Here is a 56,899-nt window from a genome sequence, read left to right as displayed (position 1 = left end):
TGCGCTGAACGTCTTCCCCGTTCCGGATTCGGACACCGGGTCCAATATGGCTGCCACGATGTCCGCGGCGGTGGCCGCTGCCGATCAGCTCGATGACGAGGTCACTGCTGATCAGGTTGCCATCGCTTTGTCTACCGGCGCCGTGCGCGGTGCCAGGGGAAACTCCGGGACCGTGTTGTCCCAGGTCCTCCGGGCCTTGGCCGCGACGGCGCGCCCAGGCGGGATCTGCGGTGAGCAGGTCAGCGATGCACTGACCACCGCGGTCGACTTGGTTGATCGGGCTCTTGCCGAACCGGTGGAGGGGACCATCCTCACCGTGCTCCGGCAAGCGGCGGTTGCCGCCACGGCGAACGACTCTGGGGATCTGGCGTCGATCGTCGACGACGCAGCCACTGCCGCGCGCACAGCGCTGGCAGAGACCCCCTCCCAGCTAGAGGCACTTCGCGAAGCCGGAGTCGTCGATGCCGGGGGAGCCGGGCTCGTTGTAATGCTCGACGCTCTGGCCGAGGAAGTCGGGGCTGGTGCTCCGCCGTCTCCAGACATCGTTAGTCCCGAGCGTGAGTCCCGCGTCGTAGAGCAGCAGATCACCTCCGGAGGCGGCGCCGTGATCAGCCCTCGTAACGACGACGGTGAACTCGAGGTCATGTTCCTCATGACGATCAGCGATGACAAGGTCAATCGGCTCAGTGACGCAATTAGCTCGCTGGGCAACTCTCTGGTCGTCGGTGGCGATGGTCAGGGCAACCACATGGTGCACATCCATACGACCGACGCTGGCGCAGTGATCGAACGAGCCTTGGACTTCGGGCGTCCCTCTGGCATTCGCATCGAGATCCTTGAACAGCACCATGGCAGCGAAGATGGCGAGCACACCGATCGTGTCGTCCTCGCGGTGATCCGACCGGGTCAATTAGCGGACCTGTTCCGCAACTATGGCGCCGTCACTGTGGATCCCGGCGACGAACCATATGACGCGGTCGAATACGCCATCGGCCGTTTGGATCGTGGCTCGGAGATCATTCTGCTGCCTAACGGCAATGTCGGATACGGAGACTTAGAGCAGCTCGAGCACTCATCGGTGATTGACGATCGGGAGCTGACCGTTGTGGATTGCTCGACGGTCGTCCACGGCATGGCGGCTTTTGCCGTGCATGCCCCGGAGGTTTCGTTGGCTGCGGACGCCTACCGCATGAGTTTGGCGGCCTCTGGTGTCCGCGCCGCCGATGTTTTCCGCCGGACCGAAGCGGTGTCTGTGGTGACCATCGATGGAGTCGATACGGTCCTGAACTGCGATATTCCGGTGGCGGTGGCTGGGGCCGTCGATAGGCTTCTGGAAAGCGGCGGAGAACTGGTGACGCTGCTGCTTGGCGATGACACAGACCCCGACTGCGCGGACCTGTTGCGCGGGCACCTGCGAGAGGCCGCCCCGACGGTGGAGTTGTCGACGTACTCCGCGGACGGGATCGGGCCGCGGGTGCTGATCGGGGTGGAATAACCGATGCTCGGGTGGCTCGGTACGGACGATGCTCGGCAGCGTCTGACGAAGGTCCTGGGGCAGAAGGTCGCCCAAAGCCTGAAAACCGCGTACGGGGTCACGACCGTTGGTGACCTAGTGACGAAAGTGCCTTCACGCTGGCTCGGACATGACCGCGGGCTTGCGATCACTGAGTCTGAGGACGGACAGACGGTTACCGCAATGGTCGAAGTCCGCAAGATCGAGCAGAATCCAGCGGATATTGATCCGCAGCATCATTTCCGCCATCGCAAGGGCCAGCCACCGCGGCCGTGGGTTATTCACGTCGGCGACAGCAATGCCACGGTCGAGATGCCCGTCTTCGGCCAAGCAGCGCTACTGCGGCGGTTCCGAGTGGGGACTCGGCTGCTGGTGATGGGAAAAATTCAGTTCTGGCGGGGAAACCCGAAACTCCAGAACGCGGACTTCCTCATGTTTCTCGATGACGGCTCACCCGGACCCGCCACCGGACGTTTGGCCAAACTCGTCGAGGCTGCAGCCGACATGGACGAGCTCCACCGGCTCCTCACGAATCCGGCGATCCCGATGCACCGAGGCCGCAAGGGCGTTGCCGGCATCAGTCTGGCTCTGTACTTGGACCGGGTGTTTCGTCAGTTGCCAGTCCAACCGGACCCGCTGCCGGTGGTCCCTGTCGGGCTGCCAGATTTCGACACTGCCCTGCGTTACCTGCAATTCCCGCAGACCCCCGGTGGCAAAGACAGCGCCATCAAGCGCCTGAAGTACGACGAAGCGTTGGAGCTGCAGCTGGCGATGGCGCTGCGCCGCCGAGATCAGGAAGCTCGGGTCGCACCTGCCTGTGCACCGCAAGGTCCGTCCAACCCGTATGCGCTCTCGGTGGAGCGCGGGCACGCCCGCGAGCTGATGGAACGCGCCCTGCCTTTCGAGCTCACCGACGGTCAGCACACGGTCCTCAAGGAGGTCGATCTGGATCTGGCTTCCGAGACGCCCATGAATCGGCTCCTGCAGGGTGAGGTCGGCTCCGGCAAGACTGTCGTCGCCGCACTTGCGATGGCTCGTGTCATCGATTCCGGGCGCCAGTGCGCATTGCTAGCCCCGACCGAGGTCCTCACCACTCAGCATGCGCGGACTCTCTCCGCGCTATTTGCCGCTGCCGGATCGGACATCACGGTCGCTGCGTTGACCGGTTCAATGCCGATTGCGGAAAAAGGAGAAACGCTCCTGGGCATCGTGAATGGGGATGTGGATGTGGTCGTCGGGACGCACGCACTGTTGTCAGAGGGCGTGGAGTTTTTTGACCTCGGCTTTGTGGTCGTCGATGAGCAGCACCGGTTCGGCGTCCGGCAGCGTGACCGGCTGCGCGACCGCGGCCGCGATGGCACGACCCCACACGTGCTGGTGATGACCGCAACGCCAATCCCGCGAACCATTGCCATGACTGTTTTCGGTGATCTGGAGACCTCGACTCTCACTGAGCTGCCCGGCGGTCGCAAGACTATTCAGACCGTTGTGGTGCCGAACATTGAGAAGCCTGGCTGGGAGACCCGCGCTTGGGAGCGGATCGGGGAGGAACTTGCGGAGGGCAATCGAGCGTTTATTGTGTGCCCGTGGATTCAGCCTCGTGAAGAACCAACGCTTCCCGACGACTCGCTCCTGACCACCGCAGCCCTTGCCGAGGAAAAACTTCCAGACGCTCGCATCGGCATCCTGCACGGACAACTGCCAGCCGCAGAGAAAGACCGGATCATGTCAGAGTTCGCCGCCGGTGATCTGGACGTGCTGGTGTCAACAACGGTGATTGAGGTCGGCGTCGACGTGCCCGAGGCCACCATCATGATGATCCGACGCGCCGACAGTTTCGGTGTCTCCCAGCTGCACCAGTTGCGCGGCCGCGTTGCCCGTGGTGAGCGCATCGGGCTGTGCTTCCTGTGCACGCCCTCTGAGGCGGGGACCCCAGAGCGCGAACGACTTGAGGGGGTTGCTGAGACTCTCGACGGATTCGAGCTGGCAGAGCTTGACCTGCGCCATCGCAGCCATGGTGACGTGCTCGGTGACGAGCAGTCAGGTGGAGGCGGCGGTATGGGAATCCTTGATCTGACGGCAGATGAGCGGATCATTGCTCATGCACGTCGGGAAGCAGAGAAGATGGTCGCTGAGGACCCGGAATTGGCTGAGCGTCTGACCGCGGACATCACCGCTGAAGAGTCGGAGTACCTAGAGCGCGGGTAGGGCCCGGTGTCCCCGTAGGATGAACAACCATGAGCAATGGTTCGAACAGCACAGGAAGGGTCGATTCGGCCGACCCAGTGGAGGTGCACGCACCTTTCGCAGGTGTGGTCCATCTGCAGGTTGATCCGATGCAGACGGTGTCGGTGGGCGATACCGTCGCGGTCGTGGAGGCCGTGAAACTGGAAGCGCCGGTCCAGGCACCGTGCGCTGGGGTGGTTCTGAATGTGGACGTCGAGGCTTTTGCCGATGTCACCGGCGGCGATCGAATAATGACCATCGCACCGAGTACCCCTGGAGCTACCGCAGAAGAAGGAGAAGACAACTGATGCGCATCATCGCTGGAATCGCCCGTGGCCGGAAACTGGTTGCACCGGCAGGCGATCACACCCGACCGACCGCGGACCGGGCGAAGGAGGCACTGTTCTCCTCGTGGCAGCAGCGCTTCGGTATCGAGGGAACTCGGGTGCTGGACCTGTTCGCCGGCTCCGGTGCACTCGGGTTGGAGGCATTGTCCCGTGGCGCGCAAAGCGTCGTCCTCGTGGAGACCGACCGCGCAGCGCTGGATGCGATCCGAAAGAACATCGAGACTGTGAAGTTGCCGGGTGTGTCGGTGTCGGAGATGAAGGCCTCGACCTATCTCGCTGGTGCACCGGCCGGGCACTTCGATCGCGTGATCGCGGACCCTCCGTATGAGCTCATTAACGAATCTGTCACCGAGATGCTCGTGGCACTGGGCCCTGCCTTGGCTGAGGATGCGGTAGTCACCGTCGAGCGTGCTCGCGAGTCCGAAGAGACGGTGTGGCCGGCTGGCTACGAGGAACTCGTCCAGAAACTCAAGCGCAAGACCCACGGGGCCGCACGCTTCGACACGGCGATCTGGGTCGGAACGGACAACTAATGACCCACGCATGTTTCCCCGGTTCCTTTGACCCGATGACCATGGGCCACGTCGACATTGCCGAGCGTGCCTGCGCCCAGTTCGACCAGGTCACTCTCCTGGTGACGCATAACCCAAACAAGCAGGGCATGTTCACCGTCGATGAGCGCATGGACTTGATCAGCCTCAGCACCAACCACCTGCCGAACCTCAGGATCGACTCTTGGTCGACGTTGCTGGTTGATTACACAACCGAACACGGCATCACCACGTTGGTGAAGGGACTGCGTTCCTCACTCGACTACGAGTACGAGCTGCCGATGGCACAGATGAACCGCCACCTGTCCGGCGTCGACACGTTTTTCCTGCTGACGGACCCGAAGTACGGCTACACCTCGTCGACGCTCGCGAAGGAGGTCGTCCGCTACGGCGGTGATATCTCCGAACTGCTCCCGGCGCCGGTAGCGGCCGCTCTGAAGCAGAAGATGGGTTAGGTCCCCACAACGCGGGTGCCACGGCACCTGCAATGCCGGACATCCGCGGCAACTGAGACTATCGTTTTCACTATGTATCGCGTCTTTGAGTGCCTTGACCAGCTCAACCACATCGTTGAGGAAGCCCGCGGCGTTCCGATGTCGCAGAACTGCATGGTCCCGCGCCATGAGGTGCAGGCGTTGCTCGACGAGTTGCGCAATGCGCTGCCCGTCGAAATCGACGACGCCCAGGACGTGCTGGACAACAGGGACGCCATCATCGACGATGCGGAGTCGCAGGCAACTCGCACTGTTCGTGAGTCCGAGGAAGAGGCGGACCGTCTGGTCGACGAGGCGCAGGTGCGCTCGGACAAGATGCTCCAGGATTCGCAGAGCCGCGCCCACGCGATGCTCGAGGATGCCAAGAACCGCTCCCAGACGATGGTTTCGGAGGCTACCTCCGAGTCCGAGCGCCTGGTCACCGACGCCCAGAACCACTACCGCCAGGCCACCGAACGCGCTGCTGCAGAGGCCAAGCGCCTCATTGACTCCGGAAACGAGGCCTACGACCGGTCTATCTCTGAGGCGATCACCGAACAGCGGCGCCTCGTGTCTGACTCCGAGGTGGTCCGCGAGTCCCAGCTGGAGGCACGCCGCATTTCCGAGGAAGCGCATGCAGATTCCAGCCGTCTGCGCAGCGAATGCGACACCTTCGTCGACAACAAGCTCGCAGAGTTCGAAGACACCCTGCAGTCCACCCTGCGCACTGTCTCTCGCGACCGCACAGCACTGCGCCAGGGCGCCGGTGCCTCCGGGTACGCCACGGGAGGATCTGCCAGCCAGTACTCCGGTGAAGACCGCACGTACGAGCGTTCGCAGGAGGACAGCGGCTGGTAGGCCCCGGCGGGTGCGGGTAGGGCGACTTTGGCGGGTATGCTGAACGCATCATGAGCAGAGATTTGTCCGATTCCACGTCCCCGTTCGTCTTCGATGTCGGCCCGGTGCTCCGCGAGGGCACCCCGCAGCCGTTCCATCGGGTCGGTGACGCCCCCGAGCGCATTGGCGCCGAAATGATCGGTATCCCCGAGGGCACCGAAGTGACCGTCGAGGGGTACATCACCCCATTGGGTGCCGGTGTGCTCATCGACGCCGACGTCAGTGCAGGAGTCGTCGGCTCCTGTGTCCGCTGCCTCAGCGAAGTCAGCGACAACGTGTCGATCCACGTCTCCCAGGTCTTCAGCGCCGGCGAGGGCCTGATCGTCGCCGTCGATGGTGACGAAGAGGACCTTGAGGATGACGCCCCGGAGTTGATCGGTGACTTCGCCGATATGACCCAGGCTGTTATCGACCAGACCGTGTCGACGTTGCCGTTCAACCCCACCTGCGAGCGTGTCGGTGGCGGCTCTTGTGAGGCGAAGGAGTCGAACGTTCCAGCTCCGGACGGCATCTCCGGTGAAGAGGAGCGCCCCGCAGATCCGCGCTGGGCAGCCCTCGCTGAGAAGTTCGGCGACCTGCCTGAGACCGACGAGGCCGAGAAGTGAGCCGTAAGCGCCGCCTGACAGGCGAAGCCGCACGTAGCGCCGCCTTCGAGTCGGTTGACCATGCGCCGCTGTTGGCGTCGTTAGGCGTTTCGCTTCCCGACGAGACCCTCAAACTCGCCCTCACTCACCGCAGCTTCGCGAACGAGAATGGCCACCTGACCAACAACGAGCGCCTGGAATTCCTGGGCGACTCGGTGCTGGGCATGTGTGTCGCTGAAGCGCTGTTCCGGCGGTTCCCAGAGCGCACCGAGCAGGACATCTCCAAGATGCGTGCTGCTGTGGTCAACATGTATGCGCTGGCGGATGTCGCCCGCGCCATGGACCTGGGCGAGCAGATTCTGCTCGGCCGCGGTGAGATGGTCACCGGAGGTCGCGACAAGCACTCGATCCTCGCCGACACCACTGAGGCACTTCTTGGTGCGATCTATCTGGAGCACGGCTTCGAGATCGCCCGAGAGACCGTCATGCGCCTCTTCAGCGACATGGTCGACAATGCACCGACCGAGTCCCGTGGCCGCGACTGGAAGACCCTCCTGCAGGAGCGTCTGTCCGCCCGAAAGCTCCCGGCTGCTGAGTACCGATTTGAGTCCGCCGGCCCTGACCACGAGCGCACCTACACCGTCGAGGTTCTCGTCGACGGCGCTGTGCGCGGCACCGGTGAAGGGCTCACCAAGAAGGAAGCGGAGATGAAGGCCGCGCACCAGGCGCACCAGGCCCTCACATAAGTCCCGGAGGTCCTGCCCATGCCAGAGTTACCCGAGGTCGCCAGCGTCCGCGTGGGCTTAGAACCACACGTGCTTGGTCGCACATTCACCGAAGTTGAGGTGCTGCGCGACCGTGCAGTGCGACGTCAGCCAGGTGGTGCCCCTGAGTTGGCAAACCGTCTGATTGGTCGCACGGTGCTGGGCCTGGATCAGCGTGGAAAGTACCTCTGGGCTGTTCTTGATGACGACTCCTGCCTGCTCATCCACCTCGGTATGAGCGGTCAGATAATCGTTCCTGAACCGGGGGAGTCGCCGGGACGCCATGAACGAGTCCGGTTCACCCTTGATAACGGCGTCGTCATCAGTTTTCGGGATCAGCGCACCTTCGGCTGGGTCTGGGCGTGTGACCTTGTCCCAGCGTTGACCGGCGGCGGCCGCGTTCCGGCTCCAGCGGTACACATCGCACCGAGCCTGATCGATGAGTCGGTCGACCCAGTGACCCTGGCGCACCAAATGCGTCGGCGCACCTCTGGCATCAAGCGCGTGCTGCTGAACCAGGAGGTTGTCTCCGGCATCGGCAATATCTATGCCGACGAGATGCTGTGGGCCGCGCGGGTGCATGGAGAGAAGCCCGCCGATGAGATCTCCGTCCGCAAACTCGCCGAACTGGTTCGCGCCGGTCGCGGCGTTATGGACCGAGCGATTGAAGCCGGCGGCACGAGCTTCGACGCCCTGTACGTCCACGTCAACGGCGAATCCGGGTACTTCTCCCGCTCCCTGGAGGTTTACGGGCGCGAAGGGGAGAGGTGCAGCCGCTGCGACGGCATCATCCTGCGCAAGAGCTTCATGAACCGCTCAAGCTACATGTGTACGAAGTGCCAGCGTCTGTGATCTCCGTGGACTCACGATTCAGCGCTTTCTACCGATACCTCACCTGTAACCAGGTAGACCCTGATGAATGGTCTGAGCCGCAGCCGGAGGATCAGGGCAGTGACTATGAGTCGGCAGTGGTGAGGCGAGGTTCTCACCTATGGCGGATCCGGACTGCGCGGGTCACTCCGACCAAGCCGGGAGCATTTGTGGCCGTGTGGGAGCGGGACCCATCGCCTGGAGGAACCACTTGGCCGTTCCATACGAACGACGGTACTGATGGACTTCTCGTCTTCGTAGAAGATCAGCAACGGTTCGGAGTCTTCGAATTCACCCCGGACCTGCTGTCTAGGCTCAAAGTGACCCCCTCTGATGATCGCCCTGGCAAACGCGGATTTCGGGTATATCCCGAGTGGTGCGGCGCCTTGAATAAATCCGCTGAGCGGGCTCAGGCACTGCAGGCGACTGCCTTCCAGCGAATCGTGTAACCGCCGAATCTAACGAATGTGGCAGCGCTAGTCCTCGACTGATGTGCAGCAGGTCGTCACGGCGCCCCTGAGCCTTTCGACTTCGACGCGTTTATCGCCGAGTCGGTGAGCCCGGCTGGCTAGTCAGTTAAGAACAGCAGCTCTGTTGTCCACTGCGAGGGGTCTGGTTCTTCAGCAGGGTCGGTGAGATAGTGCTCGGCATATCCGGTCCAGCGCTCACCGTCAGCGTCATTGGGGTTGGACAGGCTGAGCCCTCGCTCGTGGGCCCACTTTCTGACGACAGGCTGACGCACCGAAACGCCGTCGGGATGGCCGACAAAGCGATCCACGATGTAGATCCCTGCAGGCAATTGTCCGGTAATTAGCCCTCGGGAAGGTTCGACAGGGCCTGGGATCGGAACCGCCACGATCAAGTCGACAGGTTCATCGTGGTCGGCTCCGAATCGCCAATAGATGTAGAGCGGACCTCCAGAGGGAGTGATGTCGTGGTCGGTGAGCCATTGGTACACCTGTGGAATGAGGTTGTTCGGTCCTTCAGCAGCTCCAAATTCGGAGAAACGAGCAGTTACGGGGAAGCCGACGTAATGAGTCGGTCCACGGTATTCAGTGGCGATGTCAGTGCTCACGAACATCAGTCCCGTTCTCGGCGAAGGCCTTAAAATCGTTCATATGCAGCAGGGACTGCCTCGCGAAGGCGCCGCGCATCAGAGGCGCGAGAAACCTCATGACTCCAGTGAATCGGTACTCCTCTGTGCTCTCCCAGCAGGTACGGCCGTCGGCCATGTGCGAGATTTTGTCGCGGGTATTGCTTGACATGCCCTTCGCGGTGATCTCCCGCTCGAAATACACGGTGGTGGCCTGGCCGATGGAGTCGAGGTCAACTGGAGAGCGCCGCGTGATTGTCTCGGTGCACTCCATTTCCTGCTTGCCGGCCCGGAAGACAATCCGTGACCGGGTGCCGACATGACCGTCAGCGCCATTTAGCGGTTCATGACTGACAAGTCCCCGAAGCCACCGCGGTCGAATGTCGGGGTCGGCGAGAAGGCGGGCGACCTCGTCGTAAGGCTTGTCGATCTCAACGGCGTTTACGTACTTCATGTCTGTACACCTCCTTCTATAGGTAGGGGCTGGTGATCAGCTCTAGGTAGTGACCCGAAGGGTCGAGGAGATAGACGCCTCGGCCGTTATGACCGTGGTTGATCTGTCCAGGCATCTGGCGCTGCGGATCTGCCCAATGGGCGAGGCCACGGTCCTGAATGAGGGTGAGGGAGCGGTCGAAATGGGCGTCGTCAAGCAAAAATGCGTAGTGCTGCGGTGGAAAATCGATCGGCGGGGTGGCGAACTGCAGCATGACCCCGCCCTCGATCTGGACATTGGTGAACGGGCCCCATGAGTCCACCGGCTCAGCGTCGAGCAGGTCGACATAGAACTGAGCCATGGTGGCGGGATCGTGCGAGGCGATGATGGTGTGGTTGAACCGTGCGGTCATGAAAACTCCTTGTCGTCGTTGATGGTGGTGCGTGCATCGTGGACAAGGAGGAGCGCGGATCAGGAACCGACCAGGTGGCCTTCTCGGGAGCGGCCGCAGCGCGCGGCCTGACTGGTCATCACAGCAGAGAGTTTAGCCTGCGAATATGCGGTCAAGGAAGAGCGCAGCTCTCTCAGCGGCGTTTGGACGGCAGTGCGGACCCACGCCCTGATCGGAGCTTTGATTCTTCTTCGGGCGCAGGAGCTCATGAGGGCGATCTAGAGTTCACTCATGGACGTTCTGCGCTACCGCGCCTTCACCTGCTCGCTTGACGGCTCTGGAAACCCGGCCGGTGTGGTGCTCGATGCCTCCGGAATGACAGACGACGACATGCTCGCGATCGCGGCCGAGGTGGGATACTCGGAAACCTCCTTCGTCGTGGCCGGCGAAGGTTCCTATCGCGTTCGCTACTTCAGTCCCGTCGCTGAGGTCGATTTCTGCGGACACGCCACAATCGCCACGGCCGTCGCGCTTGCTGAAGATGGAGCCGGAGCAGGTGAGCTGCTGTTCCTCACCAACGTCGGCGAAATCGAAGTCACTGTCGTGGAAGCTGACAGTGGAAACTCCGCAACGCTGATGTCAGTTCCTCCCATGGTGGCCGCTCCACAGGAATTGTTGGAGCTTCTGGGTGCGCTCGGCTGGGAGCTGTCTGATCTCGCTGCGGATCTGCCCCTTGGTCTGGCCTTCGCTGGTCTATGGCATCCGATCGTCTGGGCCAACAGTAGGGATCGATTGGCGGATCTGGACTATGACTTCGACGGGCTCAAAGACCTGATGGTGGAGAACGGTTGGGGGACCGTCAGTCTCCTATATCGGGAAGCTGAGGACTTGATCCACTCCCGTAACGCCTTCCCCGTAGGAGGCGTCATCGAGGATCCGGCTACTGGCGCTGCAGCGGCTGCCCTTGGCGGATTCCTGCGCGATCATCAACTGCTGCCTGAGGACGGAAAGTTCGTGGTCATCCAAGGCGAAGACATGGACATGCCCTGCCGAATCGTCGTCGATGCCAGTGGCGATGAGGGAGTAGCCGTTACTGGCACCGCCGAGATGATGGCCGCACCGTAATTCTGAGCTTCATCTCCCACGACTGAGTGGTTAGAGTTCCACACCCTTGGCCGCAGCTAGTTCACGGAGCTTCTCTGCGGAGTCAGTTTCCACGCAGACCACCGCACGCAGGCCTTCTGGTTCGTTGCGGAGGATGTAGAAGGAGTGGGCGTCGGTAAGCAATTCACCTTGATCACCGAAGAACAGCCATCGCACCTTCACCATTACCAGCGCCTCGGAGAGGTGCTTGGTCTCGTGGAGTTCATGGCCGACTGAATCAAGCCCGAGCCGCTGATACACCGGATACCCCTGGCGCAGGCCCTGCTCCATCTCCTCGTGAGAGACGAGCGTGCCCGAGAATGTGTCGTCCAGGACCATTCCAGGTGTTGCCCATAGTTGGGCTGAGGTCGCTGCGTCGAAGTCGGACAGAGCCGCAGCGTAGAACGTGAGGAAGTCGTTGATCGTCTCGTCGGAGATGCTCATGCCCCGAGGGTACGTGGACTAGGTACGTAGAATTAGGTTATGAGCGACGACGAGCGAGCAACGAACGACACAACCTCCGGGGCCGGTCCTGACGCCAAGGTGCGCCTGGTCGCCTGGGTGCACGGCCATGTGCAGGGAGTGGGTTTCCGCTGGTCAACCAGGGTCAATGCTCTGGAACTGGGGCTCCTTGGATACGCGAAGAATTACCCAGATGGCCGCGTCCTCGTGGTGGCCGAAGGCCCGCGCGACTCCTGCGAGAAACTGCTCCTGTGGCTGGAAAGCCCGGACGCGCCGGGCGTCGTCGACACCGTAGTCAGCAGCTGGATGGACCCCCGAGGGGAGTACACGGGGTTCGAGAGGAAGTGAGGAACTTTTTCACTCAATCAGCCTGCAAGAGAGGCATCGCACACTGATGGTCAAGTTCATTATCGCTCCAATCTGATCCACGAAGAACTGAATCAGTGAATGATGTGTTCTTCAATTTCATGGATTTAAAGGTCGAATTATGAATACGGCAATCAAAAAATTCGGAATCGATAAAACTGCTTTCTTGATAATTTGATCTCGTAATCGTGCAGTTAGTGATTTCGGTCGACTGGAAGGTCGATTTTTCGAATGTAGCGAAACTGAACTTACAGTCGGCAAATGTAGATCCGAAAATATCTAGCTTAGAAAGATCTGATTTCCTAAAAGTGCAATCGGAAAACTCAGTGTATAGAATATCTGCGCTGCGAAAATCCGTACGAGTTAAACTAGCTTTATTCGCAGTAGATCTTTTAATAGTAGTTCTCGTGAACGCCGACCGATCAAAATGTCCATTATTCAAATTGGCAAATGAAATATTGCATGAATCAAAATTAGAGTCCGCAAAGTTAGAATCACTCATATTGGCATACTCCAAGTTTACTGAAGAAAAATTAATTCCAGGACAATTCAAGTGCCGAAGCTGTGCAAACGCGAATGAAAGATGATTCCAAGATGATGGGTCCGTTGTGCCGACGAGCCTCGATTGAAGAATCATTGATTTAGTCAGTAGGACTCCGGCATTTTCCTTAGTCTCTGTCTCGACGTTGTCATTAGGAGGCTGTTTGAAGATCAGATCCAATAGCTCTTGCCGTCGTCTCAAGATTTCAAGGTCAACGGATTTGGCTTCTGCGTTCGAAATAGTTTCATCTTTAATTTGTTGCCCAAGTGTCCACCAGTCGTCGATAATTCCAGCCAGTTCAATAAATCCTGCGCTTCGCGTAGTGGAGCTAGTGGCGGAAAGGTGTTCAACTGCCGTAGCCGTTCGGGCTCCAAGAGAATCTCGCCGACGTCCTTGTTCCTCAGTGCGTAGTTTTGCCGATTCTGAGTTTAGTCGCTGATCTTCGATCTGATGTTGCGCCATCAAGCGCTCATTTTCGATCTTCTGTTGAGACTTCCGATCCAGTTCGCCACGGTGGAATATTAGCCAAGCGCCGAGCAGTGCCCCGAAACCTGTAATAGATCCAGCGGCTAAGCGGATCCACTCCGGTGTCTGATTGCCGAAGAAATATGCTAGTAGTCCGCCAATTATTGCTGATGCCAGACCGATAATCCCGACTGCAAGAATGTAGCGAATAGTATTTTTTTCGTTCCGCATGGTATCTAACTTAGAATAATTCAATTTCCATCCAGTGCATCGTGTCGTGTCAATATCGAAATTACGAAGTGCAAGTGTGGCGAAAACTCTACATTATGTTCTTTTAATGTATCGACGTTATCTAAATTCTAGTTCATGAGGATCTTGAAAATATGGTGTCAGTGCTGGAGACTAAAAGCAATGAATTTTAAGCTGAGTTTTTTCTAGTGGCGATTCTTTAGATGAGATTCAAGGGCCTTTCGTACTTTGGTTAGTTCTGAATCTTTGAAAAGGTTACCTGCGTAAATAAGTGGGTCTATTTCGAATGTGTCAATGTAGCTGGTTCCCGCGTCATCATAGTAGGAGATAGTTATGCCTTGTTTGGAGGGGAGGCCTTCTGCGGAGATTGCATCAATATTGGAGGCTCTGAAGTTCCTATTTTGGCTCCACAGCGGCGCTTTGATTGATTGCCCAGGCGGTATGGTTTTGAACCTTCGTCCAACAAATACTGCACGTGCAAGCTCTAAGGTTGAAGCCATATAGCTAGATGAAAGTGCGTTTTCGTTTAGCATCTTCAGATTTGGTTCAGGTAGTGGTGGATCAAACGCGATCCGTACATTTTTCGCCACTGACTGTCCATTGTTTGAAATTTCCAGATCCAGATCGTCATGTGGGTGAGATGGAGGCACGTATCTTGCGACCATATATGGTCGGTAAGCCCGTTCGGTAGCCAGTTTTGTTAGTTTGAATTCTTTTTCTTGACGTTCTTGTGATTTAAGAAGTCTGATGGCGGTCGATGTTTGGGCTTCCTCGTTTTGTCGGATGATCTCACGTGTCTGTCGGATCGCACTTGTTGCCGCGAATGCGGTGACTATAGCGACGATAAGTAGGCCTGCATTAATCAGAGTCGAGACTCTCTCTGCAGTTCACCAAGCGGCGTTAAATGCATTTGCTTCCATTAGTTCGGATTTCATTATTTTTCCTTTGATGTTTCGGCGTAATGAAGTGGTTCATTTATCCGATGGGCTTGTAGTTCGATTTTGGAGAATCGCCTATTTTCAGCGTTTCACGTTGTTGTTTGGCGATTAGTTTATTAGGTTGAGTTGCTGAGTTAGTTTCTTTTTGGTATCGGCGGATTGATTCTATAGGCTGGGCAGCTACCTGATCACGTCTTGTAGATGTATCACGGGGCCCGCGGGACCGTTCCTTCTTCGAACCCTGTCGGCCCTCCCACTACAATCAGCCCAATGCATCTCAAGTCGCTCACGCTCCGGGGCTTCAAGTCCTTTGCGTCTGCGACGACCCTGAAATTCGAGCCCGGAATCTGTGCCGTGGTCGGACCGAACGGCTCGGGTAAGTCCAACGTCGTTGACGCACTCGCATGGGTGATGGGTGAGCAGGGCGCGAAGACCCTGCGTGGCGGGAAGATGGAGGATGTCATCTTCGCCGGCACCTCGGGGCGCAAGCCGCTCGGTCGCGCGGAAGTCACCCTCACTATCGATAATGCGGACGGCGCTCTACCGATCCAGTTCTCGGAGGTATCCGTCACCCGCCGCATGTTCCGTGACGGCGCTAGTGAGTACGAAATCAATGGTGCCAAGGCACGGCTGATGGATGTCCAGGAGTTGCTCTCGGACTCGGGAATCGGCCGGGAAATGCACATCATTGTCGGGCAGGGGCGGCTGGCGTCGATCCTTGAGTCCCGTCCTGAGGACCGCCGCTCCTACATCGAGGAAGCCGCTGGTGTGCTCAAGCACCGTCGTCGCAAAGAGAAGGCGCTGCGCAAACTCAACTCGATGCAGGCAAATCTCGACCGGCTTGAGGATCTGACAGGGGAGTTATCTCGTCAGCTCAAGCCGCTTGCTCGTCAGGCTGAGGCCGCTAAGCGCGCTCATACGGTTCAGGCTGATCTTCGCGACGCCAAGTTGCGGCTGGCAGCTGCCGATCTGGTGGATCTCAAGGCTTCGCTTAACGACGTCTCCCTCAACACCGCAGCCCTCACCACCAAAATTTCCAACGCTGAGTTGTTGGCGGAAGAGACTGCGGAAACCTCGGCGTCATTGGAAGAGGAACTGGCGGCAATCAGTGAGGCTGCTTCTGCTGCTCGTGATGTGTGGTTCCGATTGTCTGCGCTGGCTGAGCGCGTCGCGGCAACACGGCGAATCGCCGCTGATCGTTCGACGCTCACGGCTGAGGTGCCGTGGACCGGCCAGGATCCGGAGCACCTTGAGACTCGCGCCGTTGCCGCTGAGGAAGAAGAAGCCCGCCTGGAGATGGAAGAGGAGGCGGCGCGCGACCGTCTGGAATCCGTGCGGGACACCCTCGCTGATACCGAAGAGGCTGCCCGTACTGCGGAGTCCGAATACCGAGCAGAGGTTCGGGCGATTGCTGATCGACGGGAGGGCGTCGTTCGGCTGATCGCGGCGGAGGAATCGCTGCGCCACCGTCTGGATGCGGCCCAAGCAGAAGTCGAGCGACTAAATGAACAGTTCGGGGAATCTGATGACCGCAGGTCTGAGGCAGCCTTCGCAGCCGAGGAAGCAGCCGAAGAGCTAGCAGAGGCGGAACTGGAAGGCCCGGAGCTCACCGCAGCCAATGAACGAGCCCGCACCGAATCAGAGGCTGCAACCGCTCGCGTGAAGGAACTTCGCCAGACCGAGAAAGACGCCGAACGAAAAGTATCGGGGCTTGCTGCTCGGATCGAGGCGCTGGAAACGACGGCTCGGGAATCACTCACCGATGGCGCCGGCTGGCTGAAAAACAAGCATGATCTTGCAGCGCTGTCGGACTCGATCACGATCGCAGACGGTTGGGACACGGCTGTCTCAGCTGCTCTTGGTCCAGCAGCTGAGGCATTGACCAGTGCGAAACCCGACAGCCTCATCGCAGAACTCACCGACGCGGAGGCAGGCCGTGCGCTGATTCTCGCCACATCGACCGCCGATTCTTGGCGCATGGACGCTGATCTTCCCGCCGATGTGCGGTGGGCCCTTGATGTTGTTGATGTCCCGGCTGAGCTCCGAGCTGCAGTGGCCTCATTGCTGGTCGACGTGGTGCTGTGCGGCAGTAGCGACCAAGCGCGTGCTGTGGTCACCTCAGATAATCGTCTTCGTGCCGTCACACCCGATGGAACGGTGTGTGGTGCGGAGTGGGTTGAGGGTGGTCGAGGTGGACGTCGTAAAGCGATGGAGCTTGGAGGCGACATCGCCGCAGCGACTGCGGAACTGGAGCAGGCGCAGAAAGACCTCGATGAGCTATCGGGAACGCTCACTGGTGCGATCGAGGAAGAAGAGGACCGCCGCACGGACGCGGCCAGCGCTCGGGCTGCCCTAAAAGAACACCAGAACCACCTATCGACGGCGAAGTCCAACTCGAACCGGGCGACGGCGTACTTGGCGTCGTTGGATAAGGAGTCAGGGAAGGCCTCGGCGCGCAGGGAAGAGGCAGAAAAGCGCGTCACTGACCTGACCGAGGAACTCGACGAACTTGCCGACCGGCTGTCCCGTGTCGATCAGGACCCGGCGGAGCATGAGCCGTCGACGGACGAGCGCGATCGCACTGCCGCGGCGCTGGCACAGGCCCGTGCGATGGAGACCGAGGCCAGGCTTGCACTGCGTACAGCAGAGGAGCGGTCAGGATCCACGAGAGGTTCGGCTGATCGACTGCGCCGGCACGCAGCGGCTGAACGGCAGGCGCGTGCCCGGCATGAAGAGGTTCAGGAGAGAAGGCGCCGTGAGCGCGCTAAGGCAGAGGAAGTCGCCAGGCTTGCCGACGACCTGCACACCCACGTCACCACCGAACTGACCCAGGCCACCGCCGACCGCGATGCCCGCGAGGCCGCGCTGAAGTCCGTCAATGCGGCCTTGCAAAAAGCGCGTAACGACGCCTCCAACGCCGCCCGAGAACTCTCCCACCTCACAAATGAGGGGCACCGCGAGGAGTTGGCGCGGGCTGAGGCTGCTTTGCGAGTTGATCAGGCAGAGAAAACCGCCGCGGATCAGCTCGGCATCGCTGCGGAGGATTTGCTGGCCGAGTTCTCCCCGGATGAGGACTTCGACCGCGCCACTACCCAGAAGCGTCTGAAGCAGGCAGAAAAAGACCTCAGAGCGCTAGGCCGGGTGAATCCGCTGGCGCTGGAGGAATACAAGGCGATGGAGGAGCGCTACACGTTCTTATCGACGCAGCTCGACGACGTGAAGCAGGCCCGCAAAGATCTCTTCGAGGTCGTCGCAGAGGTCGACGAGACGATCTTGGCGCTCTTCGCCGATGCCTGGAAGGACGTCGAGGCGGAATTCCCCCGCGTTTTCGACACACTGTTCCCAGGAGGGGAGGGGCGCCTGGTCCTCACCGATCCGGATGATCTGCTTACCACCGGCATCGAGGTGGAGGCGCGCCCGCCGGGCAAGAAGGTCAAGCGGCTGTCACTGCTTTCCGGTGGAGAGAAGTCGCTCACCGCATTGGCGCTGCTCGTAGCAATCTTCCGCGCCCGCCCGAGCCCGTTCTACGTGCTCGACGAGGTTGAGGCCGCGCTTGACGACGTCAACCTCCGCCGCCTCATTAACCTCCTCAAAGAACTGCAGATGACCTCGCAGTTAATCGTCATCACGCACCAGAAGCCGACGATGGACATTGCCAACGTCCTGTATGGCGTGACGATGCAGGGCGACGGTGTCACCCGAGTGCTGTCCCAGCGCATGCGCCCGGTGACGGCAGAGGCTACGCCAGAGCCTTCCCAGGGTTAAACAGTCCCTTCGGGTCCAGTGCTTCCTTGACTGCCCGCTGCACTGCAGTGCCGACCTCACCGAGTTCCTCGCCGAGGAATGCCTGCTTGAGCGTGCCAATACCGTGCTCACCGGTGACCGTTCCGCCGAGTGCCATCGCCGCCCGAAACATGTCAGTGGCGGCCGCCCATACGTTCTCCGGCATCTCGTGGACGGCGCCTCCAGTCCAGACGATCGAGGGATGCAAGTTGCCGTCGCCGGCGTGACCGATGGTGTACACCTGCACGTTGTGCTTCTTTGCGATCTCATCGACTGCGCGCATCATGTCCGAGAGTTTCGTCAGAGGCACGCACACATCCTCGGTCAGCATGTGGCCCATCCGCTCCGTCGCGGGGTAGGCCATGCGACGGATCTCAATCAGCTGAGCACCCTCGGCAGGGTCTTCGGCGGCCAGCACATCAACAACACCGGCTGCCGTGAAGCAGTCCTGGATCAACCCGGCGCGCCGGGTGGCCTCGGGGCCATTGGTTTGGGACAGGATCATCGCGGCGTAGTCGCCGAAGTCGGTGCCCTTCCATGCGTCGATGGCGCGGAGAGTGCGCTGGTCCATGAATTCCATCATCTCCGGGTCAGCGCCTGCCCTCATCGCGGCGGCGACGGCGACCATTGCCGAATCCACGTCCGGGAACCCAGCCATCACGGTGACCGGTTCGCCGGCGGGCTTTGGGATCAGAGAGACTACTGCCTCGGTGATGACCCCGAGTGTTCCCTCTGACCCAATGAATAGTCCGAGCAAATCTAGACCGGCGACGCCCTTGACCGTCTGGTGGCCAGTGGTGAGGACCGAGCCGTCTGGAAGGACGACCGTCACTTCCCGCACGTGCTGACGGGTTACGCCGTATTTCACGCATCTGAGACCGCCTGCGTTGGTCGCCAGGTTGCCGCCAATGGAGGAGATTTCATGGGATGAGGGGTCTGGGGCGTACATCAGGCCGAACTCTGCAACGGCGCGATTCAAGTCGGCATTGATGACTCCTGGTTCGACGCGGGCAGTGAAGTTGTCGGGGTTGATCTCCAGGATCGAGGTCATCCGTGCGACTGACACCACCAGGCAGCCATCGACGGCGGTGGCGCCACCAGACAGTCCGGAGCCGGCGCCGCGTGGAACCACGGGAATGCCGTGGCGGTCTGCCCACATGACCGCAGTGACGACATCATCGGTCGTGCGGGCCAGTACCGCTGCGATCGCGGCGCCGGGGGTGATGATGTCTGCTCGATCTCGTGATTGCACCGCCAGCAGGTCAGGGTCTGTCACGACAGTCTTTGCCGGGAGCGAATCGATAAGTTCTCGTACCGCTTCGTCGCGTTTGGTCGGGGACATTGCGGGGGCTACCGGTGTTTTCATGGTCAAAGTCTAAGGGGTGGGAACGTACGCGGGTCCGCAACGGTGGGGCAGCTCCTGACACTGGCTCTTCAACCTGCAACACTGGTCATCATGACTATGGATTTGTGGATGTGGATCGCGCTTGCGGCAGTTGTCGTACTCGTCCTTCTCGCGATCTTGTTCCTCGTGGGCAAGGCCCGTCGGAAGCAGAACACCGTCTCGTTTGAGAAGAAGGAGGATCCGAAGGAGCTAACGCAGGAGCAGAAGTCGGGCAATTACCAAGCCACCGGCGGATTCAACTTTGCTTCCGGGCCGGCTACTGCTCCAGAGAACGAGAAGGAGCCTGAACTTCTGCCGGGCCAAGAGCTCGGCGCTGAAAAGGAATCTGCACCTGAGAAGGCAGCGACTCCGCCGGTGCCTCCGGTAGCGCCCACACCGCCGATCCCGCCCAAGGAAGAGCGCCCGGCACCGCCGGCAGCCCCGTCTGAGGCACCTGCAGAACCGGAAGGTGAGCCGGAAGAATCGACGGCTCCGGAGGTCGAAGAGCCGGCCGTTATCGAGCCTGAGGACGAGACCCCCGAGAAGGTTTTCCCTGCGGGCGAGCCGGACGAGGTAGGGGCCCCGGCACCGGCTGAGGAGGAGACTCCGGAAGAGCCTGTTGCTCCCAGCGAGGCTCCCGCAGAGCCGGAGGGCGAGCCCGCCGAGACCGAAGAGGAAGTCGCGCCGGAGGCAATCCCCGAAGCGGAGGAGCCTGCTCGGATCGCTCCGTCCGGTGAGCCGGAGGAAGTGTCGGAGCAGCCGAAGACCCCTGCTGTGCCTGACGGACCTGCAGAGGTCATTGAGGACGAGCCCGTTATCGATGATTCCGAGGCTCCGCAGCTGGACACTGAACTGGATGAGATCGCCGAACCAGTCGCCCCAGCCGAGACTGCCGAGGCTGAGGCAACCACCGTCACTCCCGCCCCTGCTGCGCAGGCAGAAATCGATGACATCGACGAGGCAGAGGGACGTCTCTCCCGACTGCGTGGCAAGCTCTCGCGATCCCAGTCCGCCATCGGCGACTCTGTTCTCGGCATCCTTGGTGCCGGTGACCTGGATGAGGACGCTTGGGAGGAGATTGAAGACACTCTGCTGATGGCAGACCTCGGTACTGCGTCGACGGTGTCGGTGGTGGAGAAGCTTCGTGAGCGCATCGCCACCCGTGGTGTCTCCTCCGAGGAAGAGGCCCGCGCGATGCTGCGTGAGGTACTCATCGAGGAGTGCCACCCAGAGATGGACCGCTCCATCCGCGCACTGCCGCAGGACGGCAAGCCAGCAGTTGTGCTGGTCGTCGGTGTCAATGGCACCGGCAAGACCACCACGACAGGCAAGCTCGCCCGAGTCCTCGTCGCTCAGAACCACAAGGTCCTGCTGGGAGCGGCAGATACGTTCCGTGCTGCTGCTGCAGATCAGCTGGAGACCTGGGGCCGCCGCGTCGGTGCAGAGACCGTCCGAGGCGCTGAAGGCGCAGATCCCGCATCGGTCGCGTTCGATGCCGTGGCCAAGGGCGTCGACACCGGCGCTGACGTAGTCCTGGTGGACACCGCCGGTCGACTGCACACCTCTACCGGTCTGATGGATCAGCTCGGCAAGGTCAAGCGTGTCGTGGAGAAGAAGGCCGTCGTGGACGAGGTCATCTTGGTCCTAGATGCCACTATCGGACAGAACGGCCTGATGCAGGCGAGGACCTTCGGTGACGTCGTGGACATCACCGGTGTTGCTCTGACCAAGCTCGACGGCACCGCCAAGGGCGGAATCGTCTTCCAGGTCCAACGAGAACTCGGTGTACCCGTGAAGCTCGTCGGCCTCGGCGAAGGCGCAGACCACTTGGCACCCTTCGAGCCGGAAAGCTTCGTCGACGCTCTTCTTGGCGAGTCCTAAACCCAGACTCAGCGCTCAGGCCCGCCCGTGGGAAAAACCCACGGGCGGGCCTTTTGCAGTCCATTGTGGCGGTAGAGGTGAATGGGGAAGGGGACGTCGTAAAGCGGAGAAGGATGAAGCTGAGTACTTTCCAAAGGCACATAAATGCCGTCGAACAGCCGCGAAATGCGGCTGAAACGAGGCAGCTGAGAGGGTTTACCCAGTCGTTACCGCGCGGCAGGTCAGTGAGAAACATCGGGTTGCGAATCTTCTCCTTGTACCTATTGGACCTCTGTGAAGGAGCACCGGAATGCCACCGGATTCCGCCAACGGTCTGGCACTCGCCAGCGTCGACCCCTCATTCCCCGCCGCCGCTGAGATCTTCAGCGCCGGTGATACCGCCTGGATGCTGATGGCCGCATCCCTGGTGCTGCTGATGACCCCAGGCCTGGCCTTCTTCTACGGCGGCATGACCGGCCGTCGCGGAGTGCTGAACATGATGATGATGTCTTTCGGCGCAATGGCCGTCGTGGGCATTATCTACGTCCTCTGGGGCTGGTCTATGTCCTACTCCGGCAACAGCATCGGCGGAATTTTTGACAACCCGTTCACCGCGTTCGGACTGAAGGACCAGATCCTCGACGCCGACGGTGAATACGTTCTCGCCGGCACTTACCCGCAGATCGTGGACATCGGGTTCCAGATGACCTTCGCGATCATCTCCACGGCCATCGTCTCCGGTGCGATCGCCGGACGCGTGAAGTTCTCCACTTGGCTGGTATTCACCGGTCTGTGGGCAACCTTCTCTTATTTCCCGCTGGCACACATGGTGTGGGGCGGCGGCATCTTAGGCGAGGGCGAGAACTCCCTGGCCGCATGGATGTTCGGATCCTCCGAGGTTGACGGTGAAATTGTCGCGAACATCGCACCGATCGACTTCGCCGGCGGCACCGTGGTCCACATCAACGCCGGTATTGCGGCGCTGGTCTTGGCACTGATCGTCGGAAAGTCCCGCACCTTCGACACCGCCGCACACCGCCCGCACAACCTGCCGCTGGTCATGATCGGCGCAGCACTGCTGTGGTTCGGCTGGTTCGGATTTAACGGCGGTTCCTCACTCGCCGCCGATGGTCTGGCTGGCCTGGCGTGGGTTAACACCACCGTCGCAACCTGCTCGGCAGTCCTGGTCTGGTTGCTGGTCGAGCGTCTGCGGGACGGCCGTGCCACCTCCCTCGGTGCCGCCTCCGGCGTTGTTGCCGGACTGGTCGCGGTAACCCCGGCTGCTGGTGACCTCACCCCGGTCACTGCAATTGCCCTTGGTGGTGTCGGTGGCGGCCTCGCCTGCCTCGGTGTCGAGCTGAAGCGACGGTTTAACTACGACGATTCTCTCGATGTTGTGGGCGTCCACCTGGTGGCAGGCCTGTGGGGCACCGTCGGTATTGGCCTGCTGGCTACTGACACCGGCCTTCTCACCGGTGGTGGAGTCGACGGATTTAAGCTGTTGGTTGTCCAGATCGTCATCGCCGTCTTCGCGCTGGTCTTCGCCGGTGTAATCACCCTGATCATCGCCATGGCTCTGAAGAAGACCATGGGTTGGAGGATCTCCGAGGATCAAGAGGAGCTGGGTATCGACACCACCGAGCACGGCGAATCTGCCTACGCCCCGGATACCCGTATCCCCGCACCGACCCTGCGTTCGGCACACGTGGCCATGAACGAGGCAGTCACCGCAGGAAAGGACCAGTCATGAAGTTAATCACCGCAGTTGTGAACCCGGAGACCCTTCCGCGGATTAAGAAGGCACTGCGTGCCATCGGCATCCACGGTATGACCGTCGGCGAGGTCCGCGGGTACGGGCGCCAGGAAGGATCTGTGGAGGTGTATCGAGGTGAGGAGTATGTCGTCGAATTCGTCGACAAGCTCAAGATTGAAATCCTCGCCAACGACGTCGACGCGGACAAGGCCCTCGACACACTGGTCGACGCCGCCTGGACCGGGGGCATCGGAGACGGCAAGGCGTGGGTCACCACCGTCGACAAGATTGTCCGAGTGCGCACCGGAGAGCGCGACGACGTCGCCCTGTAAAAGCACCATAGACTGACCCTCTGACCCATACCCACGTGGCAACGTGATTCAACGTAGCCACGTGGGTATGGTGTTGGGGTTAACGGTTACAACGTCGAGATGCAGGGAGTATCAGACACGTGTTCGAATCACTGTCAGACCGGCTGTCAGGTGCGCTGAAGGATCTGCGTGGCAAGGGCAGGCTCAGCGACGCCGACATCAACGCCACCGCCCGCGAGATCCGGCTGGCGCTGCTGGAGGCTGACGTCTCCCTGCCGGTGGTCCGGGCCTTCATTAAGAAGGTGAAGGAGCGTGCGACCGGTTCGGAGGTCTCCCAGGCCCTGAACCCGGCGCAGCAGGTCGTCAAGATCGTTAACGAGGAACTGGTCCAGATCCTCGGTGGTGAGACCCGACGTCTGACCTTCGCAAAGAAGCCCCCGACGGTGATCATGCTCGCCGGTCTTCAGGGTGCAGGTAAAACCACCCTCGCCGGAAAGCTGGCCAAGCACCTGGCGAAGGACGGGCACACACCGCTCCTTATCGCCTGTGACCTGCAGCGCCCCGGCGCCGTGCAGCAGCTTCAGATCGTCGGTGAGCGCGCCGGCGTGCCCTGCTTCGCTCCGGATCCCGGTACCGCCATGGACTCCCACGACCACGAGATGGGAACCAGCCATGGCAACCCGGTCGAGGTCGCTCAGAGTGGCATCGAGTACGCCAAGGACAATCAGTACGACGTCGTGATTGTGGATACGGCCGGCCGCCTCGGTATCGACTCGGTGCTGATGCAGCAGGCCTCTGATATCCGCGACGCGGTGAACCCGGACGAGGTCCTCTTCGTCATCGACTCCATGATCGGTCAGGATGCTGTCCAGACCGCCGAGGCCTTCCGCGATGGCGTTGACTTCACCGGTGTCGTGCTCACCAAGCTCGACGGCGATGCCCGTGGTGGTGCCGCACTATCGATCCGTGAGGTCACCGGCAAGCCGATCATGTTCGCCTCCACCGGTGAGAAGCTTGAGGACTTCGACGTCTTCCACCCCGAGCGCATGGCCAGCCGCATCCTTGGGATGGGCGACATGCTGTCCCTCATCGAGCAGGCTGAGCAGCACTTCGACCAAGAACAGGCCGAGCTGACCGCCCAGAAGATGACCTCCGGGGAATTGACCCTGGAGGACTTCCTCGACCAAATGCTCATGATTCGCCGGATGGGTCCGGTGGGCAACATTCTCAAGATGCTGCCGGGTGGCTCCCAGATGGCAGGCATGGCCGACATGGTGGACGAGAAGCACCTCGACCGTGTCCAGGCCATCATCCGCGGTATGACCCCCGCTGAGCGCGAAGATCCGAAGATCCTCAACGCTTCCCGACGCAAGCGCATCGCCGCCGGCTCCGGTGTCACCGTCACTGACGTGAATCAGTTGGTTGAGCGCTTCTACGAGGCTCGCAAGATGATGAACCAGATGGCGGGACAGTTCGGTATGCCCGGTGGCAACCGACGCCCCAGCAACAAGAAGAACGCCCGCAAGGGCAAGAAGGGCAAGAAGGGTAAGGGCAGGGGCCCGACGCCGCCGAAGAGCATGCGCGGTGGCGGCGGCATGCCGGGAATGCCCGGGATGCCCGGTGGAATGCCGGGTATGCCTGGAATGGGCGGAGCTGGAATGCCTGACATGGCCGAGATCCAGAAGCAGATGGGCGGCAAAATGCCCCCTGGCATGGAAGGCCTCGATCTGTCGGACTTGGACTTCGGCAACAAGGGCAAGGGAAAGAAGTAGCCGGAGGCTTTTCTTCCCACCTCACAGCAGAACCCCGATCCTTAGGATCGGGGTTCTGTGGTGCGGGGGACGTCGGGAAGCGAGTTTTGCTAGCCCTCCCGGCGTGCCGTTAGCTCTTCCAGGAACGGTGCCAATTGGACGCGCATCTCGTCGGTGAGGGTGCGAGCGATCAAGTCGGTGAGATGGTTGTCATCGCGCCAGACGTAGATATTGCCAAGGACCGGCGGGCAGAACCCGTCCGGACACAGGATGTCGGTGAAATCGATGGTGAGGGTGTCAGGGACACCGTCGAGCACCTGAGCGGCGTCATCAATGGGGGACATCACCCAGTCACGCTCGACTCCACAGGCTTCAACATCTTTTAATCGCGCGTAGCAGGACACCGGGTCGAAGAGGCGCCCCTCATCGTCGTATGGCCACGGGTTGTCCCGAATCGTGGCAACCGAAATATCGTTCTGCAGCATCTGATCCCAGAATTCCACGTACCCCTCGGGGGTGTAGTCCGTTCGCTCTGAGCCAGGCCGGGTGCCGGTGGTCACGATCATCTCTGGGTCGAGATCTACGATGTAGTCTGCTGCGGCGCGGCCCCAAGCGTCGCAATTCTCGTTCACACCGAGAACAGGCAATAACGTTGCGGGACAACCCTGGCGCAACATAACGAAGAGTCGGTAGCCCTGTTCACGGGCGATGGTGTCCAGCGGCACGAACCACTGCTCGCTGTGAGAACCTCCGACTAAAACAATGGTTTTGTCTGCGTCGACATCCCCGTAGTAGCACATGTCCGGCTCTACTCCGTCGCCCGGACGGAGGTGCTTGCGGTCCTCGATGTATGTCGGGTCCTCAGTGGAGAGCGCGATGCAACCGTCGTATGCGGTAGCCGGAAGCATCCGGGTCGCAAATTCAGCGGAAGGCTCCGGGGAGATTCCTTCGGGTACAACTGCGCCTTCGGTAACCGAACGAGCTCCGGGGTAGACATCCGGATCTAGGTCGGTGTAGCGAGCGGTTTCTAGGGCTGAGTAACGCTGCGTATCCGCGAATATGCAGATCACCATGAGCAGGCTCAACCCAGCAGCCGCCGCGGCGCGCGCCCGGGCAGTGCTGGAGTTTCGAAGATTGTCAACGGCTTCCGCAACTGGAGCGGAATCAACTTTCGGGCGACGGCTGTGCTGGCTGAGGGGCTTCTCCACGTACCGGTGGGTTAGCCACGCCAGTGCCAGGGACATCACAATTACTGCGATGCCCAGTCGCAGTCCGACCTGATACCGGTTGAGCACGAACATTGTGATGATCAGGATCGGCCAATGCCACAGGTACAGCGAATAGGCGATGTCACCGAGCCACACCATCGGTCGGCTCGACAACAAACGCGTGGTCAGATCGGAACCGCCGCCAGCGATGACCACCAGAGCGGCTCCGATCAAAGGCCAGAGAGTCGCCGGTCCAGGGAAGAACATAGAGCCGTCAATGATGAATCCGGTAGAGAGAATCATCACCAGCCCGACCATGGTCAACACGCCGCGGGGCAACCACTGAGGCATCCGGATCCGAGTGATCGCTAGGGCCAGCACTCCGCCGAGGGTCAGCTCCCACAATCGGCTGAACGTGGAGTAGTAGTTCAGTGCTTGGTCAGTCTCATGCAGATGAATCGCGTATAGGAATGAGGCTGCTGTGATCAGCGCGAGCACTACCATCATGATCCTGCGGATCGCACCGGGGCGTGCTTTGGCGGTTCTCGTCAATAAAGCGATGAAGCAGATCAGCAAGATCGCGCCCAGATAGAACTGACCCTGGACGGACATCGACCACAGGTGCTGCAAGGGAGAAACATCTGCAGACGCCGCGTTGTAGTCCTGCTTCTGATCAATCAGCATCCAGTTTTGGTAGTACAACACTGATGCTGGGATCTGTCGGATCAAGTCCAGCGATCGGAACGCAGGGAGCACCGCGTACGCCAGCAGCACGGTGCCCACCACGAGCAGCAGTGACGGCAGCAATCGTCGCAGCGTCCGCCAGATCGACCACCATGGGTTGATCGACTGTTCTGGGCGCTCAGCATTGCGCAACTGCGATCCCAAGAAGAAAAACCCAGACAACAGAAGGAACACGTCGACGCCACCGGAGACGCGATTGACGAACACGTGAAAGATGACGACGAAAGCGATAGCGATGCCCCGAAGGCCATCCAGATCCCGCCGATAGCCGGAGGTGTTCGGTGCAGTCCGGTCCTCCTTGGGTGGCGTCATCTACGGTCCTTCACGTGATCGGGACAGGGCAGCCTGCCGGGGGATGGTTAGGGGATTTCTGGTCTCAGCCGCTGGTGTCGGCGCGTTCGCGGACCTCATCCAAGATGGGGAGGAGCTGCCTGAGCATCTCCAGAGTGAAGCTCCTGGCGATGGCGTCACTTAAGTGGCTCTCGTCCCGGTAGACGTACACGTTACCGATCACCGCAGGGCACTTTTCCTCATCGCATAGGAAATCAGTGAAGTCTAGGGTGTAGGCATCGTCGTAGGGCTCAAGAATCGCCTCGGATTCGTTCTCCGGTGCCATAACGCGATCACGGTCGATGTCGCATGCCTCTTCGTCACCGTGTGTGCGGACGTAGCAGTCGGTGGGTTCGAACAAGACGTCGTCGGAGTTGTACGGCCACGGAGTGTCACGGATAGCGAGGACTGGGATGTCGTTGCCGAGCATCTCGTCCCAGAAGTCGACGTATCCGTCTGGGGTGTAGTCGATGAGGTTGCCCGGCTCAGTGCCGGGGCGGGTTCCCGTGGTGACGACTAGATCCGGGTCGAGGTCGAGGATGTACTCGGCGGCTGCCTGTCCCCAAGGAGCACATAGTCCGTCGAAGTCAGGGGACTCCTGGAAGGTTGCCGCGCAACCCTGCCGCAGAAGCGTCAGCATTTGGTAGCCGCCTTGCTCTGCCGCATGGTGCAGGGGTGAGAACCACTGCTCACTGTGTGAGCCGCCGACCAAGACCATGGTCTTGTCGCCTTCTGGATCGCCATACATACACAGCGAGTCGTCGAGGTTTCGTTTGGTGTCTACGACGAGGTCGTCTGGTTCATCTTTCATGGAGACACAGCCGTGGTAGCCGACCAGTGGGTACAGGTTACCGATGAGCTCGGGATTTGGCTGGGCTGGAGTGTCCTCGGGAACGGGGTAGTCGTCTGTGACGGCCAAAGCGCCGGGGTAGATCTCCGGGTCCAAGTGATCGTCTCGGGCGGCGTCAATCTGACGGTTTTGCAACGGAGTCTGGATCAACGCTGCGCCGGCGACCGCAAGAAGCGCGACGGCCGCAATTGCGCGCAGCCACGGAGCCGGGGAAGAGAAGAAGCTGCGCAGAGCATCACGAACCGGCGTGTCGTCGGTGCGGGGGCGAGTGGTCTTGGCCATCAGAGGACGCTCGACGAACCGGTGAGTGACCCAGGCAAGCAACACCGAAACCGCGATGACGGTCGTGCCAAGCGGAACCGTCACGCGGTCCAAGTCCAGGGCGATGAGCGAAATGATCAGGATCGGCCAGTGCCACAGGTATAGGGCGTAGGCGATGTCTCCGAACCAGGTCATTAGTCGGCTGGACAGGATCCGGGTAGTGATGTCGGCTCCACCGCCGGCCAGGATGACCAATGCGGCGCCGGTTAGCGGCCACAAAGTCATGGGACCTGGGAAGTGGGCAGCGCCGTCCATGAGGAAGCCGGTGGAAAGAATCAATGCCAGGCCGATGAAGGCCAGAATGCCGCGAGGTACCCACCGCGGCACAGTGATGCGTGCGGCGATCACCATGATCAGTCCACCGAGAGTGAGCTCCCAAAGCCTCGACCAGGTGGAGTAGTAGTTCACCGGCTGGTCGACGCTGTGTAGCCACATGGCGTACAAGAAGGACAGAAGCGTGACGGTCGCCAGGATCAACGTCATCATCCGGCGAAGGAACTTTGAGCCCCGACCGGTTGAACGGGACAGAAGTGCGATGACGGAGATTGTGAGGATCGCCATCAAATAGAACTGCCCCTGCACCGACATTGACCAGAGGTGCTGCAGGGGGGAGACATCTGCGGATGCAGCGTTGTAGTCCTGATCGAGCGTGATCAGCATCCAGTTTTGGTAGTAGAGCACCGAGGCGCGGAGCTGGTCGATGAGCTCGCCGGACTCCAAGGCCGGGATGCGTTTCATGGCGAAAAGCACTGCCCCGATGACGATGAGCAGAGCAGGGAGCAAGCGCCGGGCGGTGCGCCACAGGGACCACCACGGATTGATGGAGCGGTCGGGATTTTCCGCATTCCGGACCTGGGAGCCCAGGAAGAAGAAGCCGGATAGCAGGAGGAAGACGTCAACGCCGCCGGACACCCGGTCGACAAAGACGTGGAACAAAACGACGAAAGCGATGGCGATTCCGCGAAGTCCGTCGAGGTCCCGTCGGTATCCGGTGAACCGGGTATCGGCGGAGGGTGACTCCATCGAAACGCCTCCTTTTCGTTATGCTTTCGATATATCCCTGAACGGGTTTGCAGCATAGTGCCGGTGAGCACCGTGGTGGTAGTCGCCGCTTTTGGAGTCCAGGGAAACCGCTGGTAACCTTCTTCTGGTTGCCACGAGCACGTCATGTGAGCGTGGCTATTGTGCAGACACCGACCGCGACTCCGGTCGTCCGGTGGTCACCTGCAATCCAAACCCAAGGGCTAAACCGGCTCCGCACACACTGTGTGGAGTGTCATCAGAATTGCCCCGTGACCGTAGAAAGCGAGCCCAACATGGCCGTTAAGATCAAGCTCCAGCGCCTCGGCAAGATCCGTCAGCCGCAGTACCGCATCGTCATCGCCGACGCCCGCACCCGCCGCGACGGTGCCGTCAAGGAGAACATCGGCATCTACCAGCCGAAGTCCAACCCGTCCATCATCGAGATCGATTCCGAGCGTGCACAGTACTGGCTGTCTGTCGGCGCACAGCCGACCGAGACCGTCGAGGCGCTGCTGAAGATCACTGGTGACTGGCAGAAGTTCAAGGGCCTGCCGGGCGCCGAGGGCCGCCTGAAGCCGCAGCCGGAGAAGGAGTCCAAGCTGGACCTCTTCAACAAGGCACTGGCTGAGGCCAACGACTCCGCATCGGCAGAGTCCGTCTCCGCGAAGCGTCGCGAGCAGAAGGCCAACGACACCAAGGCCGCTGAGGCTGCAGCCCCGGAGGCTGACGAAGACTAGTCTTCGCCTCACATGACCGCCGACTGATTCAGTCGGCGGTTTTCTGTATGTATGACTCGGAAAGATAGGATTTCCCGCGTGAATGAGAAGTCAGCGAAGAACACAGATCAGGTCTTGATTGGCCGGGTCATCAAGCCCCACGGAGTCCGCGGAGAACTGGTCGTCGACCCGACGACCGACGATCCCGCTGGCCGATTTGCAGTAGGGCAGGTGCTCTCCGGGAAGCAGTCTGGCCGTGAGATGACGCTGACGGTCGCAACGATGCGCCCGCACCAGAAGCGGCTCCTGGTCCGCTTCGAGGAGGTCCCCGGTCGCAATGAGGCTGAGAGTCTGCGCGGGGTGAAGTTCTACGCAGCACCGGTGGTCGATGAAAACGAGGATTCCTACTACGACCACGAGTTGACCGGTCTGCGTGTGCTCAACTGCGGAGCGGTCTCCGAGGAGGAGGCCAACGCCCGCGCATACGAGGGGGCAGATCCGGAGCCGGAGGACATTGGCGAGATCACCGGTGTGATCCGCGGCCCAGTGCACCGACTGCTGGAGGTTCGTCTGGACAACGGGGGAGAAGCGCTGGTGCCTTTCGTGCATGCCATCGTTCCGATCGTGGACCTGGACAACGAGGCCGTTGTCATCACGCCCCCCGACGGTCTCCTCGACCTCCAGGGGTAAGTCATGCGCCTTGACGTAGTCACTATCTTCCCGGAATATCTCGATCCGCTGCGCCATGCGCTGCTTGGCAAGGCCATCGAGCAGGGCAGGCTCTCGGTGCATGTCCATGATCTGCGCCAGTGGGCAACGGGCGTGCATCAGGCCGTCGACGATTCCCCGTATGGCGGAGGCCCTGGCATGGTCATGAAGCCGGACGTGTGGGGTCCGGCATTGGATGATGTCGCGGCCATCACCGGTCCCGCTGACACCGAATCGGCCGCCAGCGCCGTTGCCCATTCTGGGCAGGCTCGCCACGACGAGAATTCCGGAGCGGATGTGGGGTCCTCGTATGGGGAAGGGGACGTCGATAAGCGACCTCTTTTGATCGTTCCTACGCCCGCTGGAAAGCCATTCACTCAGGAGATGGCGCAGCGCTGGTCGCACGAGGAGCGCATCGCCTTTGCGTGCGGTCGCTACGAAGGGATCGATCAGCGGGTCGTTGAGGACGCGGAAAATCGTTACCGCGTCGAAGAGGTCTCCATCGGCGACTACGTCCTGATCGGTGGCGAAGTTGCAGTGCTTGTCATCGCCGAAGCCGTAGTCCGGTTGATTCCTGGGGTGCTTGGCAACAAGCGCAGCCACGAAGAAGACAGTTTCTCTGACGGGCTCCTTGAGGGCCCGAGCTACACCAAACCGCGGGAATGGCGGGGCTTGGAGGTGCCGCCGGTGCTGCTCTCTGGAAACCACGCGAAGGTTGATAGGTGGCGGCGTGACCAGTCGTTGCTGCGTACCGCAGCGCGGCGTCCCGAATTGCTTGACGACGTCTCCCTCACCAAGCGCGACCGCAAGGCGCTCGATGAGGGCGAAAGCCCGGAGGGTTAGGCGCTGCTTCATCCGGGCTCGCGCCGACCGTGTCCGGCGCCCGACTAATGTTGCGGCAATGATCAGTTCCACGATTGCCAGAGAACTCAACGTCCCGGAGGCCCATGTCGAGGCCGCCGTGAAGCTGCTCGATGACGGCAACACTGTGCCGTTCATCGCCCGCTACCGCAAGGAAGTGACCGGCGGACTGGACGACACGCAGTTGCGCGCCATCGAGGAGCGGACCACGTATCTGCGCGAGTTGGAGGATCGCAAGACAGCGATCCTGGAGGCCATTGACGAGCAGGGCAAGCTCACGGACGACCTGCGGGCTCTGATTCTTGGGTGCGACACCAAGGCGCGTCTTGAGGATCTGTATCTGCCCTACAAGAAGAAGCGTCGCACCAAGGCAGATATTGCGAGGGAAGCTGGGCTGGAGGAGCTCGTCGGGAAGCTTCTCGATAGCCCTGAGGCTGATCCGGCCGCACTCGCCGAGGCTTTCGTCACCGAGGGCTTCGATGACCCCAAGGCTGCGCTGGCCGGCGCTCGGGCGATCCTTATCGACCGTTTCGCAACCGACGCTGACCTTCTCGGTGAGGTTCGCGAGACCGTGTGGAAAGACGGCGCAGCCGCATCGACCGTGGTTGAGGGAAAGGAAAACGCGGGTGCGAAGTACCGGGATTACTTCGAGTACTCCGAACCGCTGTCGAAGATGCCGGGGCACCGCGTGCTTGCGGTCCTGCGCGGTGAGGCCGAGGGCATTTTGAGCCTGAACATCGACTCCGGCGAGGACGCGGTCTACAAGCAGATGATCCGCGACCGTTTTGACCTGCCTGCATCTTCCTGGATTGATCAGGCTCTGCACTTTGGATGGCGCACCAAGCTTGAGGTCTCTGCTGCACTGGACGCACGAACCAGGCTGAAGGAGTCTGCGGATGAGCAGGCTGTGGACGTCTTCGCCCGCAACCTTAAGGACCTGTTGCTGGCGGCTCCTGCTGGTCAGCGCGCCACCCTCGCGCTGGATCCGGGCTACCGCAATGGTGTGAAGTGCGCCGTCGTCGATGCCACGGGCAAGGTCCTGGACACCTCGATCATCTACCCACACCAGCCGCAGAACCGGTGGGATGGCTCCCGGGATGTGCTGGCGCAGCTCGTCGCAACACATGGTGTGGAACTCATCGCCGTCGGCAACGGCACCGCTTCGCGCGAAACCGAGAAGCTGGCGAAGGAAGTTTCCGACCTCATCGTGACTGCCGGTGGCGCATGTCCGACACCGGTGACTGTCTCCGAGGCCGGTGCCTCTGTCTATTCGGCATCTGAGTTGGCGGCTCAGGAGTTCCCGGACATGGACGTGTCTTTGCGTGGAGCCGTGTCCATCGGCCGTCGTCTGCAGGATCCTCTTGCGGAACTGGTGAAGATCGATCCGAAGTCCATCGGAGTCGGCCAGTATCAGCACGATGTTTCGCAGACGAAGCTCTCCCGCTCTCTGGATGCCGTTGTCGAGGACGCGGTGAACGCGGTCGGTGTTGAACTGAACACGGCCTCGGCGCCGCTGCTCGACCGTGTCGCAGGAGTATCCTCGACCATTGCGAAGAACATCGTTTCCTACCGAGATGAGAACGGAGCCTTTGCTTCCCGCAAGGAGTTGCTGAAGGTTCCGCGTCTGGGCCCCAAGGCGTATGAGCAGTGCGCAGGCTTCCTTCGTGTCCGTGATTCGAAGAATGCTCTCGACGGCTCCGCAGTGCACCCAGAGGCCTACGCTGTAGTCGACAAGATGGCTGCCGCTGCGGGTGTGCAGGTGAAGGATCTCATCGGCAACTCCCGGCTTCTCGCGGGTCTGCAGGCAAAGGACTTCGTCGACGAGGCATCAGGCATTGGTCTCCCGACGGTCCGAGACATCCTTGCCGAGCTGGACAAGCCCGGCCGCGATCCCCGTCCGGAGTTCCGCACCGCTGAGTTCGCCGCTGGTATCGAGAAGATCTCTGATCTTTCCCCCGGCATGGTCTTGGAGGGCACGGTCACGAATGTTGCGGCGTTCGGTGCATTTGTGGACGTCGGGGTGCATCAGGACGGTCTTGTGCACGTGTCCGCGATGAGCGACTCGTTTGTCGCTGACCCCCATGAGGTTGTCTCGTCCGGCCAGGTAGTGAAGGTGAAGGTCATGGAGGTGGACGTCGAACGCAAGCGCATCGGTCTCTCCCTCAGGCTTAACGACGCCCCGGGCTCCGACAAACCCAACCGCGCCTCGGAGAAGAAGCCGCGACAGCAGAAGGCTCAGCAGGCTCCGCGATCGCAGTCTCCTCGGAAGGGCCAGAAGAACCAGAAGTCGCAGCAGGGCGGCGGCGGTTCGATGGCCGATGCGCTAAAGCGCGCCGGTTTCTAGCCCAGAGTTCGGTCGCGGCCAGCGAGGTAGCCGACTCCGATAAGGATGATCTCGGCGACGATGAGGATCGCCAACGCCGAGTTCCAACTTCCGGTGATGTCGAAGACGGAGCCGATAGCGATCGGGCCAAGTGCCGCGAGCAGGTAGCCGACGCTCTGCGTCATGCCGGACAGCGCGGCGGCCTGTGAGTGGTTACGCGAGCGCAGGCCAATGAATGACAGGGCGAGCACGATTGCGCCACCACAACCGACGCCGATCAGGCTGGCCCACAGCGCTGCCCAGTGCGGTGCGATCATCACTCCGGCGGTGCTGAACAAGAGCAGGATCGGCAGGGCAGTGCCGAGGATCCGCTGGTCGCCGAGCTTGGCGATCAGTGCTGAGCACACCAGGCTTCCGATAATCGCGGAGGCATTGAACATCGACTGATGTGCACCGGCTGCAGTTTCGCTGATGCCGGCGGCTGCCTCGATCGACGGCAGCCAGGTGATTACCACGAAATAGACGGTCGACTGCAGACCCATGAATGCGCTGACCTGCCAGCCGATCATGCTCTTCCACGGGGATTGTCCGCGTACCGGCCCGCCGGGAAGCGTGACAGTCTCGGCGGTGAGGTCTATTCGGCGCCGATTGCGCAGCAGCGGGAGCATCACTCCCAAGGCGATGAGCGCAAGGCCTGCCCACAGTCCCAGCGACAACCGCCAGCCGAGGTCCGTGAGACCTGCGACAGGTACCGCGATGCCAGCTGCCAGTGCCGCAAATGAGGCCTGTACCGCGGAGTAGATTCCGGTGATCTGCCCGATCCTCTCCGGGAAGTCCCTCTTCACCAGGGCCGGCAACAGCACGTTCAGAACCGCGATGGCGATGCCGATCAGCGCGGTGCCGACCCACAGCAGAGCCTGCGGCGGGGTCGACCGAATGATCAGGCCCGCGGCAAGAACTACCAGACCCAATGTCAGAGTCCGCTCAAGGCCGAGCCTGACCGAAATCCGGGGAGCCAGGGGAGAAATCACGGCGAAGGCAAATAGTGGAAGGCTGATGAGCGCGGATGTCGCGAATGAGGAGAGCCCGAGGTCTTGGCTCAGCGCCGGGACCACGGGTCCAACGGAGGTGAGCGCAGTGCGGAGGTTTGCCGCGACCAGAATTAGTCCCGTGAGGACCAGTGCAACCGATGACCCGGTGCTCGTACGGACAGTCATCGTCGTGGATCCGCTCCTATCTAAGAATTTTGTCGTGACCTGCAACCTGTGACACACTAGTCGGGTTGTCTACGCGGGTTTATCTCGCGTGGCGGCTTCACATGTTTCGGGCACGAACCGGTCGAGCGTCCCACGAGGGAAAGCGCCGCCAGGGTCCTCTGTCCATGCACAGCAGAAGGAAGTAACTCCATGAACATTCTGGATAAGGTCGACGCCGCATCGCTGCGCTCCGACATTCCCGCGTTCCGCGCCGGTGACACCGTCGAGGTTCACGTCAAGATCGTCGAGGGCAAGAACGAGCGCGTTCAGGTCTTCAAGGGCGTCGTCATCCGTCGCCAGGGCGGCGGCATCCGCGAGACTTTCACCGTCCGCAAGATCTCCTTCGGTATCGGCGTTGAGCGTACCTTCCCGGTTCACTCCCCGAACATCGACAAGGTCGACGTCAAGTTCCGTGGTGATGTCCGTCGCGCGAAGCTGTACTACCTGCGCGAGGTACGCGGCAAGGCTGCCCGCATCAAGGAGTACCGCCCGTAACTCTCTCGTATTTCGAGGATCACGGGTTAGGCCCTGAACTGCTTTCTTTCAGTTCAGGGCCTTTCTCTATCTCTAGCAGTATCGAGATCGTGCTACGTCATCTTGGAGACCAGTCGCAGCGGCGCGACTTTCAGAAAGGCGCCAATGAATAGCCACGGCTTGGCTGGGACTAGCGCCTTGCGCTTTCGAGCCTCCATCGCTGACAACATCGATCGGACGCCAGTTGTGGTGTCGACCATCAGGGGAGGGCGCTTGCCATCCTTTGTCTTGGTCAGTTCGGATTCGATGTATCCCGGCAGTAGCACGGTCACGTCGATTGGCACTCCTGCGGCCATCAGGTCCGCCTGGAGGCCTTCGCCGAGGTTCGCCACGAATGCCTTCGTTGCACCGTAAGTGGTGACCGCCTTGCGGTTTCCACGGATCGCGCTGACAGATGACACCAGGACAAGATGGCCGGAGTTCGCAGCGCGGAAGATTTCCATCGCCGCCTCAGTTTGCGACAGCGCACCGAGCACATTGGTCACGGCTGTTTGGCGGTTGGCTTCTGGGCTTCCAGAGCCGAGCGGCCGACCCTTACCCATGCCGGCATTGACCACGATGCGATCAAGTCCGCCGAAATCGGTGTCGGCCTGGCGGAAGACCTCGCGCACCGCGTCGTCGTCGGTGACGTCGAGGGAGTAGACACGGACAGTTACAGCCGGATTGGCAGCCTCAATCTCGTTCGCCAGTGCCTCAAGCCGTTCAGTGCGGCGGGCACATAGTGCAAGGTCATGGCCGAGGTCGGCGGACTGGCGAGCCAGTTCCGCCCCGAGGCCGGAACTAGCGCCGGTGATCAGCGTGCTGAAGTTTCCCATGGCGAAAGGGTAGCCACCGGCGCAGCAGCGGGGACCGTTATCGGTCAGACTTTTGCAGCTCCGCTTCACGAACCTTCAGGGCAGCCCACACTAGGGGGATCTGCACCGGCAGTCGTCCGTAGGCGATGGTCTGGAGGGGAACGGATTTCTTGCGCCAGTCCCATGCCATCTTCACGTTGCCCGGGAACACGCCCACGAAGAGCGCCGCTGCTGCGGCAGCGCCGACGGCCCGAGTCTTCGGCACCGCGAGAAGCCCGGCGGTGGTGAGCTCGAGCACGCCTGAGCCAATTGTCCAGGCCCGCTGGGTGCCCGGGAGCTGCTTCGGGACGAGAGCGTCGAAGTTCTTCGCGGTTTGCGGGATCAGGTGCAACGTGCCAGCGCCGGCGAGTAGACCGACCAGGGAGTTGTTCAGGAGCTTCGGGGAAATCTTCATGAAACGGACACTACGCCGCGATGAGCGTGATCGAAGGGAATTGTTCGGGGTAGTATCGCGGATCATGAGTAAGCATGCGCGCGCTGACGGTGGCTCCCAGGAAGACGACTCTGGTCGTTGGACTGGAGGCAGTGGAAAGGGAGAGCGGAACACTCCCTGGTACATCGAGATTCCGATCATCATCGCGATCGCGCTTTTGCTGAGTATTGGCCTGCAGACCTTTATTGGACGCGTCTACTTGATCCCGTCTGAGTCGATGGAGCCGACGTTGCATGGTTGTGCCGACTGCACCGGTGACCGGATCTGGGTGAACAAGATCTCCACTAACTTCCGCGATCCGGATGCAGGAGATGTTGTCGTCTTCGTCGCACCTGAGTCCTGGGATGGCTCGTACATCACTAACCGGTCCCAGAATCCGGTTGTTAATAGTCTCCAGACTGTTGGTTCCTGGATCGGCGTTGTCGCTCCGGACGAGAACACGATGGTTAAGCGAGTCATGGCTACCGGCGGCCAGACCATTCAGTGCCGTGAGGGCGATCCGGGGATCATGGTGGATGGCCAGATGCTGGACCAGTCCTACATCCAGAGCCCACCGGACCATCTCGTTGACCCCTCGACAGGTTCCGAGGCCTGCGGCGGTCCGTACTTTGGTCCGATAACGGTGCCGGAGGACAACATCTGGGTCATGGGCGACAACCGCACCAACTCGCTGGACTCTCGCTACCACATCGGCGATGAGTACCAGGGCACCGTTCCGGTGGATGACGTGGTCGGATTCGCCACGAACATCATCCTGCCGTTCAATCGCATCAGCAGCATTGATAACCCGGACATCCAGGCTAATTAGCCCGTGAGCCTCATCGAGCTGCCGACACCCCGCCTGAGGAAACTGGCGCAGGACCGCATGTTCGAAGTCGCGTTGAGCAAACGTGGACTTGGACCTGTAGCTGGAGTGGACGAAGCCGGCCGCGGGGCTTGCGCCGGCCCAATGGTCGTCGCCGCATGCATGCTCCCGGACCGGGTGATCCCGGAACTTCGTGGACTAACCGACTCGAAGAAACTGACCCCGGCAGCGCGCGAGCGCCTCTACCCAGTGATCAAAAAAGTGGCTATTGACTGGTCCGTCGTCAGTATTTCCGCCCAGGACATAGACCGGGAAGGCGTCGGCACTGCGAACCTCTCAGGCATGCGCCGTGCAGTGGAGAAACTGGGAACCGCACCTGGTTACGTCCTCACCGATGCCTGGCGGATCGAGGGGTTACGGGCACCGCATTTGCCCGTGATTGGAGGTGACGCGGCGGCGCGGTGCATCGCGGCTGCGAGTGTCCTCGCTAAAGTGGCGCGGGATCACATTATGGTGGCACTTGACGCGGAGCATCCCGGATACGGATTCGCCGCGCACAAGGGCTACGGAACGGCGTCGCACATGGAATCCATGGTGCGGCTCGGGCCTAGCTTGGAACATAGGTTCAGTTACGCGAATGTCGCAGAAGCTGAACGACAGCACTTACAGCAGTACGGACCGGACATGGAGGAAGCTCGATGAGTACAGAGGACCTGGACAGATACGAGGCTGAGGTCGAGCTGTCCCTGTACAGCGAGTACCGGGACGTCATTAGCCAGTTCTCCTACGTGGTGGAGACAGAGCGTCGTTTCTATCTGGCAAACGCCGTGGAGCTGATCCCGCACAACACCGGGGGAGAGGTCTACTTCGAACTGCGGATGTCGGACGCGTGGGTGTGGGACATGTACCGTTCCGCGCGCTTTGTTCGATTTGTCAGAGTGATCACGTTCAAGGACGTGAATATCGAGGAGCTCGACACGCAGGACCTGCGCCTGCCGGACTAATCCACACTCCGGAATTTATCCACCGGTACCGCCGTCCCCGCCGTGGGACGGCGGATTTTTTTGCTTCCCGACGTCCATTCTCAACCCAGGAACCCTCCACATCGGACTAGGGGAAGTGAACATGGGCGAAGCGACAGCAAAGAACTCACAGCGAACGGAGCTCGCGAGGTACGGGGAGGCATTAGCTGCCGACTACTTGGAATCGGTGGGCGCGCGGATCCTCGAGAGGAATATCCATATCGGGTCAGACGAGATCGACATTCTTGCCGATCGCGGATCTGAGCTATTGGTCGTTGAGGTAAAAAGTCGCTCCGGCGCTCGATTCGGGCACGGCGCCGAAGCTGTGGGAGCAGGAAAGATCCATCGCATGCGGCGAGCCGCCACCTGCTGGCTGGCAGCTGGGGACGAGAAGTTCACGGCCATTAGATTCTTCGTGGCCGAAGTTGACGTCCATGAGCGCCCACACCGGCTCACCCTGTGTGAGGTGGACTAACAGTGACCGTCGCACGAGCGCTGTCCATGGCATTGGAAGGTGTCACCGGGCACCTAGTTCAGGTCGAGGCAGACGTAGGCCGGGGTTTGCCAGGTATGCGAATTGGTGGCCTGGGCGATACAGCAGTGTCAGAGGCCCGCGAACGAGTCCGCACTGCGGCAGTAAATGCCGGGCTGGGGTGGCCGAAGACGAAGATCGTCGTCTCAATGTCACCAGCATCGCTTCGCAAACACGGCTCCGCTTTCGATCTAGCCATCGTCAGTGCAGTGTTGCTGGCGCATTCGGAGTATCCGTCAGGTCAAGAACTGCTGGACCAGGTGGTGCTTCTCGGAGAGCTGGGCCTGGACGGTTCGGTCCGATCAGTCCCGGGCGTGCTGCCTGCTGTCGTTGCAGCCAAAGACGCAGGAATCGGGACTGTCGTCGTGCCACGGGACAATGGGCCAGAGGCGGCATTGGTCGGTGGCATCGAGATTCTGTGTGTGTCGTCGTTGGCGGAGCTCTGGGAGTGGATCTCAGTCGGCACCCCGCTGACTCGGCCGGGTTTTCGGGAACCAGAACCGCCCGCTGAGGTTCCCGACATGGCCGACGTCCGAGGCCAATCCACAGCCCGTCGGGCCCTTGAAGTAGCCGCTGCCGGTGGGCATCACCTGTTTCTCGTCGGACCACCGGGCACCGGCAAGACAATGCTTGCCTCCCGGCTACCGGGGATTTTGCCGCCGTTGGGGGAACGCGACCGGCTGGCCGCAACAGCAGTGCGCTCGGTTGGAGGAGAATCCCGCATTGTCGAGCATCCTCCTTTCGTCGCTCCCCACCACACTGTCACCGCGGCGGCCCTGCTTGGCGGAGGCTCTGGCATTCCCCGACCAGGGGCGGTGAGCCTGGCACATCGAGGGATTCTCTTCATCGACGAAGTGTCCTTAATGAGCGGACGAGTTCTCGACGGCCTTCGGGTCGTCCTCGACAACGGTGAGGTCGTCCTCTACCGGGACCGACGCCGAGTGGTTTTCCCTGCAGCCTGCCAACTAGTTCTTGCCGCTAATCCCTGCCGCTGCGGCGCTGAGGAAGCAGCCAAGTGCGTCTGCACAGCACCTGAACGACACCGACATCTATCAGTCGTCTCCGGTCCATTGCTCGACCGCGTCGACTTGCGAGTCGAACTCGACCCCACACCAGGGGCAATGCTGACTGCCTCCTCTGCCCCTGAATCCTCCGCGGTCATCCGCGATCGCACTGGTTCTGCACGAGACCGGGCTGCGCAGCGTTGGAATGCGCTGGGCTACTGCACCCACACCGCAGCCATTCCAGGACCGGTCCTCCGACGCCACGCCCCTGCCGACGACGAAGGGATGTACTGGATGAACGACCGACTGTGCCGCGGTGAGATCACCCAACGCGGCGTCGACCGAACCCTTCGCGTCGCCTGGACACTCGCAGACCTTGCAGGAAAAGACCAACCCGGACTTGGAGAAGTCGACGAGGCCATCTCACTGCACAACAGATCGGAGAAATCATGACTGACCCAAACCGACTCGCCTGGGCATACCTATCTCGCGTGGTCGAAGGCCCCAACCCAGACCTGAACATCACACTAGGAAAATACGGTCCCGAGGAGACCGCAGACCGGGTCCGCCGCCGCGACTCCACGCTTCCAGTTCGCCTTCTTCGTGCCAGTGAATCCCGGTACGAATCTGACCTGGCGCAGGAGGACCTCGATTCTGCCGCGGCCCACGGCTTCCGACTCGTCACCGCCGAAGACGCAGAGTGGCCCACCGAAAGCATCGAACCTTTCTACTGTTCCACCGCGCCGGGCGGGGAGGCAGCTGCGCCGAGGTCATTGTGGATCCGGGGAGGGCAATTGCCAAGGCTATTGGCAGATTCTACTGCGGTCGTGGGCACCCGCGCTGCTACCGACTACGGATTGAGAATGACGGCCAGGTTCTGCGCGGGCCTCGCCAAGGCAGGCATGACGATCGTCTCCGGTGGCGCATTGGGGATTGACACCGCGGCGCACCGTGCCGCAGTGGAATCGGAAGGTCACACGGTGGTGTTCATGGCATCCGGTGCGGGGGAGTGGTACCCGACGCGTAATCAGTCACTGTTCACTCGCATCGCCGAGCAGGGCGGGGCTGTGGTGAGCGAATACCCGCCGGGAACTCGGCCGGCTCGCCACCGCTTCCTCACTCGGAACCGGCTTGTCGCGGGGATGACCTCGGCGACGGTGATCATGGAGGCCGGTTGGCGATCTGGTGCGCGCAACACCATTGGATGGGCCAACCACATGAACCGCCCGATTGGAGCTGTGCCGGGGCCGGTCACCTCGGCGTCGTCCACCGGCTGCCATGCCGCCATCAGGGAAGGCGGAGCCGTGCTGGTGACCTGCCCCGATGACGTGCTGGCACTAGCCCGCGGAATTGGTCAGGCAGACGATGAGGAGCAGCTGGAGCTGGCCTGGGCGGCTGACCCTGTGCAAAAGCTCTCCAGGAACGAACTTCGACTTTATGATTCGGTACCGGCCCAGGGAAGCGCATCTGCCACGGAGATAGCCGAGGAAGCCGGCACCACTCTGGCGCTGGCGGTGCATCTGCTAGGGGCACTGACCGAACAAGGACTGGTGGCAAGGGACGGCTCACGGTGGATTCGCGCAGGCCAAGGCGACGCCTGAAAGTATCTCTGGAAAAATTTTAATTAGGACTTGCTTACTCATTGTCGCTATGTAGAATAGGCCAGGCAAGCCTAAGAGCGAACAGTAACGGGGTGGGCTGGCCCCAGTTCGATCGTCCCTGCGGGGTAGGCATTGCATCATGGGTGAGGCACGGGCGGTGGCGTCGGGCGGTCTGGAAGAAATTCCGGATCCGACGCCGCCGCCCTCCGTCATTCCTGGATAATGGTCTTATGTCAGAAGAACCCGAACTGTCAGCGCAGATGGACGCGATACTCGGCGATTTCCTCGATCATCTCCTTTATGCTCGTGGACTGTCTGAAAGGACAGCGAAGGCGTACCGTGCAGATCTCACCCCGTTATTGGCACGAGTCAGCACAGTGAAGGCACTTGATCTCCAGGTGATCCGTACCTATCTCGCCGAGCGTCATTCCTCGGGAATCGCCCGTTCGTCTATGGCTAGGGCCGCAACTTCCATTCGCAGATTCTGTTCGTGGGCGACCGATGCCGGTCTCCTCGAGGTTGACCCAGCGGTGAAACTCGCAGCGCCAACCCCGACCAGGGAGCTCCCGGACATCATGACGGCAGAGCAAGTCCGCGAAGCTCTTGCTCCCCTCACCGCCGCTGCCGTGGACGAGTGGGAGAAACTTGGCGTCAAAGGAGAGGTGGATCCAGTAGCGGTCAGGGACTCCGCGATCATCGAACTGCTCTATGCCACCGCGGTACGTGTAGGTGAAATATGCGGACTGTCTGTGACTGACGTCGACATGAGTCGGCTTACGATTCGTGTCACCGGCAAAGGGGATAAGGAACGGATCGTGCCGTTTGGGAAGCCCGCCAAAGAAGCGGTGCAGCGGTGGCTCGATGTGCGGCAGGTGTGGTCGACTGTTGAATCAGGCGACGCACTATTTCTTGGCGCTAGGGGGCGGCGCATCGACGCGCGCCAAGTCCGCCGCGTCGTACATCGCGCCACTGAGGTCGCCGGTGTGAACCTGTCCCCGCACGGGCTACGCCATTCCTCCGCGACACACCTGGTCGAAGGGGGCGCGGATCTACGAGTGGTGCAAGACTTACTTGGGCACAGTTCGATGGGGACAACGCAGATCTACACCCACGTGTCGGTCGACCGCCTCCGCGAGGTGCACAACAGGGCGCACCCGAGATCCTAACCTCAGCTCACTTCACTGGTTTGAGGACGATTGGGCGTCGCCCCAGAAGGTCCAACGGATTGAAGTAGTCCGATTGTCCTCGCAGAGCGCCCCAGTGCAGGCCCGGATGAGAGTCATCAGCGAGCTCGCCGATCACCTCACCTCGGCCGACCTCCCAGCCAGCCTCAACGGAGGGACGAACTGGCTGATACGTCGTCCGAAATCCGCCGTCATGACGAACAGACACGGTGGGCGTGCCTGCAACGGAGCCGGCGAAGTGAACGGTTCCTGGGCTGGATGAGCGCACCGGAGTGCCGGCACCGGCCGCCAAGTCCACTCCGCGGTGTCCTGGGAGCCAGTTTTGCTCGGGAGGGTCATATGCCTTGATCACGTGGCCTGGTACCGGCCGCACATGAGGTGCCTGTGCCTGTGCGTGTGGCATCGCGGACATCAACCCAGAAAAGACGATCAACAGCAGGATGATGGTCTCGTGAGGGGCGGGGAGGGATGGAGATGGGGACGTCGGGAAGCGCTTCATAAAGAGATCTCACGTCACGGCGCACAGTCGCGGTGCGTGCGGACGCGTCGACGCCGGTGAGATGTGGAGAGACCCTGGACCGTGGAAACATGCCCCGAATAGCGAAAATAGGGGGTGGGGCGCTAAGGTTGTCTGCGCAGTACGGCTGGATCCGTCCAGCCGACTGACTTCGCGCGCACCACACATGCTTATCCGCACGTCAACGCGGTGCCCCGCAAGGGGTCGTTGACGAACGACGGTGCGCCAGGGTGCAGGGAGAACCTGCACAAGCACAACCACTTCTAGAGAAAGCGAGGAAGGGGAGCAGCCGCGGCGCCGTAAGAGACGGTGTCGGACGTGAGGACTTCCCTGACACACTATGGCAGTTGTCTCCATGCGCGAGTTGCTCGACGCAGGCGTCCACTTCGGACACCAGACCCGTCGTTGGAACCCGAAGATGCGTCGTTTCATCTTCACCGAGCGCAACGGCATCTACATCATTGACCTGCAGCAGACCCTGACCTACATCGACGAGGCTTACGAGTTCGTCAAGGAGACCGTCGCTCACGGCGGCAACATCCTGTTCGTCGGCACCAAGAAGCAGGCCCAGGAAGCTGTCCAGGTCGAGGCTGACCGCGTCGGCATGCCCTACGTCAACCACCGTTGGCTCGGCGGCATGCTCACCAACTTCCAGACCGTCAGCAAGCGCCTTACCCGCATGAAGGAACTTCAGGCCATGGAAGCCGCTGAGGGCGGCTACGAAGGTCGCAACAAGAAGGAAATCCTCATGCTGACCCGTGAGCGCACCAAGCTGGAGCGCACCCTGGGCGGTATCCGCGACATGTCCAAGATCCCCTCCGCACTGTGGATCATCGACACCAACAAGGAGCACATCGCGATCGCCGAGGCTAAGAAGCTCGGTCTCCCGGTTGTTGCTGTCCTGGACACCAACTGCGACCCGGACGACGTCGACTTCCCGATCCCGGGCAACGACGACGCCATCCGCTCCTCGAACATCCTGACCCGCATCATCTCCACCGCCGTCGATGCCGGTCGTGCCGCCCGCGCTGAGCGCGAGCTGGCCGCATCCCGCGAGGCTGCAGGAGACGCAGAGGTCGCAGCTGAGATCGAGACCGCAGTCGAGGGCGACGTCCCGGCCGAGGCTCCCGCAGCTGAGCAGGCAGAGGCTCCGGCCGCGGAGTAGTCTCCGTTTCCGGACCAAGTTAACTCAACGAAAACAAGGAGAATAGCCACACATGGCGAATTTCACCGCTGCCGATGTCAAGAAGCTCCGCGAGCTCACCGGCTCCGGCATGAAGGCTTGCAAGGACGCATTGGTCGACGCTGAGGGCGACTTCGACAAGGCTGTCGAGACCCTGCGCATCAAGGGCGCCAAGGACGTCGGAAAGCGCGCTGAGCGCACCGCCGCCGAGGGCCTGGTCGCAGTTTCCGGTTCCACCATGGTCGAGGTCAACTCTGAGACCGACTTCGTGGCTAAGAACCAGGAGTTCATCGACTTCGCGAACACCATCGCAGAAGCAGCCGCAGCAGCCGGCGCGAACTCCCGCGATGAGCTCAACGCCGTGGTCATCGACGGCAAGTCTGCCGAAGAGGTCACCAAGGATCTCTCCGCCAAGATCGGTGAGAAGCTCGAGCTCTCCCGCGCTGTCACCCTCGAGGGCGACAACGTCGCTGTCTACCTGCACCGCCGTGCAGCCGACCTGCCCGCCGGTGTCGGCGTGCTCGTCGCTTACTCCGGTGAGGGCGACGACGCCGCTGAGGCCGCACGCTCTGCTGCAATGCAGATCGCTGCGCTGAAGGCTCAGTACCTCACCAAGGAAGACGTCCCGGCTGAGCGTGTCGACGCTGAGCGCGCTGTCTTCGAGAAGATCTCCCGCGAGGAGGGCAAGCCGGAGGCTGCACTCCCGAAGATCGTCGAAGGTCGCCTCGGTGGCTTCTACAAGGACGTTGTCCTCGTCGAGCAGCCGTCTGTCTCCGACTCCAAGAAGACCGTCAAGCAGGTCATGGATGACGCTGGCGTCACCCTGACCAGCTTCGCACGCTTCGAGGTCGGCCAGGGCTAGTTCCCCAACCGATCCACACTGAACCGCGGTTCCCGTCATAGACGGGAGCCGCGGTTTCGTCATGTGAGTTCATAAGACCACCGTGTGCGGGTAAGTTTGTCCGGGGCCCGTCGCCACGTCCGAACCGGAGCCGGTGGACGCGGGCCGAGATCATTAGAGCATTTGCTTCCGTCGTCAGAAGGAGAACCCCGTGAGCCCGGTAGACAGTTCAGAGCGTGCAGGATTCAAGCGAGTCATGCTGAAACTCGGTGGCGAGATGTTTGGCGGCGGAGCCGTCGGCGTCGACCCGAACGTGGTCGAGAACGTTGCCCGTCAGATCGCGGAGATCAGCCGCTCCGGTACCGAGGTCGCCGTGGTCATCGGTGGAGGCAATTTCTTCCGAGGCGCACAGCTGCAGCAGCGCGGCATGGACCGCGCCCGCTCGGATTACATGGGCATGCTCGGCACCGTAATGAACTGCCTGGCTCTGCAGGACTTCCTGGAGAAGCAGGGCATTGACACCCGCGTACAGACTGCCATCCAGATGACCCAGGTCGCAGAGCCGTACCTGCCGCTGCGTGCGGAGCGTCATCTGGAGAAGGGCCGCGTCGTCATTTTCGGTGCTGGCATGGGTATGCCGTACTTCTCCACCGACACCACTGCCGCACAGCGTGCACTGGAGATTGAGTGCGACGTGCTGCTGATGGCTAAGGGCGTGGACGGGGTCTACAGTGCAGATCCGCGCACCAACCCGGATGCTGAACTGTTCGCGGAGATCACTCACCGCGAGTGCATCGAGAAGGGCCTGAAGGTCGCCGATGCCACCGCGTTCTCCCTGTGCATGGACAACGAGATGCCCATCCTCGTCTTCAACATGCTTACCGACGGAAACATCGCCCGTGCAGTTGCCGGCGAGAGCATCGGAACGCTCGTCTCCGCCTAGCCGAGAACAATTCCACCCCGATTGCCGGCCGGGGTGCGCGGTGAGTCGAGTCAGCGACAAAGCCATCGCGCGAGCTGGTAGATTTTACTTCCGTGTGGCGGTATCCCAGGTACCGCCCGATCACCCACGCTGGCCTCACAGGCCGGACGTACCAGGACTTCGGACCCGAAAGAGGCGCCAATGATCGACGACATCCTTGTTGACGTAGAAGAGAAGATGGACAGCACCGTGGAGCACACCCGCGAGGAGCTGACCACCATCCGTACCGGTCGGGCTAACCCGGCAATGTTCAGCGGTGTCCTCGTCGACTACTACGGTGCCCCCACTCCGGTCACTCAGCTGGCCAGCATCACCGTTCCGGAGCCGCGCATGCTGCTTATCAAGCCGCATGATGCGAGCTCAATGAACGACATCGAAAACGCGATCCGCAACTCGGACCTGGGCGTGAACCCGACCAATGACGGCCACGTGCTGCGCGTGACGATCCCTCAGATGACTGAAGAGCGTCGTCGGGAAATGGTCAAGCTGGCCAAAAGCAAGGGCGAGGACGGCAAGATCGCTATCCGTAACCTCCGCCGCAAGGGCATGGACGGCCTGAAGAAAATCCAGAAGGATGGCGACGCAGGCGAGGACGAGGTCAAGGACGCCGAGAAGCAGCTGGACGGTGTGACCAAGAACTACGTCGAGAAGATCGATGCAGTTGTCGAGCGCAAGGAAAAGGAGCTCATGGAGGTTTAGGCGCTGCGCCTGACCTCTCCGAGTTCTATTTCGTGAATCCTTCGAAGTCACCCCGAGTCCAGTAGTCGAAAGGGCCAACCGACGTGTCACCTCAGAAAAGTGAGCGCCCTCGCGAGGAGTCGCGTATTCCGAAGCCTCGCAACTCCGCGGGCCGGAACGTGCCGGTCGCCATCACTGTCGGTATCGCACTGGCTGCGCTGGCTCTGTTTGCGGTCTTTATGGGGCCGTGGCTTTGGTACCCATTGCTGGCCGTCGTTGCCGCGATGGCGACCTGGGAAGTTACTCGTCGACTGAGGGAGAAGGACTGGCTGGTCCCCACCATCCCGTTGATGGTCGGTGGACAGCTGATCATCTGGTTGCCGTGGGCTTTCGGAGTTCTGGGGCTGGTGCTCGGACTTATCGTTACGGTCTTCGCCGTTCTCGTTACCCGGTTGTTCAACAATGGAGCGGCCGTTGGTCCGAACGACTGGCTTCGCGATGCGTCCGTCGGTGTGTTCATCGCAGCATGGATTCCCACGACATTGTCGTTTGGTGCGATGTTGTCCACCTTGGAGATCGACAGCGGGGTAGATCCGAGGCTCTACATCATCTCGTTCATGATGTGTGTGGTCGCCAGCGACGTCGGCGGATATGCCGCCGGAGTGTTCTTCGGTCGCCATCCCATGGCTCCGGCGATTAGCCCGAAAAAGTCCTGGGAGGGATTCGCCGGCTCGATGATCCTGGGCATCACCGCCGGTATCTGTGCCGCGCTGTTCCTCATCGACCGCCCCCTGTGGTTCGGTATCGCTTTCGGTATCAGCATGGTCCTCGCTGCGACGCTTGGTGATCTCATTGAGAGTCAGTTCAAGCGCGACCTCGGTGTGAAGGACATGTCCAACCTCATCCCGGCGCACGGCGGACTGATGGATCGTCTCGACGGGATGCTCCCGGCGGCGACGGTGTCCTGGATGCTGCTCGTGCTCGTCTGAGTGCACACCATGAAGAGAACCCCGGCCAATTGGCCGGGGTTCTTTGTAGTTGTGTGACTGTCCTTAGTGCTTGTGCAGTTTCTCCTGCTTCTTCACTAGGCGGCGTTGACGGCTGACCTGGAATCGGAGTTGGAACATGCGGATCAGTGCAATGCAGGCCATGAGCAATGCACCGAGGATGGCGGCGAGAAGCATCCCGACTCCAATGGGGAACTCCCAGGACAGATTGAAAAAGACCAGCTGCACGGGCTGTTGGTTCTGCACGATGAAGACCAGCAGCACGATCAAGGCGATGGCACCGACGATGATCGCGGCCCAGGCGCCGGTAGCGATGGAGCTGCTGACCTTTTTGTCCTGAGCCTTCAGCTGGCGGCGAAGCTTTTCTTGGTCGGCCTCACTTTTCGGAGCGGGGACATTCTCCGTCGAGCTGACGGCCGCATCCGGTTCCGGAACCGTGGCAGGCACGTTGGAGGGCGAAGTGGGGTCGGTCAGGGAGTCGTCGACGATGTCACCGTCGAGACGCGGATCGTTCGGAGGCGTCGGAGTGCTCATGCCTCAATTAGACATTAGAAATCAATCCTGCGTCACAGTCTTAGGAGTCACCTGGCCATTTGTGCGATGATGGGGCAATCATGACTAAGAGCCTCCCCCTCGTTTTCAAAGCCCCGAAACGCGGTCTGCCTGCCACCCACCTGGCGGACCTCGACTCTGACGGCCGTAAAGCCGCAGTGAAGGAGCTGGGCCTTCCGGCGTTTCGCGCTGACCAGATCGCCCGGCACTACTACGGACGCCTCGAGTCCGACGCACTGACGATGACGGACCTGCCGGCTGCTGCCCGGGAGAAGGTCCAGGAGGCATTGTTCCCTCCGCTGCTCAGCTCGGTTCGCAATGTGATGACCGACAATGGTGACACTCGCAAGACGCTGTGGAAGGCCAATGACGGCACTCTCATTGAGTCGGTCCTGATGCGCTACTCAGATCGCGCGACGTTGTGTATCTCCTCACAGGCCGGCTGCGGTATGGCCTGCCCCTTCTGTGCCACTGGTCAGGGTGGTCTGCAGCGCAACTTGAGCACTGCAGAGATCATTGACCAGGTCCGCGACGCGGCTGTGGCTATGCGCGATGGTGTCCTTCCAGGCGGTCCCGGCCGTCTGTCGAACATCGTGTTCATGGGTATGGGCGAGCCGCTGGCTAACTACAAGCGCGTCGTTGCGGCGGTGCGTCGAATCACCGAGCCGGTGCCGAACGGCTTCGGTATCTCTCAGCGCAATGTGGTCGTCTCCACCGTGGGTCTGGCTCCTGCGATCCGCAAGCTTGCGGATGAGGAACTGTCCGTGACGTTGGCGGTGTCCCTTCACACCCCGGATGATGAACTCCGCGACACCCTCGTGCCGGTGAACAACCGTTGGTCCGTTGCTGAGGTTCTCGATGCGGCTCGTTACTACGCTGACAAGTCCGGCCGTCGCGTCTCGATCGAGTACGCGCTTATTCGGGACAAGAACGATCAGGACTGGCGTGCCGACTTGCTCGGTAAGAAGCTCCACAAGGCTCTTGGTTCCCGCGTGCATGTCAATGTCATCCCGTTGAACCCAACTCCGGGTTCGGAGTGGGATGCGGCCCCCAAGGAGCGTCAGGACGAGTTTGTCCGTCGTGTTCAGGCGCAGGGCGTTCCTTGCACCGTTCGTGACACCCGCGGCGACGAGATCGCCGCCGCTTGCGGTCAGCTTGCTGCTGAGGGTGAAGAGTAGGACTCGCTTCCCGACGTCCACCGCACGGACCTCAACTCCACACGAAAAACCCGCCCCGGATATTTCCGGGGCGGGTTTAGTGCTGAAGTGCTGCGGCTACTTGGACTCTTCGATGATTCGGTTCCAGGCGCGAGCCTCGGAGTCATCAAGCTTGGCGTAAGCGCCGGTGAACTCGAGCTGGTCGCGGGACCACTGCGGTTCGATGTGGCCGAGCGGCTTGTTGCGAGCGGTCACGGTGGTGACCTGCTTGCCCTTCGGAGCGAACTGGTAGCCGAGGAGGCCGATGGCCATGATGGCGGCGAGAACGATCAGCCAGATGTTCTCGACATTGCCTTCGTGGTTGCCCCACAGCATGCCGATGAGGAATGCGACGGTGACCCAACCGGCGATCAGCATGGATCGCTTGGATTGTCCGCTCCAGCCCCACGCGGCGTTCGGCACGTCAAGCGTGCTCACACCGTTGTAATACTCTTCTTTCGGTTCAGCATGTCCCACGGTATTCCTCCTCTTCGCCACATACCTGTTATGGGTATTTTGGCACACTCTCAGCAGTTCTTGAGTATTCAAGGGAGCACTTTACCCCACCTGTGGGGAGGTTCTTCCTTCAGCATGACACCGCTACACTAGTGCGGTGTCATTTTTCCTCGGGGTAGTTCTGTTCGCACTCGGCATCGCCATCACCATCGCGGTCCATGAGTGGGGCCACATGACCGCGGCACGCATGTTCGGCATGCGGGTCCGGCGCTTCTTCGTGGGATTCGGTCCAACGGTGTGGTCTAAGAAAAGGATGCACAGCGGTGGCGGTGGCCATGAGACCGAGTACGGGCTGAAGGCTGTCCCACTTGGTGGCTTCTGCGACATCGCTGGCATGGCTGCCGCTGATGAGGTGACTCCGGAAGAAGAGCCCTACGCGATGTACCGCCAGACATGGTGGAAGCGCATCGTGGTGCTCTCCGGTGGCGTGATTGTCAACGTCCTGATGGGCATCTTCCTCATTTACATCAGTGCGGTGGCGTGGGGTCTGCCGGACCTTAACCATGAGCCGGACCCGACTCCGCAGGTGTTGCAGACCTCGTGCGTCTCGGCAGAGTGTGTTGGGGGAGGCCCCGCCGCTGAAGCTGGGATCCAAGAGGGCGATGTCATCCTCGAGATCGATGGACAGCCCGTGGGCGATTACAACCGTGTGCCCGGGATGATCCAGGGCGCAGGCACCGAAGGGTTTCCCATCACCATTGAGCGCGATGGCGAGCGCATAGAGGTCACTGTTGTTCCGGAAGAGGCTGAGCGAGTGGCCGAAGATGGAACGACTACAACGGTGACAGCTGTGGGCGTGAGCGTCGGGCAGCCAGCGGCGGAGAACATTCAGTACAACGCGGTCACTGCTGTGCCGGCCGCCTTCGTATTCACCGGGCAGATGTTTGACGCCGTCTGGCATGGACTCCTTTCGGTGCCGGAGAAGGTTCCCGGTGTGGTCGCCTCCATTGGCGGCGCAGATCGTGACCCGGAGTCGCCGATGAGTGTCGTCGGTGCCACCCGCGTCGGTGGTGAATTCGTTGACAACGACATGTGGCAGGCGTTCGTACTGCTGCTGGCGAACCTGAACTTCTTCCTTGCGTTCTTCAACTTGCTCCCGCTGGTCCCGCTGGACGGTGGACACATCGCAGTGGTGCTCTACGAGAAGGTTCGCGACGCGATTCGGAAGCTGTTCGGTAAGCAGCCCGGCGGGCCTGCGGACTACCGCAAGCTGATGCCCGTCTCGCTGGCATTTACCGCAGCCCTGATGCTGTTCGGTGGAATTCTGATCGTCGCCGACGTGGTTAATCCGATCATTCTGTTCAGGTAACGCCCGCCCGCCACCGCGTCCGGCGCGCCTGCCGGTGGTCTACGTCTCACGGCGATAGATTCTCCAAACATGACCGTTACGGGAAGCGATGGCACATTCCGCCGATGGATCCGATCGAGCCGGCGTGGCCCGCGGACCATCTCGCTGGTGCTGTCCTCAGTGTTAGCGGCGAGTGTGCTTTTCGCGTGTACACCGCGTGGAGATGCAGGCCAGGACGTATTGGAGCAGTTCCTCGGGGCACTGGCTGAAAATGACGCTGAGGCCGCCGCCGAGTACACGGACAACCCCTCGAAGGCAGAACCTGATCTGCAGGACGCATTGGAGGGACTCGATCCGAACGGCTTGGAGTCGCAGGTCATTGGCTCCGATGGGGGAGGCGAAGACCGCAGTCGCATCGACGTCGAGATGGATTGGTTCCTCCCAGGTGAGCGGGAGTGGTCCTACGAAACTCAGGTCACGATGCTTCGACTCGACAGCGGGTGGAAAGTACGGTGGGCTCCTTCAGCGTTGCACCCACAGCTGGGGTCGAATCAGTTTCCGTCGGTAAGCGTGGTTCCTTCATCGCGCACGTCAGTTGTTGGCTCTGATGGCGGAGCACTGTTGGTGCCGGGGGAGGTCTATCGCGTTGTCGTGGACCGTGACTCGGTGGACTCGGTCAGTCACACCGTCCGGCAGGTTGCAGACGCTGTCAACGACGGCTTCCGCGAAGTTGCTGGGGAGGAAGAACCGCGTATCGACGGCCAACGCGCCGCCGACGCAGCCTCCGGCGGGGCAGGCTCTTACTCAGTGATTGTCCTCGAGCAGTCCACTCCGCCGGTCATCCTCGATGAGCTCCGAAGCATCCCTGGAGTGTCGGTCAATGATGAGGCTGCGATGGTTCGTACGGACCCTTCTTTGGCCCCAGACCTGATGAGTCGAATTGAGCAGGTGACCGGGGATGCGTCGGGAGGCGTCGACGGTTGGCAGGTCAACGCAGTCACCGCAGACGGAGCGACAGTCTCGACTCTCTACCGGGAAGATCCGAAGACTGAGCCTGCGATTCGAGCTAGCGTCGATACCCGGATTCAGCGGGCAGCCCAAAATGCCGTGAACACGCGGCCTGAAGAGGAGGCAATGATCGTCGCGATCCGCCCCTCCACCGGCGAGATCCTTGCGGTGGCACAGACAGCGGAGGCGGACCGGCGAGGAGACCTTGCATTGTCAGGTCAATTCCCGCCGGGGTCAACCTTCAAGGTCGTCACCTCCGCAGCGGGAATAGACCGACAAGGACTAAACCCCGACTCGATCGTGCCGTGCCCGGGCACCATGGAAATTGGCGACCGCAGGGTCACCAACTACAACGGCTCCGGAGCCGGCGACATACCGCTCCGGGACGCATTCGCCCGATCCTGCAATACCACCTTCGGTGATATTTCCTATCACCTTGACCCTGGTGAACTTCAGGATGAGGCCGCCCGCTTTGGCATCGGTACTGACTACGACATTTCAGGACTTCTGACGGTGACCGGATCCGTCGACGCCAATGAGGATTCCTCCGAGCGCACCGACGCGGGCTACGGCCAGGGCATGGACCTGGCGAGCCCGTTCGGGATGGCACTGGTCGCAGCAACAGTCGCCAACGGCAGTACCCCAACGCCGACGTTGGTCCCACAGGCTGGCACCTACGCCTCCCGTTCAGCTGAACCGATCCCCGAGCCCACCCTTGGTTACCTGCGCGACATGATGCGTGCAGTCGTCACCAATGGAACGGCCGGGGTCTTGAATAGCAGGGGAGAAGTCCACGGCAAGACCGGCGAAGCTGAGACCGGTGGAGGCTCCCACTCGTGGTTCATCGGTTATCGAGACGACATCGCATTCGCGACGTTGATCGTCGAAGGCGGCGGCTCCGAGCATGCAGTGAACATGACGGACCGCTTCCTTAGCGAGGTGGACGGTGACTGATTTTCCCGGAAACCCCCGGAGTAGCATGTCCGACATGACTACGCGTGCACCCCTGACTGAACAGAAGCCGACCGCAGTCCGCACCGTTCCCGCGGACATCCCGCGGCCGGAGTATGCATGGAAGGACGATGTTCAGGAGGGCGTGGGTGAGCCGATCATCCAGACCCCGGACGTCGTCGATGCCATGCGCGAGGCGTCACGTATCGCCGCGGACGCACTGCAGGCCGCTGGCGAGGCGTGCGTGCCTGGCGCCACCACTGATGATGTGGACAAGGTGGTCCACGATTACCTGGTGGCTCACGGCGCATATCCGTCCACCCTTGGCTACCGCGGCTTCCCGAAGTCCTGCTGCGTGTCCCTCAATGAGATCGTCTGCCACGGCATCCCGGACACCCAGGTGATTGAGGAAGGTGACATCGTCAACGTCGACGTCACCGCCTACAAGAACGGTGTCCACGGCGACACCAACGCAACCTTCTATGCCGGTGAGGTCTCTGAGGAGAACCGTCTTCTGGTTGAGCGCACGTACACGGCAATGATGCGCGGCATTAAGGCCATCAAGCCGGGTCGTGAAATCAACGTCATCGGCCGTGTCATCGAGTCCTATGCGAAGCGTTTCGGCTACAACGTCGTCCGTGATTTCACTGGGCACGGCGTTGGCACGACCTTCCACAATGGTCTCATCGTCCTGCACTACGACGAGCCCTCCCAGAACACGGTCCTCGAGCCAGGCATGACCCTCACCGTCGAGCCGATGATCAACCTCGGTGCCCTCGACTACACCATTTGGAACAACGACTGGACCGTCCAGAACAAGGATGGACGCTGGACTGCACAGTTCGAGCACACCATTCTCGTCACCGACACCGGCTACGAGATCCTGACTCAGCCGACCACCGGCGAAGTCGACCCTGCCGAGCGCTGACCATGGGAGACGCCGTCCTTATTGCCGGCTGTACCTCTGATGCAGGTAAGTCGGTTCTGACGGCAGGCCTGTGCCGACTACTTTCGCGGCGTGGGGTGAGCGTCGCGCCGTTCAAGGCGCAGAACATGTCCAACAACAGCGCCGTCACTGCTGATGGTGGCGAGATCGGCCGCGCCCAGGCACTTCAGGCCCTCGCGTGTGGGCTGGAGCCTTCCGTCGATTTCAATCCGGTGCTGTTAAAGCCTGAGGCTGACCATACGAGTCAGGTCGTCGTCCGAGGTAAGGTCGATGGGAAGGTTTCGGCGTCCTCGTATCGGAGCCGTCGTAAAGCATTGCGTTCTGTCGTTGCAGAGACGCTGGCTGACCTTCGATCGCGTTACGACGTCGTCCTCTGCGAAGGCGCCGGCAGCCCCGCCGAGGTCAATCTCCGCACCTCTGACATTGCGAACATGGGCCTCGCCGATATGGCAGATCTGCCCGTTCTTGTGGTCGGGGATATCGATCGGGGGGGAGTCCTCGCTCACTTCGTGGGCACTCACGCGATCATGGCGGAGGCGGACCGCGCCCGGCTTTCTGGATTCATCGTCAACAAGTTCCGCGGGTCAGTTGATCTGCTGCTTCCTGGTCTCGATGTCGTCACTGAACATACGGGCGTGCCAGTGCTTGGCGTCGTGCCGCATCTCGACGGCCTCTGGGTTGATGCCGAGGACTCCCTCAGCACTGTCACCGGTGGGAGAGTGGGGCCTGCAACGGCTCCTCTTGGTGAGGATGTTTTGCCCGTTGCCGCTATCCGACTGCCTCGCGTGTCGAATGCGACGGATGTCGAGGCTCTTGCCGTTGAGCCCGGTGTGAACGTGCACTGGGTCGACGACCCTGCGAGCGTCCGGACCGCTGACCTCGTCGTGATTCCCGGATCCAAATCGACTGTCGCTGATCTGGCATGGCTCCGGGAGCGCGGCCTCGCCGATGCTCTGAGGGCCCGCGCTGAGCGAAACCGTCCGACCCTTGGCATTTGTGGTGGATTCCAGATGATGTGCTCGGCTATTGATGACCCTGTTGAGAGCCATTCCTCGACGCACGGACTGCGGATCTTCGACACGGATATCGCTTTTGAGGAGCCGAAGACCGTTAAGGCTCATCCGGACGGCTCCTACGAGGTCCACAACGGCCAGATTTCCCGCAATAGTGAGGAGCCTTGGTTCGACGGGGCCCGAAAAGGCATGCAGTTCGGTACTCATCTGCATGGCCTGCTGGAGGTGGATGGCATTCGAAAAGATCTGCTTAACGACGTCTCCAGCCACCTCTCCTCCTCCTTCATCACCTCACCTGACACCTCATTCCGTGCGGAACGCCTCCGGCAACTCGACCTGATTGCTGATGCACTCGAAGCGAATCTGGCTGGGCCTGCGTTAGTCGAAGCGACGGGAATCGCCGAGCTTGGATAAGTGCCTGATTGATGAAGATCGGGTTCCCGCACAGTTTTTCGGTTTTTCGTAGATTGACCCTTGTTTGACCTGCAATGATGCATTATGGTCGAACATGTTAGCGAGTTGATCATCAGGGGAGACCAACCGCATCCCACCAACACCACGCCATGTTCACTCATGCTTCACAGCGCCACCAAAGGGGGCTGATTTGTCATGCGAGCACCATTCGACACCACCGACACCAACTGCCCCTTCACCGCAGCACTCTCCACTGACGCACCACGGTTCACCCACGAAAACCCCGACGACGCCCTCTCTGCCATCTCCCTATCAATCAACCGCAGCACCATCGACCAGGCGCACCTATG

At 61.0% G+C, this 56,899-nt stretch carries 54 protein-coding genes (1 of these 54 cut by a window edge); 39 read left to right on the top strand and 15 right to left on the bottom strand.

Going from position 1 to position 56,899, the window contains the following annotated elements; all coding sequences use genetic code 11:
* The 10 genes from YWU_RS0110140 to YWU_RS0110095 all read left to right on the top strand — a co-directional run.
* Positions 1 to 1,495: the 3' portion of a DAK2 domain-containing protein gene (locus YWU_RS0110140; protein WP_027020386.1), read on the top strand. 92 nt of this gene lie to the left of the window's left edge; the window shows 1,495 of its 1,587 coding nt (coding positions 93–1,587); the start codon falls outside the window, past its left edge; it ends in the stop codon at positions 1,493 to 1,495.
* A 3-nt stretch (positions 1,496 to 1,498) separates the two neighbouring features.
* The gene (locus YWU_RS0110135) at positions 1,499 to 3,721 is read left to right on the top strand and encodes an ATP-dependent DNA helicase RecG (protein ID WP_027020385.1); all 2,223 of its coding nucleotides are present in this window, start codon (positions 1,499 to 1,501) and stop codon (positions 3,719 to 3,721) included.
* Positions 3,722 to 3,750: 29 nt separating this feature from the next.
* The gene (locus YWU_RS0110130) at positions 3,751 to 4,047 is read left to right on the top strand and encodes a biotin/lipoyl-containing protein (protein WP_240484115.1); all 297 of its coding nucleotides are present in this window, start codon (positions 3,751 to 3,753) and stop codon (positions 4,045 to 4,047) included.
* Positions 4,047 to 4,619, top strand: a complete 573-nt coding sequence (rsmD, locus tag YWU_RS0110125; RefSeq protein ID WP_084142094.1) for a 16S rRNA (guanine(966)-N(2))-methyltransferase RsmD — start codon at positions 4,047 to 4,049, stop codon at positions 4,617 to 4,619. Before YWU_RS0110130 ends, rsmD begins: the two co-directional genes overlap by 1 nt.
* Complete coding sequence (gene coaD, locus YWU_RS0110120; RefSeq protein ID WP_027020382.1) at positions 4,619 to 5,092, top strand: pantetheine-phosphate adenylyltransferase; 474 nt, start codon at positions 4,619 to 4,621, stop codon at positions 5,090 to 5,092. The genes rsmD and coaD overlap by 1 nt, the downstream gene beginning before the upstream one ends.
* A gap of 72 nt (positions 5,093 to 5,164) precedes the next feature.
* The gene (locus YWU_RS0110115) at positions 5,165 to 5,968 is read left to right on the top strand and encodes a DivIVA domain-containing protein (protein ID WP_027020381.1); all 804 of its coding nucleotides are present in this window, start codon (positions 5,165 to 5,167) and stop codon (positions 5,966 to 5,968) included.
* A 50-nt stretch (positions 5,969 to 6,018) separates the two neighbouring features.
* A complete protein-coding gene (locus YWU_RS0110110; RefSeq protein ID WP_084142092.1) occupies positions 6,019 to 6,612 on the top strand; it encodes a YceD family protein in 594 nt (197 codons plus the stop codon).
* Complete coding sequence (gene rnc, locus YWU_RS0110105; RefSeq protein WP_027020379.1) at positions 6,609 to 7,337, top strand: ribonuclease III; 729 nt, start codon at positions 6,609 to 6,611, stop codon at positions 7,335 to 7,337. Before YWU_RS0110110 ends, rnc begins: the two co-directional genes overlap by 4 nt.
* A gap of 18 nt (positions 7,338 to 7,355) precedes the next feature.
* A complete protein-coding gene (mutM, locus tag YWU_RS0110100; protein ID WP_027020378.1) occupies positions 7,356 to 8,207 on the top strand; it encodes a bifunctional DNA-formamidopyrimidine glycosylase/DNA-(apurinic or apyrimidinic site) lyase in 852 nt (283 codons plus the stop codon).
* A gap of 5 nt (positions 8,208 to 8,212) precedes the next feature.
* The gene (locus YWU_RS0110095) at positions 8,213 to 8,674 is read left to right on the top strand and encodes a MepB family protein (protein ID WP_034647687.1); all 462 of its coding nucleotides are present in this window, start codon (positions 8,213 to 8,215) and stop codon (positions 8,672 to 8,674) included.
* Positions 8,675 to 8,793: 119 nt separating this feature from the next.
* Here the strand turns inward: YWU_RS0110095 and YWU_RS0110090 are convergent, their stop codons facing one another.
* Genes YWU_RS0110090 through YWU_RS0110080 form a run of 3 tightly spaced genes read right to left on the bottom strand, consistent with a single transcriptional unit; the run spans position 8,794 to position 10,163 of the window.
* Complete coding sequence (locus YWU_RS0110090) at positions 8,794 to 9,300, bottom strand: GyrI-like domain-containing protein (protein WP_027020376.1); 507 nt, start codon at positions 9,298 to 9,300, stop codon at positions 8,794 to 8,796.
* A complete protein-coding gene (locus YWU_RS0110085) occupies positions 9,290 to 9,772 on the bottom strand; it encodes an SRPBCC family protein (protein ID WP_027020375.1) in 483 nt (160 codons plus the stop codon). The genes YWU_RS0110090 and YWU_RS0110085 overlap by 11 nt, the downstream gene beginning before the upstream one ends.
* Before the next feature lie 16 nt (positions 9,773 to 9,788).
* A complete protein-coding gene (locus YWU_RS0110080) occupies positions 9,789 to 10,163 on the bottom strand; it encodes a VOC family protein (RefSeq protein WP_027020374.1) in 375 nt (124 codons plus the stop codon).
* A 270-nt stretch (positions 10,164 to 10,433) separates the two neighbouring features.
* Between YWU_RS0110080 and YWU_RS0110075 the strand changes: the two genes are divergently transcribed.
* Entirely contained in the window at positions 10,434 to 11,267 is an 834-nt protein-coding gene (locus YWU_RS0110075) for a PhzF family phenazine biosynthesis protein (protein ID WP_027020373.1), read from the top strand.
* Positions 11,268 to 11,297: 30 nt separating this feature from the next.
* Here YWU_RS0110075 and YWU_RS0110070 read toward each other — a convergent pair whose 3' ends face one another.
* On the bottom strand, positions 11,298 to 11,729 hold the full coding sequence (locus tag YWU_RS0110070; RefSeq protein WP_027020372.1) for a hypothetical protein: 432 nt from the start codon (positions 11,727 to 11,729) through the stop codon (positions 11,298 to 11,300).
* A 39-nt stretch (positions 11,730 to 11,768) separates the two neighbouring features.
* On the opposite strand from YWU_RS0110070, the gene YWU_RS0110065 reads away from it, so the two are divergent.
* Positions 11,769 to 12,095 carry an acylphosphatase gene (locus YWU_RS0110065; protein WP_034647677.1) on the top strand — a complete coding sequence of 109 codons (327 nt, stop codon included), beginning with the start codon at positions 11,769 to 11,771 and terminating at the stop codon, positions 12,093 to 12,095.
* A 13-nt stretch (positions 12,096 to 12,108) separates the two neighbouring features.
* Here the strand turns inward: YWU_RS0110065 and YWU_RS17940 are convergent, their stop codons facing one another.
* Both YWU_RS17940 and YWU_RS18205 read right to left on the bottom strand, forming a co-directional pair.
* Positions 12,109 to 13,350 carry a pentapeptide repeat-containing protein gene (locus tag YWU_RS17940; protein ID WP_084142090.1) on the bottom strand — a complete coding sequence of 414 codons (1,242 nt, stop codon included), beginning with the start codon at positions 13,348 to 13,350 and terminating at the stop codon, positions 12,109 to 12,111.
* 203 nt (positions 13,351 to 13,553) lie between these two features.
* Complete coding sequence (locus tag YWU_RS18205) at positions 13,554 to 14,033, bottom strand: COG1361 family protein (RefSeq protein WP_156892794.1); 480 nt, start codon at positions 14,031 to 14,033, stop codon at positions 13,554 to 13,556.
* A 543-nt stretch (positions 14,034 to 14,576) separates the two neighbouring features.
* Here YWU_RS18205 and smc point away from each other — a divergent pair.
* A complete protein-coding gene (gene smc / locus YWU_RS0110060) occupies positions 14,577 to 18,071 on the top strand; it encodes a chromosome segregation protein SMC (protein ID WP_027020370.1) in 3,495 nt (1,164 codons plus the stop codon).
* Here smc and YWU_RS0110055 read toward each other — a convergent pair.
* Positions 18,046 to 19,455 (bottom strand): FAD-binding oxidoreductase, encoded by a 1,410-nt coding sequence (locus YWU_RS0110055; protein ID WP_240484114.1) that lies wholly within the window; start codon positions 19,453 to 19,455, stop codon positions 18,046 to 18,048. The two genes, smc and YWU_RS0110055, sit on opposite strands and share 26 nt — an antisense overlap.
* A 96-nt stretch (positions 19,456 to 19,551) precedes the next feature.
* Between YWU_RS0110055 and ftsY the strand changes: the two genes are divergently transcribed.
* From ftsY to ffh, 4 genes are all read left to right on the top strand, one after another.
* Positions 19,552 to 21,354: a signal recognition particle-docking protein FtsY gene (gene ftsY, locus YWU_RS0110050; protein ID WP_027020368.1), complete on the top strand. Its 1,803-nt coding sequence runs from the start codon at positions 19,552 to 19,554 to the stop codon at positions 21,352 to 21,354.
* A gap of 385 nt (positions 21,355 to 21,739) precedes the next feature.
* On the top strand, positions 21,740 to 23,083 hold the full coding sequence (locus tag YWU_RS16295; RefSeq protein ID WP_051260259.1) for an ammonium transporter: 1,344 nt from the start codon (positions 21,740 to 21,742) through the stop codon (positions 23,081 to 23,083).
* A complete protein-coding gene (locus YWU_RS0110040; protein ID WP_027020367.1) occupies positions 23,080 to 23,418 on the top strand; it encodes a P-II family nitrogen regulator in 339 nt (112 codons plus the stop codon). Before YWU_RS16295 ends, YWU_RS0110040 begins: the two co-directional genes overlap by 4 nt.
* 119 nt (positions 23,419 to 23,537) lie before the next feature.
* Positions 23,538 to 25,169 carry a signal recognition particle protein gene (ffh, locus tag YWU_RS0110035; protein WP_027020366.1) on the top strand — a complete coding sequence of 544 codons (1,632 nt, stop codon included), beginning with the start codon at positions 23,538 to 23,540 and terminating at the stop codon, positions 25,167 to 25,169.
* Positions 25,170 to 25,258: 89 nt separating this feature from the next.
* Here ffh and YWU_RS18630 read toward each other — a convergent pair whose 3' ends face one another.
* Positions 25,259 to 27,412, bottom strand: a complete 2,154-nt coding sequence (locus tag YWU_RS18630; protein WP_027020365.1) for an acyltransferase family protein — start codon at positions 27,410 to 27,412, stop codon at positions 25,259 to 25,261.
* Positions 27,413 to 27,476: 64 nt separating this feature from the next.
* Positions 27,477 to 29,624 carry an acyltransferase family protein gene (locus YWU_RS0110025; protein WP_027020364.1) on the bottom strand — a complete coding sequence of 716 codons (2,148 nt, stop codon included), beginning with the start codon at positions 29,622 to 29,624 and terminating at the stop codon, positions 27,477 to 27,479.
* Positions 29,625 to 29,917: 293 nt separating this feature from the next.
* On the opposite strand from YWU_RS0110025, the gene rpsP reads away from it, so the two are divergent.
* The 4 genes from rpsP (at position 29,918) to YWU_RS0110005 (ending at position 34,253) form a co-directional block, all read left to right on the top strand.
* Positions 29,918 to 30,361, top strand: a complete 444-nt coding sequence (rpsP, locus tag YWU_RS0110020) for a 30S ribosomal protein S16 (RefSeq protein ID WP_027020363.1) — start codon at positions 29,918 to 29,920, stop codon at positions 30,359 to 30,361.
* A 78-nt stretch (positions 30,362 to 30,439) separates the two neighbouring features.
* Entirely contained in the window at positions 30,440 to 31,030 is a 591-nt protein-coding gene (gene rimM / locus YWU_RS0110015; protein WP_027020362.1) for a ribosome maturation factor RimM, read from the top strand.
* A gap of 3 nt (positions 31,031 to 31,033) precedes the next feature.
* A complete protein-coding gene (gene trmD, locus YWU_RS0110010; RefSeq protein ID WP_027020361.1) occupies positions 31,034 to 31,891 on the top strand; it encodes a tRNA (guanosine(37)-N1)-methyltransferase TrmD in 858 nt (285 codons plus the stop codon).
* Positions 31,892 to 31,949: 58 nt separating this feature from the next.
* A complete protein-coding gene (locus tag YWU_RS0110005) occupies positions 31,950 to 34,253 on the top strand; it encodes a Tex family protein (protein WP_027020360.1) in 2,304 nt (767 codons plus the stop codon).
* Here the strand turns inward: YWU_RS0110005 and YWU_RS0110000 are convergent.
* Entirely contained in the window at positions 34,250 to 35,449 is a 1,200-nt protein-coding gene (locus YWU_RS0110000) for a CynX/NimT family MFS transporter (protein WP_027020359.1), read from the bottom strand. The two genes, YWU_RS0110005 and YWU_RS0110000, sit on opposite strands and share 4 nt — an antisense overlap.
* Positions 35,450 to 35,638: 189 nt before the next feature.
* On the opposite strand from YWU_RS0110000, the gene rplS reads away from it, so the two are divergent.
* Positions 35,639 to 35,983, top strand: coding sequence for a 50S ribosomal protein L19 (rplS, locus tag YWU_RS0109995; protein WP_027020358.1), 345 nt, complete (start codon positions 35,639 to 35,641; stop codon positions 35,981 to 35,983).
* A gap of 92 nt (positions 35,984 to 36,075) precedes the next feature.
* Here rplS and YWU_RS0109990 read toward each other — a convergent pair whose 3' ends face one another.
* Positions 36,076 to 36,837 (bottom strand): SDR family oxidoreductase, encoded by a 762-nt coding sequence (locus YWU_RS0109990; RefSeq protein ID WP_027020357.1) that lies wholly within the window; start codon positions 36,835 to 36,837, stop codon positions 36,076 to 36,078.
* 37 nt (positions 36,838 to 36,874) lie between these two features.
* Positions 36,875 to 37,270 (bottom strand): DoxX family protein, encoded by a 396-nt coding sequence (locus YWU_RS0109985; RefSeq protein ID WP_034647674.1) that lies wholly within the window; start codon positions 37,268 to 37,270, stop codon positions 36,875 to 36,877.
* A 64-nt stretch (positions 37,271 to 37,334) separates the two neighbouring features.
* On the opposite strand from YWU_RS0109985, the gene lepB reads away from it, so the two are divergent.
* The 7 genes from lepB to YWU_RS0109950 all read left to right on the top strand — a co-directional run bounded on the left by lepB (position 37,335) and on the right by YWU_RS0109950 (position 43,439).
* Positions 37,335 to 38,117, top strand: a complete 783-nt coding sequence (gene lepB, locus YWU_RS0109980; RefSeq protein WP_034647673.1) for a signal peptidase I — start codon at positions 37,335 to 37,337, stop codon at positions 38,115 to 38,117.
* Between the two features lie 33 nt (positions 38,118 to 38,150).
* Entirely contained in the window at positions 38,151 to 38,816 is a 666-nt protein-coding gene (locus tag YWU_RS0109975; protein WP_034647684.1) for a ribonuclease HII, read from the top strand.
* Entirely contained in the window at positions 38,813 to 39,118 is a 306-nt protein-coding gene (locus YWU_RS0109970; protein WP_027020353.1) for a DUF2469 domain-containing protein, read from the top strand. Before YWU_RS0109975 ends, YWU_RS0109970 begins: the two co-directional genes overlap by 4 nt.
* 121 nt (positions 39,119 to 39,239) lie before the next feature.
* The gene (locus tag YWU_RS16290; RefSeq protein ID WP_051260255.1) at positions 39,240 to 39,611 is read left to right on the top strand and encodes a YraN family protein; all 372 of its coding nucleotides are present in this window, start codon (positions 39,240 to 39,242) and stop codon (positions 39,609 to 39,611) included.
* A gap of 2 nt (positions 39,612 to 39,613) precedes the next feature.
* Positions 39,614 to 41,125, top strand: coding sequence for a YifB family Mg chelatase-like AAA ATPase (locus tag YWU_RS0109960; protein WP_027020352.1), 1,512 nt, complete (start codon positions 39,614 to 39,616; stop codon positions 41,123 to 41,125).
* On the top strand, positions 41,122 to 42,273 hold the full coding sequence (dprA, locus tag YWU_RS0109955; protein ID WP_027020351.1) for a DNA-processing protein DprA: 1,152 nt from the start codon (positions 41,122 to 41,124) through the stop codon (positions 42,271 to 42,273). The genes YWU_RS0109960 and dprA overlap by 4 nt, the downstream gene beginning before the upstream one ends.
* 230 nt (positions 42,274 to 42,503) lie before the next feature.
* Positions 42,504 to 43,439, top strand: coding sequence for a tyrosine recombinase XerC (locus YWU_RS0109950; RefSeq protein WP_034647672.1), 936 nt, complete (start codon positions 42,504 to 42,506; stop codon positions 43,437 to 43,439).
* A gap of 7 nt (positions 43,440 to 43,446) precedes the next feature.
* On the opposite strand, the gene YWU_RS0109945 is transcribed toward YWU_RS0109950, so the two are convergent.
* Positions 43,447 to 43,956, bottom strand: coding sequence for a murein hydrolase activator EnvC family protein (locus YWU_RS0109945; protein WP_084142085.1), 510 nt, complete (start codon positions 43,954 to 43,956; stop codon positions 43,447 to 43,449).
* A gap of 358 nt (positions 43,957 to 44,314) precedes the next feature.
* Between YWU_RS0109945 and rpsB the strand changes: the two genes are divergently transcribed.
* The 5 genes from rpsB to YWU_RS0109920 all read left to right on the top strand — a co-directional run bounded on the left by rpsB (position 44,315) and on the right by YWU_RS0109920 (position 48,647).
* The gene (rpsB, locus tag YWU_RS0109940; protein WP_027020348.1) at positions 44,315 to 45,139 is read left to right on the top strand and encodes a 30S ribosomal protein S2; all 825 of its coding nucleotides are present in this window, start codon (positions 44,315 to 44,317) and stop codon (positions 45,137 to 45,139) included.
* A gap of 52 nt (positions 45,140 to 45,191) precedes the next feature.
* Positions 45,192 to 46,019 carry a translation elongation factor Ts gene (tsf, locus tag YWU_RS0109935; RefSeq protein WP_027020347.1) on the top strand — a complete coding sequence of 276 codons (828 nt, stop codon included), beginning with the start codon at positions 45,192 to 45,194 and terminating at the stop codon, positions 46,017 to 46,019.
* Between the two features lie 235 nt (positions 46,020 to 46,254).
* Entirely contained in the window at positions 46,255 to 46,941 is a 687-nt protein-coding gene (gene pyrH / locus YWU_RS0109930; protein WP_240484117.1) for a UMP kinase, read from the top strand.
* A gap of 180 nt (positions 46,942 to 47,121) precedes the next feature.
* Positions 47,122 to 47,679, top strand: a complete 558-nt coding sequence (frr, locus tag YWU_RS0109925; RefSeq protein ID WP_027020345.1) for a ribosome recycling factor — start codon at positions 47,122 to 47,124, stop codon at positions 47,677 to 47,679.
* An 83-nt stretch (positions 47,680 to 47,762) separates the two neighbouring features.
* Positions 47,763 to 48,647, top strand: coding sequence for a phosphatidate cytidylyltransferase (locus tag YWU_RS0109920; protein WP_240484112.1), 885 nt, complete (start codon positions 47,763 to 47,765; stop codon positions 48,645 to 48,647).
* Positions 48,648 to 48,710: 63 nt separating this feature from the next.
* Here the strand turns inward: YWU_RS0109920 and YWU_RS17630 are convergent, their stop codons facing one another.
* The gene (locus tag YWU_RS17630; protein ID WP_051260254.1) at positions 48,711 to 49,199 is read right to left on the bottom strand and encodes a LapA family protein; all 489 of its coding nucleotides are present in this window, start codon (positions 49,197 to 49,199) and stop codon (positions 48,711 to 48,713) included.
* 80 nt (positions 49,200 to 49,279) lie between these two features.
* Between YWU_RS17630 and rlmN the strand changes: the two genes are divergently transcribed.
* On the top strand, positions 49,280 to 50,395 hold the full coding sequence (gene rlmN, locus YWU_RS0109910) for a dual-specificity RNA methyltransferase RlmN (protein ID WP_027020343.1): 1,116 nt from the start codon (positions 49,280 to 49,282) through the stop codon (positions 50,393 to 50,395).
* Positions 50,396 to 50,491: 96 nt separating this feature from the next.
* Here rlmN and YWU_RS0109905 read toward each other — a convergent pair whose 3' ends face one another.
* Positions 50,492 to 50,890: a DUF2631 domain-containing protein gene (locus tag YWU_RS0109905; protein ID WP_027020342.1), complete on the bottom strand. Its 399-nt coding sequence runs from the start codon at positions 50,888 to 50,890 to the stop codon at positions 50,492 to 50,494.
* Positions 50,891 to 51,026: 136 nt separating this feature from the next.
* Here YWU_RS0109905 and YWU_RS0109900 point away from each other — a divergent pair, with 136 nt between their 5' ends.
* The 4 genes from YWU_RS0109900 (at position 51,027) to YWU_RS0109885 (ending at position 56,549) form a co-directional block, all read left to right on the top strand.
* Positions 51,027 to 52,238 carry a M50 family metallopeptidase gene (locus YWU_RS0109900; RefSeq protein WP_027020341.1) on the top strand — a complete coding sequence of 404 codons (1,212 nt, stop codon included), beginning with the start codon at positions 51,027 to 51,029 and terminating at the stop codon, positions 52,236 to 52,238.
* Between the two features lie 69 nt (positions 52,239 to 52,307).
* Entirely contained in the window at positions 52,308 to 54,179 is a 1,872-nt protein-coding gene (locus YWU_RS0109895; protein ID WP_084142082.1) for a penicillin-binding transpeptidase domain-containing protein, read from the top strand.
* A gap of 34 nt (positions 54,180 to 54,213) precedes the next feature.
* Complete coding sequence (map, locus tag YWU_RS0109890) at positions 54,214 to 55,104, top strand: type I methionyl aminopeptidase (RefSeq protein ID WP_027020339.1); 891 nt, start codon at positions 54,214 to 54,216, stop codon at positions 55,102 to 55,104.
* 2 nt (positions 55,105 to 55,106) lie between these two features.
* A complete protein-coding gene (locus YWU_RS0109885; protein WP_034647670.1) occupies positions 55,107 to 56,549 on the top strand; it encodes a cobyric acid synthase in 1,443 nt (480 codons plus the stop codon).
* Positions 56,550 to 56,899: the final 350 nt, after the last annotated feature.

The organism is Corynebacterium sputi DSM 45148 (assembly GCF_000427865.1).
In the GTDB taxonomy this organism is placed as follows: Bacteria; Actinomycetota; Actinomycetes; order Mycobacteriales; family Mycobacteriaceae; genus Corynebacterium; species Corynebacterium sputi.
Note: the sequence above shows the minus strand (reverse complement) of the source record. Positions and strands in the feature narration are given on the sequence as shown.

Excerpts from the sequence above, each read along its gene's own strand:
- trmD (WP_027020361.1), top strand. The coding sequence starts at position 31,034 with ATGCGCCTTGACGTAGTCACTATCTTCCCGGAATATCTCGATCCGCTG.
- YWU_RS0110110 (WP_084142092.1), top strand. The coding sequence starts at position 6,019 with ATGAGCAGAGATTTGTCCGATTCCACGTCCCCGTTCGTCTTCGATGTC.
- rsmD (WP_084142094.1), top strand. The coding sequence starts at position 4,047 with ATGCGCATCATCGCTGGAATCGCCCGTGGCCGGAAACTGGTTGCACCG.
- map (WP_027020339.1), top strand. The coding sequence starts at position 54,214 with ATGACTACGCGTGCACCCCTGACTGAACAGAAGCCGACCGCAGTCCGC.
- YWU_RS0109970 (WP_027020353.1), top strand. The coding sequence starts at position 38,813 with ATGAGTACAGAGGACCTGGACAGATACGAGGCTGAGGTCGAGCTGTCC.
- smc (WP_027020370.1), top strand. The coding sequence starts at position 14,577 with ATGCATCTCAAGTCGCTCACGCTCCGGGGCTTCAAGTCCTTTGCGTCT.
- YWU_RS0109895 (WP_084142082.1), top strand. The coding sequence starts at position 52,308 with ATGACCGTTACGGGAAGCGATGGCACATTCCGCCGATGGATCCGATCG.
- YWU_RS0110005 (WP_027020360.1), top strand. The coding sequence starts at position 31,950 with ATGATCAGTTCCACGATTGCCAGAGAACTCAACGTCCCGGAGGCCCAT.
- YWU_RS0110000 (WP_027020359.1), bottom strand. The coding sequence starts at position 35,449 with ATGACTGTCCGTACGAGCACCGGGTCATCGGTTGCACTGGTCCTCACG.
- rlmN (WP_027020343.1), top strand. The coding sequence starts at position 49,280 with ATGACTAAGAGCCTCCCCCTCGTTTTCAAAGCCCCGAAACGCGGTCTG.
- YWU_RS0109950 (WP_034647672.1), top strand. The coding sequence starts at position 42,504 with ATGTCAGAAGAACCCGAACTGTCAGCGCAGATGGACGCGATACTCGGC.
- rpsB (WP_027020348.1), top strand. The coding sequence starts at position 44,315 with ATGGCAGTTGTCTCCATGCGCGAGTTGCTCGACGCAGGCGTCCACTTC.
- YWU_RS0110055 (WP_240484114.1), bottom strand. The coding sequence starts at position 19,455 with ATGAAAACACCGGTAGCCCCCGCAATGTCCCCGACCAAACGCGACGAA.
- YWU_RS16290 (WP_051260255.1), top strand. The coding sequence starts at position 39,240 with ATGGGCGAAGCGACAGCAAAGAACTCACAGCGAACGGAGCTCGCGAGG.
- YWU_RS18205 (WP_156892794.1), bottom strand. The coding sequence starts at position 14,033 with ATGGTCGCAAGATACGTGCCTCCATCTCACCCACATGACGATCTGGAT.
- frr (WP_027020345.1), top strand. The coding sequence starts at position 47,122 with ATGATCGACGACATCCTTGTTGACGTAGAAGAGAAGATGGACAGCACC.
- YWU_RS0110070 (WP_027020372.1), bottom strand. The coding sequence starts at position 11,729 with ATGAGCATCTCCGACGAGACGATCAACGACTTCCTCACGTTCTACGCT.
- YWU_RS0110065 (WP_034647677.1), top strand. The coding sequence starts at position 11,769 with ATGAGCGACGACGAGCGAGCAACGAACGACACAACCTCCGGGGCCGGT.
- rplS (WP_027020358.1), top strand. The coding sequence starts at position 35,639 with ATGAACATTCTGGATAAGGTCGACGCCGCATCGCTGCGCTCCGACATT.
- YWU_RS18630 (WP_027020365.1), bottom strand. The coding sequence starts at position 27,412 with ATGACGCCACCCAAGGAGGACCGGACTGCACCGAACACCTCCGGCTAT.
- YWU_RS0110080 (WP_027020374.1), bottom strand. The coding sequence starts at position 10,163 with ATGACCGCACGGTTCAACCACACCATCATCGCCTCGCACGATCCCGCC.
- YWU_RS0110075 (WP_027020373.1), top strand. The coding sequence starts at position 10,434 with ATGGACGTTCTGCGCTACCGCGCCTTCACCTGCTCGCTTGACGGCTCT.
- YWU_RS0110130 (WP_240484115.1), top strand. The coding sequence starts at position 3,751 with ATGAGCAATGGTTCGAACAGCACAGGAAGGGTCGATTCGGCCGACCCA.
- rpsP (WP_027020363.1), top strand. The coding sequence starts at position 29,918 with ATGGCCGTTAAGATCAAGCTCCAGCGCCTCGGCAAGATCCGTCAGCCG.
- YWU_RS0110115 (WP_027020381.1), top strand. The coding sequence starts at position 5,165 with ATGTATCGCGTCTTTGAGTGCCTTGACCAGCTCAACCACATCGTTGAG.
- YWU_RS0109885 (WP_034647670.1), top strand. The coding sequence starts at position 55,107 with ATGGGAGACGCCGTCCTTATTGCCGGCTGTACCTCTGATGCAGGTAAG.
- YWU_RS16295 (WP_051260259.1), top strand. The coding sequence starts at position 21,740 with ATGCTGATGGCCGCATCCCTGGTGCTGCTGATGACCCCAGGCCTGGCC.
- YWU_RS0110135 (WP_027020385.1), top strand. The coding sequence starts at position 1,499 with ATGCTCGGGTGGCTCGGTACGGACGATGCTCGGCAGCGTCTGACGAAG.
- YWU_RS0110085 (WP_027020375.1), bottom strand. The coding sequence starts at position 9,772 with ATGAAGTACGTAAACGCCGTTGAGATCGACAAGCCTTACGACGAGGTC.
- YWU_RS0109985 (WP_034647674.1), bottom strand. The coding sequence starts at position 37,270 with ATGAAGATTTCCCCGAAGCTCCTGAACAACTCCCTGGTCGGTCTACTC.
- YWU_RS0110025 (WP_027020364.1), bottom strand. The coding sequence starts at position 29,624 with ATGGAGTCACCCTCCGCCGATACCCGGTTCACCGGATACCGACGGGAC.
- coaD (WP_027020382.1), top strand. The coding sequence starts at position 4,619 with ATGACCCACGCATGTTTCCCCGGTTCCTTTGACCCGATGACCATGGGC.
- YWU_RS17630 (WP_051260254.1), bottom strand. The coding sequence starts at position 49,199 with ATGAGCACTCCGACGCCTCCGAACGATCCGCGTCTCGACGGTGACATC.
- ftsY (WP_027020368.1), top strand. The coding sequence starts at position 19,552 with ATGGATTTGTGGATGTGGATCGCGCTTGCGGCAGTTGTCGTACTCGTC.
- YWU_RS0109990 (WP_027020357.1), bottom strand. The coding sequence starts at position 36,837 with ATGGGAAACTTCAGCACGCTGATCACCGGCGCTAGTTCCGGCCTCGGG.
- YWU_RS17940 (WP_084142090.1), bottom strand. The coding sequence starts at position 13,350 with ATGCGGAACGAAAAAAATACTATTCGCTACATTCTTGCAGTCGGGATT.
- YWU_RS0109945 (WP_084142085.1), bottom strand. The coding sequence starts at position 43,956 with ATGAAGCGCTTCCCGACGTCCCCATCTCCATCCCTCCCCGCCCCTCAC.
- lepB (WP_034647673.1), top strand. The coding sequence starts at position 37,335 with ATGAGTAAGCATGCGCGCGCTGACGGTGGCTCCCAGGAAGACGACTCT.
- mutM (WP_027020378.1), top strand. The coding sequence starts at position 7,356 with ATGCCAGAGTTACCCGAGGTCGCCAGCGTCCGCGTGGGCTTAGAACCA.
- tsf (WP_027020347.1), top strand. The coding sequence starts at position 45,192 with ATGGCGAATTTCACCGCTGCCGATGTCAAGAAGCTCCGCGAGCTCACC.
- pyrH (WP_240484117.1), top strand. The coding sequence starts at position 46,255 with ATGCTGAAACTCGGTGGCGAGATGTTTGGCGGCGGAGCCGTCGGCGTC.
- YWU_RS0110040 (WP_027020367.1), top strand. The coding sequence starts at position 23,080 with ATGAAGTTAATCACCGCAGTTGTGAACCCGGAGACCCTTCCGCGGATT.
- dprA (WP_027020351.1), top strand. The coding sequence starts at position 41,122 with ATGACTGACCCAAACCGACTCGCCTGGGCATACCTATCTCGCGTGGTC.